Raw genomic sequence first — 56,095 nt, 5'->3', positions numbered from 1 at the left:
CACTCAGTCGAACGAGAACATCATCGTTCCCAAGGGCTCGAAGCTGAAGACGCTCGCGGACCTCAAGGGCAGGAAGATCGCCGTCCCGCAGGGCAGTTCGGCCCACGGCCTGATCCTGAACGCGCTCAAGAGCGTCGGCCTCAGCCCCAAGGACGTGCACCTGGTCTTCCTCGACCCGGCGGCCGGCGCCACCGCGTTCAACACCGGCAAGGTGGACGCCTGGTCGATCTGGAACCCGCAGTCGGCGATCGCGGTCAAGCACGGTGCTCGGATCCTGGCGAAGGGTCTCCCTCCGATCGACCAAACGAGCAGTTACTACGTCGCAAGTGAAAAGTCGCTGAATGACAAGACGAAGCGGGCGGCTCTCACCGATGTCCTGCAGCGTCTGGCCCACGAGTTCGCCTGGGCGATCAAGCACGAGGACAAGTACGCACAGGCCATCTCCAGGGAGGAGGGCATCCCCCTGGACGATGCCAAGGCGTCCCTGAAGGCCTTCGAGACCCGGGTGACCCCGGTGGAGAAGTCGGACATCGCGGCGGAGCAGAAGCTCGCCGACGCCTTCCTGGAGGCGGGCCAGATCACCAAGAAGGTCGATGTCCCGTCGATCACCGACAACCTGCTCCCGGCCGGCTACGACAGCTCGAAGCTGCAGGGCTGAGCAGGCTCGGCACCCTCAGAACTCGGAAAGGAGAGCACGCATGAGCGAGACAGGACGCCGGCTCCACCTCAACGCCTTCCTCATGGAGGCGGGTCACCACGAGGCATCGTGGCGACTGCCCAACAGCAATCCCCGGGCCGACTTCGACCTGCAGCACTGGATCAGGCTGGCCCAGCTGGCCGAGAGCGCCAAGTTCGACTCGCTGTTCCTCGCGGACGGCCCGGCGATCACCGGCACCGGCGAGTTCCGACCACCGGGCCAGCTCGAACCGCTGACGCTACTGACCGCGCTGTCCCAGGCGACCAGCAGGATCGGACTCATCGCGACGGTGTCGTCGACGTACAACGAGCCCTACAACCTTGCGCGTCGGCTCGCGTCGGTCGATCATGTCAGCGGCGGCCGCGCAGGCTGGAACATCGTCACCTCGGCGGGTGCCGACGAAGCGGCCAACTTCGGCCTCGACAACCGCCCCGACCACGCCGAACGCTACGCCCGTGCCGACGAGTTCCTGCACATCGCCAAGGCGCTGTGGGACAGCTGGGAGTCCGAGGCCGTCGTCGCGGACAAAGCCACAGGGCGCTACGCCAACCCCGCGCGGATCCACAAACCGGCCCACCGGGGCAGATACTTCTCGGTGGCCGGCCCGCTCAACGTCGAGCGTCCACCGCAGGGGTACCCGCTGCTCGTCCAAGCCGGCTCCTCCGACGACGGCAAGGACTTCGCGGCACGGCACGCCGAGGCGATCTTCACCGCACACCGGACGTACGAGCGCGCGGCCGACTTCTACGGCGACATCAAGGCGCGGACCAGGGCTGCGGGACGTGACCCGGACGGCGTGATCGTCCTGCCGGGAATCGTCCCGTACATCGGGTCCACCGAGGAGGAGGCCCGCGCGCTGGCGAAGGAGTTCGACGACCTGCGCATTCCGGAGTACGGGCTGCGCCAGCTGGCCGCGGTCTTCGAAACCGAGACTTCGGTGTTCGAACTCGACGCACTCTTGCCGGACTTCATCCTCGCGCGGCCAAAGCTCGAGGGATCACAGAGCCGATCCGACCTGATCATCGAACTCGCCCTGCGCGAGAAGTTGACCGTTCGCCGGCTCATCTCGCGACTCGGAGGCGGTCGCGGCCACTACGAGTTCATCGGTACACCCGAGCAGGTGGCGGACACCATCATCACGTGGTTCGAGGGCGGCGCCGCGGACGGGTTCAACATCATGGCGCCCGCCCTGCCGTCGGGCCTGGAGATTTTCATCGATCAGGTACTGCCGATCCTGCGCGGCAAGGGCCTGTTCCGCGAGGAGTACGAAGGCACGACACTCCGCGAGCACTACGGTCTGCCAGTACCCGCCAACCAGTTCCATCAGACAGAGACACAGGTGCTCGGCGTCTGAGTCGAACGAGGCTCCTCGTACAGGGATTCGGCAAGACCTGCGAGTACGGCTTCACCGCGGTCGCCGGCTTGGAAATCGGAGCTGGTGGGAGATCAACGCGGCACTGGTGAGCGGAGGCGTCGCCCGAGGCGGCGTCGTCGGTGGGGGAGTTCTGGCGCCGGCTCTCCCACTCACCGGCACCGCGAGCGTCGCCCGCCCCTTGTCCTGCTGCTGACGCGACCGGTGTGTTCCTGGTCGGTGCGCAGGCGAGAGTGCGGGGCCCCGACCAACCCGGGGCCACCCCAGAACCCGACTGTAGTGCGGTAGACCTACAACACACGCAGGGCCTGGTCAACGTCACGCTCACGCCTGGCGAGCGCATGCAACACGGCCTGGTCGCCGTGCCGGTCCCGGGCGGCGGCAACGAGCACATCCACCGCGACGGCGAGCGCAGCATCGGGCACTCGGCATGGCGCATCGACACTGAGCGCGAGGTCATCGAGGTGCACCGCCAGCTCGACACAACGGGTCTGAAGGTATCCGTCGAGCAACATCTCCTCTCCCGGCCGGTGGAGGACTGCCACCCGCCGATCGGCCGACTCCATGCCCAGCCGCTGCGACAGTCGCACCCAGGCTGCCCGGGCCTGCTCAGCCACAACAGCGGCGCCCGATGCGGCAGTTTCCTCGCTGCGGGCACGCACCCCGACGTTCAGCGCAGAGTCCGGCAACGACGTATCTGCGAGCCGCGCGTAGTACCGAACCGGTGACACCGGTTCTGCGCCGGATACCTGACCGTCGAGGAACCACTCGACCTGGAGGACGCTACGCGCAAGGTGACCGGCCAGCCCACCCACTGACATCCCGGGGAGCACGGACTCGGTCTCCCAGCGTCGGGCTACCTGCTCTGTGGCCAGCAGGTGCACCGCCTTCTCGGCAGCCTGCAGATATGTCTTCCGGATCTCATCAGTCACTTGAGCATCGTCCCAACCTCATCATCACAGCCGCTGACAGGTCCACGTTATGGACCGGCCCGCCCGCCTCGGCCGCCTGGAGAGCTCGCCCACGTGGAGCGTCTGGTGGCACGGGAGTGGGCGGGCGCAATCGGCTTGCATCGTGGTCCCCCGGGTTCCCCCTCGGTTCCCCCGGGTTCCCCCTCAGTTCCCCCGGGGACCACGTGCCCGTGTCAGGCCGCGGCTTCTTGGTGGGCTTGGTGGGTCCGGGCGGTGGCCAGGTCCGCCGCCCGCCGGACCGAAGCGGCGGAGGCAGCCAGCAGAGGCAGCCGGACGGCCGGACTGGGGATACGGCCCTGGGCGTGCAACACCCCCTTGATCACGGTCGGGTTCGGCTCGGCGAAAAGCGCGGCGGACAGCCGGGCCAGCTCGGCTCCCAGCCTGCGGGCCGGTCCGCCAGCGTCGCGCTGCCACAGCGAGATCAGCTCGGCGAAGTCAGCGGTGCGGACATTGGCCGACGCCAGGATGCCACCGTGGGCGCCCGCAGCGAGCAGCGGCGAGATGACGGCGTCATCGCCGCCGAGCACCGCGAAGCCCGGTGCCGACGAGCCGAGCAGTTCCATCGCGGCTGCGTCGATGGCGCCGGTCGCGTACTTGACCCCCACGACCTCCGGTAGCTGCCCGAGCGCCTTCAGGGTGCTGGTGCTGAGGGGCTGACCGGTGCGGTACGGGATGTCGTAGACGACCAGCGGCAGGCCCCCGTGTTCGGCGAGTGCCGTGAAGTGCGCCAGTGTGCCCGCCTCACCGGGCCGGGTATAGGGCGGCGCGGGAACCAGCGCCGCGGTGACGTCACCGCTCTGAGCGAGCTCCCGCAGTGTCATGATGGCGGCGGCGGTGTCGTTGGTGCCGACGCCGACGATCAGAGGAGCTCCGTGTGCCCGGCAGGCGGCCGAGCAGATGCGGACCACGGCCCGCCTCTCCTCGGTGGTCAGCGTGGCTGCCTCCGCGGTGGTGCCCAGGGCAACGAGTCCGCGAGCGCCGCCGGCCGACAGCGCCTCGTTGGCGAGGCGGGCGAGCGAGTCCGGGGCGAGGTGCAGGTCGTCGGTGAACGGAGTCACCAAGGGGACAAACAGGCCGGTGAGGTTCGCTTCGGGCTTCATGCGCCCAGCCTGACCGACACAAACCCAGTAGATCCAGTTCATGTTTCTTCGCTTATACGTAAGATCAACTTATGCTCGATGTCCGACGTCTCCACCTGCTGCGCGAACTGGACCGACGCGGCACCATCGCGGCCGTGGCCGAGGCGCTGACCTTCACCGCCTCGGCCGTCTCCCAGCAACTGGGCGTGCTCGAGCGCGAGGCCGGCGTGCCCCTGCTGGAACGAAGTGGCAGACGGGTGGTGCTCACACCTGCGGGCCGCACCCTCGTCACCCACGCCGACGCCGTTCTCGAACGCCTCGAACTGGCCGTCTCCGAGCTGGCCGGGGCACGCGAGGGCATCGGCGGGCCGCTGCGGATCGGGACGTTTCCCTCTGGCGGCCCCGCGATCGTGCCCGCCACGCTGGCCGAACTGGCCCTGCGGCACCCCGCGCTGGAACCGATGGTGCAGGAGATCGACTCGGCGCGAGTCTCCGACGGCCTGCGCGCCGGCGAACTCGACGTGGCCCTCGTCCACGACTACGACTTCGTTCCCGCGTCACCGGACACCACGGTCGATCAGGTGCCCCTGTTGGAGGAGCCGATGTACCTGGCCACGGGCGGCGCTCCCGCCACCGGTCCTGCCGCCCGCGGCGACACACTGGCGGAGCTGCTCGGGCCGTGGGCCGCGTCTCCATGGATCACGGCCCGGGACGGTACGACCGGTCACGCGATGGCCGTACGCGCCTGTCAGGCGGCCGGTTTCCAGCCGCGCATCCGCCATCGGGTCAACGACTTCCGTACGGTCCTGGCACTGTCCGCGACCGGGCAAGGAGCCGGATTCGTACCGGAGATGGCCACCGCACACGCCCCCGAAGGCGTGGTCCTGACCCGGCTGCCCCTCTTCCGCCGCTCGAAGGTCGCCTTCCGCGCGGGCGGCGGCACGCACCCGGCGATCGCAGCATTCGTGGCGGCGGCGCGAACAGCGGTGGGCGCGACGGGCGGTGTCTCCTAGGGCGTGTCCGACGGGTCCCGTGACGGGTCTGGTGAGAACGAGGAGGGAATCAGCAGATCAGCCCCTGCGGGGGCTACCCTGCCCGCCAACTCGAATGCACAGCACGACAAGTCCAGCGCTCATGGAACAGGTCCAGTGCTCAGTAACAGGTCCGTGAGCCTGCGGACCGTGACGGGCTCTGCCACTGTTCCTCGCACCTCTGATGAAGGTCGTGGACCGTCGGCAGTCGCCGCCAGCCACAGTGGACAGCGGGCGCCCAGCGAAGATCGCCCGATCTCATACGCTCATAGGTCGTGTTCCTCCACGAGGCGTACGTCTTCCTCGTCCCACTCACGGGTGTCGCGGGGCTGGGTGTAGGGCTCCGCCAGGGGCGGATGCCCGCCGGCAATGGCCCGCTGGCGCATGGTCTCCGCGTCGAACTCCAGACCCAGCAGGATCGCCAGGTTGCTGATCCACAGCCAGACCAGGAAGACGATCGCACCCGCCATGGTGCCGTAGGTCTTGTTGTAGGAGGCGAAGTTTGCGACGTAGAACGCGAACCCGGCAGAGGCGATCGTCCAGACCATCAGGGCGAGGAAGCTGCCCGGAGTGACCCATGTGAAGCTTGCGACCTTGGCGTTCGGACTCGCCCAGTACAGGGTTGCGATCATCACCGTGACCAGCAGGACGAGGACCGGCCACTTGGCGATCGACCACACGGTCAGCGCCGTGTCGCCGATCCCGAGGGCCTGTCCGGCGCGACGGGCCAGGGAGCCGGTGAAGACCACGATCAGTGAGCTGGCCACGGCGAGCACCATCAGCAGCACCGTGACGCCGACACGCACGGGCAGGAGCTTCCATACCGGGCGGCCCTCGGGCATGTCGTAGACGGCATTGGCGGCGCGGATGAAGGCCGCCACATACCCGGACGCCGACCACACCGCCAGCACGATGCCGACCACGGCGATGACCGAGCCGGTTCCGGCGCCGTCCCGCAACTGTTCCACAGCCCGGGTGATGACATCCCGTGCGGACACCGGCGCAAGGTGCTTGAGATTCGCGAGCACTTGGTCCGTGGCAGACCGGCTGGCGATCGCCAGGAGAGAGACCAGCACCAGCAGGGCCGGGAAGATGGACAGAACGCCGTAGTAGGTCAGCGCGGCAGCCCGGTCGGTCAGCTCGTCGTCCTGGAACTCGTGCAATGCACCTCTGAGGGCTGCGACCCACGCCCTCCTCGGCAGCTTCAGGGGGCTGTTCGGCGCCGCTTGCTCGACCTGCGGGCCGGGCCCGACGTCGTCCGGCGCCGGCACGTGTGGTGCAGTGTTCTGGTCATGCCCGTGATGCTCTTTGCGCCCGGGACGATGCAGCTTCGCCATACCAGCCGGGTGCCCGGGGATCCCGAGCTCAAGCCCCGGACGACCGCGTTGTAAGCCCGCCGGCGCCCACTCCGGTGGGTCCAGGGCCGGCCGCTGACCGAGTGACGGGGACCAGCCGGCCCCGGCTCTTCAGCCGACCCGCTCAGCTCGCTGAAAGCCCGGTACCCAGCTGGCGATGGTGACGTCCGCGCCCGGTGCGGCGCACAGGTGTCGGGTGGCCTTGAACTGATACCGCCCTACGCCTTGGTCAATGTCCGGGCTGGGCGAGGTCGGGCGCGGGACTGTCGGTGCGCAGCCAGATGGTGCGGCGGGGGAGGGGGATGTCGATGCCGGCCTCGTCGAGGGCTTCCTTGACCCGGTGGCGCAGTTCGCGGGTGACGGCCCACTGCTGCAGGGGCGCCGTCCTGGCGGCCAGACGCACGACGACTCCGTCGGCGTCCAGGGACTGCACTCCCCACACCGACGGGTCCTCCAACAGCAGATCGGTGAAAGAGGGGTCCTCGCGCAGGGCGCGCCCGGTGTCCTCGAGTACCCGATAGACGGCGTCCAGGTTGGCGTCGTAAGCGACGGCGATGTCCAGCACGGCGCGCGCCCAGTCCTGGCTGTCGTTGCGCACGCGCAGGATCTCGCCGTTACGGATGTGCCACAGACCCCCGTTGAGATCGCGTACGTGTGTCAGGCGCAGGCCGATGTGTTCGACTTCGCCCACGGCCTCGCCGAGATCGACGGAGTCACCGACCCCGTACTGATCCTCGATCATGATGAGCAGACCGGACAGATAGTCGGCCACCAGACTCTGCGCGCCGAAGCCGATGGCCAGGCCGACCACTCCGGCGCTGGCCAGCACAGGGCCCAGCGCGATGCCGACCTGGTCGAGCACCATGGCTACGCCGACCAGGAAGAGCACGATCGTGACGGTGCTGCTCAAGACCGAGCCGATCGTGCGCGCTCGCTGCTCGCGGCGCTGGCGGGTGTGCGATCGGTCCCTGCGCAAGACCGTGGGTCCTCGGCCCGGCCGTCGCACCTGCCCGCTGTCGCTGTCACCGGCCGAGGGTTCCAGGATGTGCCGCACAACGCGGGCGATAGCCCGCTTGGCTACCCAGCGGACCACGGCCAGCACGATGACGATGACGGCGATGCGCAGCGGTATGCCGATGAGTGCTGCCGTGTGGTCGCTGATCCAGCCGGACCAGGGGGCGGACAGCGGTATGTCTGCGGCGAGGTGATGTGGGTTGGGCATAGGAGTTCCGTTCCTCCGTGTATACGGTTCGACGGCCCCGCCTACCCAGTGATGCCGCAAGCATGAACAAGGCGATTCGTCGAGTTGGTGGGCACGTGAGGAACGGGCGAAGGGCGCCCCCGGCACTTGCAGCAGCGGCCTGACACCGATCGACCGACGGGGCGCTGTCCAGCTCTGCGTCGCACGACGCAGACGGGGGTACCGAGCACGCTTGAACTCGACCGGCCTGGATGCGGGAAGGAAGAGCCCGGGCCGCAAACGAGCCATCGCCACCGGCGTCCTCGGCATGCTCATCTCAGGCGAGGGTGGTTGCCGGAGCTGCGCAGGTCGACGACGCCGAAGTCGTGCGCGTCTGCCGGGCGGCGTTCACTGGTCGGGGGAGTGGGCATGCTGGTCGGAAAGGAACCGTTGTTCGGTCGGGCCGGCGACGGGCGGAGGTGCGTCACGCATGATCCGCGCCAGATCACGGCGTATGCGTCGTGCCTCGCCACGTACTTGGGAAGGCACGTCACCCCGTTCGGCGACGAGACGGCTGTAGATCGGGGTCTCTTGGGACACCGGCGGATTCTGCCTTTCTTGGCTGGCCCGGGGGCGCGGAAGGGACCGCTGGCGAGCCGATGGGGCGAGCAATACGCGCGCGGCTTCGGCTTCGAGTGGGCTTTCCTGTGGGTTCACCGCCATGGGGGCGCGCATCGGCACGTCACCTTCACATAAGGATCACGCTCGGCCTGCCACAGGCCCTTGCGGCCTAGAGGTCCCTTTGGACCACTGTCCACTTCGTACAGGCACCAGCTTGACCGACCGCGCTGCTGGTTAGTACGTCGTCGTCGAGGCCGCTGGTCAGCCTTGCCTCCAGCGTGCCTTGCCGACAGTGAGACCTTGATCTGGTGGCCCTGCCCGGGGTTTAACCCTTCGCTCTGCGACACGGGTAGCGTGGGCCGCGCTCTCGTGGCCGGGGCCCATATCCGAAGGTGCAGCCGGTCAGTGCAGCTGCGTCACTGTGGGCACGAGGTCGCCTGTGCGGGCCAGACCGACGGCCCACACCGAAGAACTGCCCGGGATGCTCGAGGCGTCCCGCAACACGATGCCGGGCGCCTGCACGCGCCTCCACCTCCGCGCGGTTCGGTCCCAGCGTAGAACCACAGAGACCGCACCTTTGCCACCGAAGGCCATGAGCCGACCGTCCTTGGTACGGATGACCGTGCGCAGCCGGCCGTCGGGCACGTTCGGAGTGCGAGTGGCCGTCCAGCGCTTGCCGTCCCAGTGGATGGCGAACGGGTGGTCCCCGCCACCGGTGATGCTCCCACCGACGGCCCAGACGTCCTTCGGGTCGAGGGCGGTCACACCGCTCAGCCAGGTTGCGGTGCCGCGCACGGTGGGGGAGTGCACCCGCTTCCAAGAAATACCGTCCCAGTGCAGGGCGAGGGAGGTTTGCGGAGCACTCTCATCGGCGGAGAAGAGCAGCCCCGTGGCCCACACGTCGTTCGTGGACAACGCGGCGATGCTGTTCAGCTCGCCCTTGCCAAGGTCCGGCAGAGTCTGCCGCTGCCATCGGCTGCCGTCCCACACCTGGATCGCGGGCACGCCGTCCTTCACCCCCAGGGGCAGGGCTCGTCCAGCCACATACGCCGTGCCGTCCGACGTCGTGGCCACGGCATCGGGCAATACCCGGCCCACGGGGTCCCGCGCCAGCGGACGTGCCGTCCACGTGGTGCCGTCCCAATGGGCCGTGCTACTGCCTGCCACCCACATGTCGTCGGATGCCCGCACGGCCAGGGCCTGCGGGAAGCTGTTCGCCGGAAGCGTGGACTCCTGTTTCCACGTGGTGCCGTCCCAGCGCAGGGCGAGCGGCTCGATCGCTTTGAGGTCCGTCAGCCGGTAGCCCACGGCCCACGCCTGCCGCTCGCTCAGAGCCTCCACGGCGGTGATGTCGCCCTTGTCGAACGGCACTGCCGATGGTGTCCGCGAGCCTGCCCCAGGCGCCGGTCGAGTCGCGGCGGCAGGCTCTGCCGCGGTGCCGGGAAGGGTGAGCACTGCGGTGGTGACCAGCGACAGACAAGCGGCAAGGCCCGTCAGCCCCGCAGGCCGCCACTTCCTGCGCATCGCGCATGCAGCGCGCGGCGCCGAAGCTGCCATGACGATTCTCCTGCTGTCCTCGGTCATGGTCCCCGCCTAGGCCCTGGTCGTGATGACGAAGTGGAACGTACCGGCGTAGCCGCCTGCCGCCTGTCTTTCCAAAGCGATGGTGCAGGCGCGGTTGAGCAGTCGGTCCCGGGCGTTGAGGACGGCGAAGTCGCGGCCATAGGCCTCGGTGTCGTCGGGGAAGAAGAGCTGTGTGATGAGCACGGGCCCACCGGGCGCCTGCACGCGGGCGTGGATGTGCGGAGCCCGCTGACCCCAGCGGCCCCAGTAGTCGCGCGGGATGATGGTTTCCAGCTCGTATCCACCACGTGCGGTCGTGCGCTGGTGGCCGCGCAGCGTGAACCCGGCGGTGTCGTAGTCGCCGTACTGGTCGCACTGCCAGAACTCGATCTGGCAGCCCGGAATGGGCGTGCAGGCGGTGTCGTACACCACGCCGCTCAGCCTGAGATGGACACCCGTACTGACGGCAGGCGTCACCAGATCGGTGCGCGCCGGCGAGTCCGGCTTGAACAGCGGCCCCTCGATGAGGGCCGGCGTCTCCTCACCCGTACACGACGGGGTCAGAGCCATCGGCGCATTCCCCGCCTTTGCCGGCGCCGGGTGCGGGGTCGTCGGCTGCGCCACCGTGGCGGCTACGCCGGAGGCGGCGAACGCCGCCGTGGTCACGCCGATGGAGCCGACCCGCATGAAAGCCCGGCGCGAACGCGGGCCGCTCTCGGAGTCCTCTGAACCGGCCCCGGGCGTCGGCGGGGCGTCTGCGTCGCTCGCCGGGGGCGACAAGGAGGCGCTGTCCATAGCAGCTGCCTGGACGTGATCCTGGGACATCACAACTCCTCATGGCACGGTGGTCAAGCGCAGAACCGTGCGTTGATCCGTGTGGGTTGGGAGGACGTTTCGATCACCGACCTTCTCGGGCCGTGTCGTGGTCCGCATCGACTGGATGACCGAAGATCTGCGATGCGTTACGAAACTTCGTGCTGTGTCAGACCGCCACCAGCAGTACGCGGTCCGCCAACGGCAGGCGCACGACCGGCCGCCTCCAGGCCCGTTCCCGCCTCGTCACGCATCACCTTCAACAGGCGGTCGAACTGTCGCGTCCTCAGCCCCGCGAATGTCTCCATCCACACCGATGCACCCCTCAACGCCGCACGCATGCGGTGGAAATGGCCTGTTCACAGCCTTGTGCAACACGCCTTAGCTGCCTCTCGCCCTCGTTGAGGTTGCTTGCCTTCTGCGTAGCTCGTGGCCGGTGGACAGGGGCACCGATCCTTCCTAGTGTTCGCTCGAACGAACAGAACTGGAGGGTAACCGTGCATATCGCTGACGCACCGGTTCAGCCTGCGCTCGCACCGCAGTCTCCGGAGTCCTGCGAGCGCGTACAGCGACTGGCAAGGGCCGAGCACACAGTCGACGCGATCGTGGCGTCTAGGCGATCGAGCTCCTGACGAGGGAATTTCTGGATGTCGAACGCACGTCAGGCGCGTGTGCCGGAGGGTCGGTCGACAGCTGGAGTCGCTCCAGGTGCTGGAAGCGGTGAGACATGGAGCCGACAAGACGCCCCCGGTGGCATCGGCATGCGGCACCTCCTCGTGTAATCCCCCTATCTCAAGAGACCTTGATGCTGATGTGCGAAATGTGTGGGAAGACCATCGCTGCCGCAGGACGAGCACGACCTGGCAGACCCGCGAAGTACTGCTCGGGAGCATGCCGTCAGCGGGCCTTTCGTCGCCGCAGCGCTCCACACCAAGAACAGCCTTCACCACGGTCGGCTGCCGCCCGTTTGCAAGCGGCGCATGCGAAGACGTCCGAACTCATCACGGGGGACCGGGAGACGCCCTTGGAGAGGGACCAGGAGGGAGCGGAACCTTCAGGTACCCCACCTGGTGGATGCTCTGCCCCGCCTCGCGGACAGTTACGGTCTTCGCTCGATACCTTCGTCGGTCGTCGGCGCGAGCTGGCCTCGCTCGGCCGCTTGCTGCGTTCCGGTCGCCTGCTGACTGTCCTCGGGCCTGCAGGTGTGGGCAAGACACGGCTGGCCCTTCAGTTCCTGCGACGCCGGGCCGGGGGACGGACGGTGATGATCCGTCAGGTTGAACTCGATGCCTTGCATGACAGTGATCGCCTCGTTCCGCACATGGCGGCAGCCCTGGGCGTGGGTGAGCGCCCCGGCCTGTCCCTATTCGACGCCCTGGCATGCTCTCTCGATGGTCCGCAGACAGTCCTCCTCATGGACAACTGCGAACACATCATCGACGCCTGTGCGGAGTTGGCCGCCACCTTGCTGCACCGCTGCCCTCAGCTCCGCATTCTGGCCACGAGCCGCGAGGCGCTGCGGGTGCCGGGAGAGTCGGTGTTCCGGGTGGGAGGATTGAGTCTGCCTCCCGACAACGTCCCGGCGACATGCACTTCGGTGCTGAGTTCGGAAGCGGTACAGCTGTTCGTGGAACGCGCGCGATTCAGTGCGCCTGGATTCCGGCTCACCTCCGAAACCGCCGAAGCAGTCGCGGAGATCTGTCGACGGCTCGATGGGCTGCCGCTCGCCCTCGAACTGGCCGCTCGTCGCGCCGGGTCTCTGCCCGTCTCGCAGATTGTTGCCGGCCTGGACGATCGGCTGACTCTGCTGAACGACGGCAGCAGGACGGGCCCCTCTCGCCACCGTGGGCTGGGAGCCGCATTCGAATGGAGTTACACCCTGCTCGAACCTGCTGAGCAGGCGGTCTTCCGCCGCCTGTCCGTCTTTGTGGACGACTTCAGCATCGAGGGTGCGCAGGCAGTGTGTGCTGCGGGAGACATCTCTGCCAACGAGGTGTTGCGGCTGTTGTGCGCCCTTGAGGTGAAGTCGCTCCTGGTGCACAGCCGCGAATCGCGAGAAGCCGCACGGTTCCGCCTGCTCAGCCCCCTCAGGGCCTACGGTCTCGAGCTGCTGCGCTCCACAGGCGAATTGGCCGCCACCCGGCAACGGGCCCTGACGTGGCTGGCTGACCTCGTCCGGCCCCTGTCATCCACAGACCCAGGAGACGAGTTGCTTCTCCAGCGGATGGAACAGGAGCAGGAGAACATAGCCGCCGCGGTGAAGTGGACCCGTCATGAGCACAGCGATCGTCACCTTCTGTTCGCCATGGCCCTGACCGGTCTGCGGCACCACCAGGAACAGGTCACGGAGAGCCGCAGGATTCTGGGCAGTGCACTGAACGCTGTCGGAGATTCCGATCTGCTTGGGTGTGCCTTTGCATTGGCGGCCCGCTTGGCATGCATGCAGTCGGATGACGCCGAGGGCCTACGCCTGGCGCAGCAATCAGTCGCCCTTGCCCGTGGTCAAGCCGGCCCTGATCAACCCCGGCGGTCAGTGGACGCGTTGGATGCGCTGGCCGTGGCATTCCTGACGCGGGGCGACTTCACCGGGGCCCAGCGCGTCTACCAAGAGTGCCTGGAGATCGTGGCAGGCAGCGGCCGTCCACTGGTGACGGCGATTTACCGTCATCGACTCGCCTGGGCGTTGTTCCATACCAGTGATCTCGAGGAAGCCCGCGAGCTGATGGAGGAATGCCTGCCGACGCTTCACGCCGAAGCGCCACAGCGGCACCAGTGCGCCGCGCTGCACACCGCCGGCGCAATATATCTGGCCCTTGGCGATGTCGATGCCGCTGACGCCGCGTTCGTCGGCTCTTTGCACAAGGCGCCCCCGCACTCGGTGCACGCCCTGTACCCGGTGGAAGGTCTCGCCATCGTGGCGGCCCAGCGTGGAGAGGCGAAGCGCGCGGTCCGACTGGCGGCATCTGCTGAGGCTCTGCGAGCCCGCACCGGTCTGCCTGCCGAGCCTGAGTGGCAGAGGCAGGTCCGTGAGGCAGTCGCTCGCACCGGGCCGCACGGACGACCGACGACGCAGAGCCCGGTAGCCAGAGAAGACCTCCTGGACGGGGACCGGCTCGTTGCCTACGCGCTGCGGCTTCCTGGTCACAGGCCCGCACGCAGGCATGCGGGCGGAGAACTGCAGCTCTCCGCACGCGAGCACCAGATCGCCTTGCTTGTCGCCGAGGGCCTGTCCAACCGCGAGATCGCCGAGAAGCTGGGGCGGGCCACGGCGACCGTGGCTTCCCACCTCAATAACATCCGGGACAAGCTCGGCCTCCGGTCCCGGACGCAGATTGCGCTGTGGGCCGTCGCTCAGACACCCGACGGCGACAGTGTGCGCACCGGCCCCAGGCAGGATGGCCATGCGTAACGTACAAAAGGACAGCGGTGCAGTCGGCGCCGGCTCAACCAGCTGCGACCAATGCTGCACTTGACGGTGTCAGTCCCATCTCCACAGCCCCGTCTTCGTGAACACGAACTGACGCTGCAGAAGCCTCAGCAGCCGGGATCTCGCGGGGCTCGCCGACGGCGGCCCCGGCCGGAGCGTCCGCACGGTCGACGAATCACCAATAGGCCAGTCGCCGCTGCGAGTTTCGTTACGCGCCCAAATCACCGGTCTTCTGGTCGATGCCACGCCCCTTCGACACCCGCCATGCTCACAGCATGACTGACACCCCCCAGCCCAATCGAGCGGAACCCGCAGCACTGCCTGTCCCGGGCGATGGTCCGCCCGGAACAACGCGCAGATCCGCGATCGCCACCCTGGGTGCCGCGGCCCTCGGAATTGGCGCCTTGGGTCTCACAGCCGCTCAGGCGACTGCGGCCGTCGACCGTGACCCGGCTGCCCGGCCCCTACCCGGGCCGGCTGCGACATGCACCCTCACTCCCGAGCAGACCGAAGGGCCCTACTACCTGGACCTGGAAACGGTCCGCAGGGACATAACCGAACACAAGGCCGGCGTACCGCTCACCCTGCGCATCACGGTGATCGACACAACGACCTGCTCACCGCTGCCCAACACGGCGGTCGACATCTGGCACTGTGACGCTCTCGGGGTCTACTCCGGGTATGTCGCCGGCGGCTCCACACCGGACACCACCTTCCTGCGCGGAGTGCAGCTGACCGACCCCACCGGCGTCGCTCAATTCACCACCATCTACCCCGGCTGGTATGTCGGCCGTGCTCTCCACATCCACGTCAAGACGCACGTGGGAGGAACCGTGTCCAATGGGACGTACCACGGAGGCCACGTGTCCCACACCGGCCAGCTCTACTTCCCCGAAAGCTACAACGGCAGGATCGCCGCCTTGGCGCCCTACCGGAACAACACGGCCGCCCGCACGCTCAACGCCAGGGACGGCATCTACCGCAACGGCGGATCCTCGACCCTGCTCACCATCACGCAGACGGGCAGCGACCTCAGCAAGGGAGTGACCGGCACCGTGGTGCTGGGCATCGATCCCGCCGCCACGCCCTGAAGACACGCAGCCGCGCGGTAGCCGGTCCGCCCCTCGGCCCGGCTACCGCTGATGGGCAGTCGCCCGCACCAGCCAGACATCGGTCCAGGAAACGGCCGCCGCGACCGAGCCTCCCTCCGCACGGTCGAGCTCCGCACCAAGGTCACCCGCGGCGCCGGCAGCCCGACCGCCGCCCTCGCGATGGTGTTCAAACTTCGAGTCCGCCCAGGCCCGTTGGCGCGCGATCACCGGAGCCCACCTCGTCGCGCTTGTCCGAGCAGAAGCCCGCTTCGAACGTGGCCGACTCGTCGAACGTTCTGAAATGATCGCAGCGTGACATCGAACACTGACGGGCCGGCCGTCTCGGCTCCTCGCGAAGTCTGCATACCTGTCCCCGCTGGCGGTCGGCTGTGGGCCGAGCGCAGCGGTCATGGCAGCCCAGTGGTGCTGCTGCACGGCGCTGGCATGGACTCTCGTCTGTGGGACGCCGTTGTTCCCGAGCTGGCTCGTCACCGCGACGTGATCCGCTACGACGCCCGGGGGCTGGGACGCTCCACGCCACCGGGTGAGCCGTTCAGCGACATCGACGATCTGCGTGCCGTTCTTGACCACTTCGGTCTGCGTCAGGCTGCCCTGGTCGGGTTGAGTATGGGTGGGGAGACCTCGCTGGACTTCGCCCTCACCCACCCGGAGCGGGTCACTGCACTGGCCTTGATCGGCGCTTCGGTCAGTGGTCACGTCTGGCCGCGAAGTCCCGAGTTGTCGGCCTACGCCACGGCGCGCCGGGAGCAGGACACGGCAGCCCTGGCAGAGCTGGAACTGTCGATCTGGGCAGCGATGGGCAACACGGCCCCTGGAGGAGAGCTCATCGAGGCGATGGTGATCCAGAACGCCAAGCAGCGCGTTGTGAGCGAACAGCACTCCAGCGCGGGCCCCAATGCCGAAGCGCACCTCGGGGACATCGCCGCACCAGCGCTGGTAGTCCACGGCGACCGCGACCACCCGGAGATCGGTGTGATCGCCGAACGGCTCGTCACCAGCATCCCCGACGCCCGCGGCGAGATGATTTCGAACGCCGACCACTACCTGCCACTCCGCACACCCGAATCCCTCACCAGACTACTGCTGGCACACCTGCCCTGACACACGCTTCGTCAACGGCCGCACCCACAACTATTGACAATCGCTCGCCGAGGGCAGCAGACGCGTCGAAGAGACCGACCTGTACTGCGGAGAGGTCGTTGCCGGATCACGTATCGCGTCCGCCCAACGACGTGAGGCCCGAAGGTCGATGTCCTGGCATGGGCGCGGCAAGCTGGTCGTCTCGCGGCATACGAAATGTTCGCGTCACGGCTACTGCGGGTGCCATTCGAAGAGCAGGATGGTCACGTCGTCCCGCAGTTGGTTGCGCTGGTAATCGAGGATGGCGTGGATGAGCAGCCGCAGCACCTCGGCCGGGCGCTGGCCGGCGGCGTTGGAGCGGATGATGAAGTCGGTGAACCGGTCGAGGCCGAACTCCGCACCGTCCGCGTCGCGAGCCTCCACGACACCGTCGGTGTAGAGCAGGACGCAATCGCCCGGTTCCAGTGTCGTCTCGTGGACCTGCCGGTCTGCCGGGGCGAGTGGGCCGGCCAGGCCGATCGGTGGCTGCGGGGGGCTGTCCAGCACCGCGGGGAGCACCCGCTCGGCACGAATCAGCAGCGGTGGGGGGTGACCGCAATTGACCCAGGTCAGCACCCCGGTCTCGGCATCGAGTCGACACAGCACGCCGGTGCAGAACTGGTCGGGCAGCCACTGGGCGAGCGCCTGGTCGACGGAGCCGACGACGTCGGCCAGGTCGCCACCGCCGCGGCGGGCGTTCCGCGCCGCTGCCATGGCGACCGACGTGGTCAGGCCGGCGGTCAGATCGTGACCCATGGCGTCGAGGATCATGGTGTGCAGCAGGTTCTTGACCACCGCGTGGTCGAAGGCGTCGCCGGCGACGTCGTACGCCGGTTCCATCACCGCGGTCGAGACGCACCTCCTGCTGCCGACGGTGCGGGGTGGCAGGAAGGCCCGCAGCATCTCGGCTGGCAACCCCATGGTCGCCGTGCGGGTACGGGCGGCGAGCCAGTCGCTGTAGGCGCGCTTGGAAGTGATCAGCATGGCGAACAGATGGGCCAGCATCCGGGTGCGCCGCATCCGCGCCCCGTCCAGCGAAGCGGTCCGCACCGCCAGCACGCCCAGTCGCTCCGCACCGTCGACCAGAGGCATCCAGACGATCATGTCGTCGTCGGCCTCGGCGACTCGTGGGGAGACCGTGCGGTAGGCCCAGCCGGCCGACGAGCGGTCCACCGGCAGGGGCTCCAAGGCCTCGTCGAGTGGGATGAGCAGCCGTTGTTGCAGGTCTACGAGGTAGATCAGTGCGGTCTCCAGGCCGAGGGCCGAGGCGCACCGGTTCGCCAGGCCGGGCAGTTCGACTGGCAGAGCCGTCTGCGCCTCGATGATCAGCTCTTCCAGCCGATTCTCGTCGACGGCGGTGTCGGGACCCGAGGACGCGTGCGGTGGGTCCGGCACCGGGATCACCCCTTCCATGCCCAGTCTCACACCGATCCCGTCCTCTCTCACGTTGGGCACGACCGCGGCGAGGCGAGGCCGAGGGCGGCGGCCAGGTCTGTCATCTGAACTCGACCGGGCACACCTCGTGCGCCAGCCTCGTGCAGGTAGCAGGAGGCGTCGCCGTCGCGGTCGAGCTCTATCTGCTTCACCTTGCGTACGGCGGCGCTGACCAGTTGCGCGAGGGTCGTGAAGGGGCCGCTGGGTGCGTCGATGTCCTAGTGAAGCTCGCGCAGGATCGCGGCGAGCTCAGGGCGGTCGACGGCGTCGGCGTTCAGGTCGTCCTCGATGTGCTGGAGGGCGAGGGATGCGATGCCCAGCGAGGCGCGCACCCGGTCCAGGCGGGCGCGGCTCTCCGACGGGCTCGGCCCGTGCGGCGTGGACGTCGGCCAGGTGGGCGATGAAGGCACGCAACTCTGTGATCCGGCCCTCGGTGTCACGGATTCGGTCCGCGAGCAGCGGCAGCATCCGCATCCGGACCGAGGCGCAAGCCCCCTCGTCCCGGATGTCCAGAGGTCACGGATCGTGCTGGAGTGCGCCGACGGGCACTCGATTGCTTCCACTGTGGCGCTGGCCTCCTCCTGTACCGCCGACAACGGGCGTGCACGTACGACGCACGACGCGACGCAGTCGCCGAAGACCGTTGGAGCGCGCACCTACAAGGGCGTCAACTTCGATACAAGCCGCGAGGTGTGGTGGACTGAGTACGTCGGGAGGGAGATCGCGGACATCAGGAAAGAGTTGCACTGCAACTCGGTCCTACTCCTTGGTCACGGGGCCGGTTGACGGAGGCCGCGTCGATCGCGGCCCCGCAGGGCCTGTTCGTGTGGCTCGAGCCGCGGCGGTTCGATCAGGACGCCGAGCAGACGCTCGCCTTCCCCGGCTCGGTGGCCCGGGCCACCGAGCGGCTGCGCGCCCGCCACCCCCACGTGGGCATGGCGGTCGGCACCGAGCTGACCACTTCCATGTCCGGCCTGGTGCCGGGCAAGAACTACACCGAGCGCGGCCAGGCCCTGAGGCGCCCCGAGTCGGCTGGCCAGTAGAAGCGGCTGAACATCTTTCCGAGCCGGGCTCTGAAGACCGTGCGGGCCCCTGTTCAAGGGGCGGGTCACGTACAGCTCCGGGGGGGTGGGAGGAGGTCGACTGGCGCGGCTTCGATGTCATGGGGGCCAATCTGTACCTGACCGCGCGCAACAAGGCCACCTACACCGAGAAGGTGCGCGCCCTGCACCGACACGGCAAGCCCGTCGTCATCATCGAGTTCGGCTGCTGCACCTTCACGGGGGCCAAGGAGCTGGGCGGGATGGGCTTCACAGTGGTGGACTGGGAGCGGGAACCGCCCGTGGTGAAGGACGGCTATGTGCGCAACGAGCGGGAACAAGCCGACGAAATAGACGAGTTGCTGGACCTCTACCTGGCCGAGCAGGTGCACGGCGCGTTCGTCTACAACTTCATCGCCCCGGACTCGCCCTACTCCCCGCAGCTCCGCTACGACCTGGACGTCGCCAGCTTCGCGCGGGCCAAGACCTTCCCCACCGGGACACGAGGCGGCTACGCGGACACCGGGCATTGGGACCCCAAGCAGTGCTTCCACACGGTGGCCCGCCGGTTCCGGTGACACATGCCGATGCCGCTGCCATGCGAAGGGCAGACACCGGATGCTCGCGGGCCGGCCGTACTCGGTCGCGGCCACGCGGGAAAGTGGCCGTACGCCGTGGACGACGGGTGCCGGGCTCGATCCCGAGCCCGGCACGGATGCCGCCAAGGTGAACAACTGCCGCACGAGCTGATTGCACTAGTGCAAAACTTAGTTGTCTCTAGTGCAAAAATCGGATACCTTCCACGTCATGCCTGCTTCGTTTCCCCTGCCCGTCACGCTCACCGGTGGCCACGTACGCCTGGAGCCGTTGGTGATGGACCATCTCGGTGACCTGTTCGCGGCGGGAGGCCGCGACGAGGAGGTGTGGAGGTGGCAGGGTGGGCCGGCCCCACGGACTCAGGAGGAGCTGGGCGACAAGCTCGCCACGGTGCTGGAGGCCGGCGGGCGGGGTGAGTACGTTCCCTTCGCAGTCATCCATCGTGCGAGCGGCCGGGCCGTTGGCTGGACGACGTACATGGACATCGACGTGGCCGACGAACGGCTGGAGATCGGCTGGACCTGGTACGGGCGTGCGCACTGGCGCACTGAGGTCAACACCGAGTCGAAGCTGCTGCTCCTCACCCATGCTTTCGACGACCTCGGCATGGGGCGCGTGCAGTTGAAGACCGATCATCTCAATCACCGCTCGCAGGCGGCCATCGTGCGTCTCGGTGCGCAGCGCGAAGGGGTGCTGCGCCGTCATCGCCGGCGGCCGGACGGTACCTGGCGCGACTCGGTGTACTTCTCGATACTTGCCTCGGAGTGGCCCGCGGCCAAGGAACGCCTGGCTGCCCGCCTGGGGGGACTCGGCCATGACGGATAGCGCCGTGGATGTCGGCACGACGAACCGGGGGAAGCCGGAAGCGGGACCCGCTCCCGACCTCGCCGGCGAGCACGGCATCTCGACCCGGGCGGTCCGCAACTGAGTCGGTTGATCGTCCGTTCGACTTCGTTACGGCGCTTGTAGATCTCCCTGGCGAAGCTCGTGGGCCGACCGCCCTGGCTGCCGCGCCGTTTGCGGTTGGCTCGTTGGTCCTTCGGTTCGGGGATGGTGTGCTTGATCTGGCGTCTACGCAGGTAGCGCCGGTTTCGGCGTGAGCTGTATGCCTTGTCGCCGCCCAGGTGGTCCGGCCGTCTTCGGGGGTGACCGCCCTGTGGACGGGGAACGCGGATGCGTTCGAGGGCCTCGATCATCTGCGGTGCATCGCCCCACTGGCCGGGCGTGGCCAGGAAGGCCATCGGTCGGCATCCACCCTCACCGGCGAGGTGGATCTTGCAGGTCGGACCGCCCCGGGACCGTCCGAGTCCTTCGTCGGGGCGGTGGTGGCGGGGCGACGCCGCCCCGCCTTCCAAGCCCTTGCTTCTCCTATCGACATTCGATAGATTCCCATCGCAATTCGATGGGAGGATGGGTCATGGGGAAGCTGACAGTGCGTGCGCTGCGCGCCGTGCTCGCGGTGGTGCTCGCCGGCACCGTGTTCGTACAGGCAGGGATGGTGTGGGCGTTGGCCACCGACCCGGAGGACGGGTCGCTCCCGCTGACCCCGCTGCGCTTGATCACGATCCTGGGCATGATCTCGGCCCAGGTCGCCCTGGTCTGCGTATGGCGGCTGGTGACGATGGTGCGACGCGGAACCGTGTTCTCCCACGCCGCCTTCCGGTACGTGGACGCCGTGATCGGCGCGATCGTTGCGGCTGCCCTGTTGTGGTTCGCGGTCACGGCCCTGAATGCGCCGGGCCAGCGGGACGACCCGGGCGTCACCGTCATCATGGGCGGGATTGGCCTGGCCATCCTCGGGGTCGCGCTCATCGTGCTCGTGCTGAGGATGCTGCTCGCCCAGGCCGTCGCACGCGACGTCGAAGCGGCGCAGATGCGGGCCGAGTTGGACGAGGTGATCTGATGCCCATCGCCGTCGACATCGACGTGATGCTGGCCAGGCGGAAGATGTCCGTGGGCGAGCTCGCGGACCGCGTAGGGATCACGCCCGCCAACCTGGCGGTACTCAAGAACGGCCGCGCCAAGGCGGTACGCTTCGCGACACTCGCCGCGCTCTGCGAGGTGCTCGCATGCCAGCCGGGCGACCTGCTGCGCTGGGAAGCCGAGGACGCCGCCGGCGGATGACGTGCCCCAGGGCGGGCGTGAAAACGCCTGGCTCCACCGGCCCGTGTCACGGCACGGGGACCGCATGGACATGGATCGCCGATCACCCGCAGCGCCATCTCGACCCCGTTGGGCAGATTCCGATTGACCTGCACCGCACCGTCCCTGCCGACGATCGCGACCTGCGAACGTGTTCCCACCGCAAGCCCCCGTCCTTCCAGCGCAGAAGGACGGGGTTCGTCGTTGGGCTGGCAGCCAGGGCTTCGATATGGTCGCTTGACGTACGCCCGATGATGACGAACCGCCAGTTCGACGGGGTTCCGGGAACGTGACAGGCACAGGCTTCCAAGATCATGGAGTTCTCGCCTGCGACCACCTCTCCGGCCTGGTCCTGGCCCAACTCGACGTAGGCGAGTAGACCAACGAGATCAACGGGATAAGGCGTAGGGAGATCACCGCGGATCGTGCTAGCAACGGTCAGGACAGCGTCAGCCCGGAAATCCGAACGTCACAGGAGCCTGCATGGACCGCCCACTGGCCGCTCTTCTCGACAGCCTCTACCAGGAGGGCCGGGCGCACGACGGGCCGCTGGCCGACCGGTTGCTGCGGTTGCGCAACATGACGCCGGAGGCGGCGGGCCTGATCGCCTTGCTGATCCGGGCCCAGCGCGGGCAGTCCGTGCTGGAGATCGGTACCTCCAACGGCTATTCGGCCATCTGGTTCGCCGACGCCGTGCGGGATACCGGGGGCCGGCTGACCACGGTCGAAACGGACGCGGTCCGGGTCGAGGCAGCCCTGCGCAACCTCGAACGCGCCGGGGTGTCGGAGCACGTGGACGTCGTGCACGACGACGGGGGCAAGCTGCTGGAGCGCACGCCGCATGCGTCGGTCGACCTCGTCGTCCTGGACGCCGAACGAGCCGCGTACGTGGAGTACTGGCCGCAGGTGCGCCGGGTACTGACGCCGCGCGGCATCGTGGCGGTGGACAACGCCGTGAGCCACCGCGAACAGCTCACCGCTTTCCGCACCCTCGTGGCGGAGACCGGTGACTTCGCGGTGGATCTACAGGAAGTGGGCGACGGGGTGCTCACAGCGGTTCGGATGCGCTGAATACTGCTTGTTCGCCCGGCGGGGCACCCGGCTCGGCCCCCTTGGCGGGGCCGGCCGCACCGGGCAGCGGCTCACGTCGAGGGCGCAGGACATGGCAAGCGTGGCCAAGTACCCGGCCGACGCCGACCCACGAGCCGCCGCTGATCAGCATGCTGCGTAGGGGAAACGGAATAGGAACACCCAACGGGATGGACGATGTGAGAGGCGCTCAGGGCTTTCGCGTTCGGTTGATGATGAGCAGGGCGAAGCAGACGACGGAGCAGGCCAGCCCTGCGTACAGCAGTGGCGGGGCCCAGAACCACACCACGTCGGTGCTGTCGCTGGTCCAGTGGCAGGTGATGGACGGAGGGAAGCTGTCCACGTTCACCGATGTCAGGCTGTAGTCCCGGCCGGCATCCCTGTACACGCCGTCGCCTGTCTGGTCCCCGCACACGTCGAGCGGGTTCGTGAAGGCGAGCCCGTAGACGGTTCCGGCCCCGTAGGCGGCGATCGCTGCCGCGCTGCCGATCACAGCCCAGCGGGCCGCCTGCGAGGGCTTCCTCCGGGTCACCCACAACGCGTACGGGATTGCCCCGACGGCGAAGAGGAAGAGCGTGATCGCGGGCGGGCCGAACAACGCGAACAAAGACACCATGTGCCCTGACGTTACTTCGAGCGGAGGAACGTTGCTGGTTGGCCCCTTACTCAGCCCGCAGGAAAGGTTCCGTGGAGGCGTGCTCTACAAGGTTGTCGTCGAGCCAGGAGCGTCCGCCGGAGCCCGTCCAGGCGAAGGCCGCTTCCGTGTACGGCAGTTACCGGACCGAGTGATCAAGTTCGACGCACCATTCGACGCCGGACGCCGGACGCCGGACGCCGGACGCCGGACGCCGGACGCCGGACGGCAAAGATCAAGTCAGGGCATGGCCAGCTCGGCCCAGATCGTCTTCCCGGACGAGGTGTACCGCGTGCCCCAGCGCTGGGACACCTGGGCGACGAGGAACAGGCCGCGGCCTCCCTCATCGTCCCGGCGCGCTCGCCGCAGATGGGGTGCAGTGTGGGCGTTGTCGGAGACCTCGCACAGCAGGAAGCGATCCCTGATCAGCCGCAGCATGACCGGCCCGGTGGCGTACCGGATGCCGTTGGTGACCAGCTCGCTCACCACGAGTGCGGCGGTGAACGACAGTTCGGACAGACCCCAGTTCGCCAATTGGCGCTCAGTGAGCGTGCGGGCGTGAGCCACCGTGGCCGGGTCGGGTGGCAGCTCCAGGTCCGTCACATCGTCGGCGTCGAGACGCCGGGTGCGTACGAGCAGCAGTGTGGCATCGTCCGCCTGTGGTCCGGGTGGCAAGGCCGACAGGGCCCGGTCGCACAGCTCCTCCACGGGGCATCGTTGCCAGCTGAGGACCTGGGCCAGGCGGTCGATTCCGCTGTCGATGTCCGTGCGTCGGTCCTCCACGACGCCGTCGGTGAAGAACGCCACCACGCTGCCGCTGGGCAGGTTCAGATCAACGTTTTCGTAGGGGAGGCCACCCAGCCCCAGGGGCGGCCCCGGCGCCAGCGCGGACAACGCCACCGAGCCGCTCGCATCGGCCACGATCGGCGGGGGATGGCCCGCGCTCGCCCAGACGCACCGGCCGCTGACCGGGTCGTAGATTGCGTAGAGGCAGGTCACCCCGAGCGCCTCGTCGCTCAGCCCGTCATCCGACTGGGATTCCGAGTCCTGCGCGACCAAGTCGTCCAGCCGGGTGAGCAGCTCGGCCGGATCGAGGTCCAGCAAGGCCAGAGTCCGTACGGTGGCGCGCAACCTGCCCATGTGCGCAGCCGCGTGGACGCCGTGGCCCACCACGTCGCCGACGGTCAGGCCGACTCTGGCACCGGAAAGCGGGATCACGTCGAACCAGTCGCCACCCACGCCCACGCGGCTGTCGGCCGGCAGGTAGCGGTATGCCAGGTCGACCGCGCTCTGCTCGGGCAACTGCTGTGGCAGCAGGCTTCGCTGCAGTACCAGCGCTGCCGCGTGCTGGCTGGTGTATTGGCGGGCGTTGTCGATGCCGACAGCGGCTCGCTCGGCCAGTTCCACGGCGAGTGTCTGCTCCTCGGGGCCGAAGGGGTCGGGGTTGCTGCGGCGCCGGAAGGTGGCGAGCCCCAGGACTGCATCGCGGGTCAGCAGCGGGACGAAGAGACAGTGGTGCGAGGGGGCTGATCTCGCCTCGCCCGGTGCCTCGGGCGGGGAGTCGTCGACGACGGGGCGGCTGGTGGCCAGGCTCAGAGCCTGCGGTGACGATGGTGCGTAGGAGACGGGACTGGTCCGGAACTCTTCCGGCGTCCGGCCGTGCATGCGGAGCAGGCTGTGCCCCGGTGCCGAGCCGGTCGGCGGCTGTCGCCCCTCGATGACCGCCGGCGGCAGGTCGACCAGGACCTCGTCGGCCAGCTGTGGTACTGCCACGTCGGCGAGCTCCGCGGCCGTGCGACGCACGTCCAGCGAGGCACCGATGCGCTTTCCCGCCCGCACCAGCAGCGACAGGCGTTCCTGGGCGCGGTACTGGTCGGTGATGTCCAGGGACTCCTCGAACAGCCCCAGCGGTTCGCCCCGGGCGTCCAGCAACCGGTGGTACGAGCAGGACCAGACGTGCTCGCGCACCGGGTCGGCGGGGGCGCGTCCGCGATAGTGCATGCCGATGATCGGTTCCCCCGTTGCGAACACGTGCTCCATGACCTGGTCTTCGTCCGGGGGGTGGTGGCGGGAGATGAACTCGCCTTCGGGGAAGAGAGCCGAGGCCGGTTGGCCGATGTACTGGGCGATCCCGGCGAGCTCGAGTTCGGTGGAGACGTTCCCCCAGAAGACGCGCATGTCGGCGTCGAAGATCGTCAGGCCGACGGGAGACTCGGTCGCCAGTCCCTGGAGCATCGCGAGCTGTGCCTCCCAGCTGCGGAGCGCTTGCAGGTCGGCTGCGAGCACGATGGTCGCAGCGTGGCCCCGGTGCTCGAGTGGGTTGAACGCGACGGCTGCGCGCAGGGTACGTCCGTCCCGGCAGCAGAGGTCCAGGACGGCACTGCGGGGCTTGGGCGCCTTGCAGAGGGCGGACAGCCGCTGTCCGGGGGTCGCTGCCAGCAGCCGGGCGGCCGGCAGGCCGAGGACATCTTCGGGTGAATGTCCGAGGAGTCGCTGGGCCGAGGTTCCCCACCCGGAAATGCGGCCTTCGGCGTCCAGTACCGCGGCGGCGGCTTTGGTGAGGTCCAAGGGGCTGTGGAAGTCGACGTTGGCCGCATTCGGAAAACGATCCATGGCACCGCGTCCCTTCGTGCTCCCTAGCATCCCGTGCCGCACGACGGACGACAACCGCACGCGCGCGACCGCCACCTGCTTGCACAGCGCGACCGTCGATGGTCCGCCGGGCGTGACCCACCACCGGGTCGAGGACCGGGCCACGAGGTGTGCGCTGCCTGGGTCTGGGATGACCATGGGTGAAGGCAGAACGCCCGCCGGTACGAGCCGAGGCGCCGAGCGGGAAGGAAAATGAGGCATGGGCACGAGGGATCCCTCCCAAGCAGGCGTTGGCCGGCCGGCGGCGGGATTTGCTGCGCCGCCCAGTGGCCTGCTCGATCTGCTGAGCGTTGCCGCCGTGGTGCTGAACGCGGAGGGCCGCGTGGTCTTCTGGAGTCCCCATGCCGAGGAACTGTTCGGCTACACCTCGGAAGAGGCGCTGGGCGAGTACGCGGCGCAGCTCACGGTCGACGAGGAGCACCAGGACGAGGTGATCAGGCTGTTTGCCCAGGTCATGGAGTCCGGCATCGACTGGGCAGGGGCCTTCCCGATTCGGCGCAAGGACGGCAGTACGCGCCTGGTGGAGTTCCGCAACATGCGGCTGCTGGACGACCTGGGGGACACCTACGCCCTGGGCCTGGTCGCGGACCAGGCAACCGTGGAACGGGTCGAGCGAGATGCCGCCCTGGCCATGCGTCTGGTGTCCCAGTCCCCGGTCGGGCTGGCGATTCTGGGCCCCGACCTGCGGTACCTGGCCGTGAATCCGGCTCTGGAACGCATCACCGGTCAGTCCGCCGCCGAGCGTCTGGGCCGGTCGGCCGGCGAGGTCCTGACTTTCCTGGACACGGACCCCGAGGCACGTCTGCGCCGTGTCCTGGAGACGGGCGAGTCGGTTGTGGACCGGGACATCGTCTGTCGTCCTCCTGGCGACCCGGACCACGAGCATGCCTGGTCCGTGTCGTACTACCGGCTGGAGGACTCAGGTGGGCGGGTGCTGGGCCTGGCCTACTCCGTCATCGATGTCACCGAACGTCATCAAGCTGCTACGGAAGCTGCACGGGCCCGGCAACGGCTGGTCCTGATCGCCGAGGCCTCCGCCCGCGTGGGGACCACCCTCGATCTGGAGACGACGGCGCGTGAGCTCGCCGATCTCGTCGTCCCGGTCCTGGCCGATGCGGCGGCCGTGGTCCTGCTCGACGGCGCCTTGCACGGCCGGACCGTGCCGGACACGGACCCTGTCCCGTTCCGCGCCCTTGCCGTCCGCGCGGCGCCCCCCACGGAGGCGGTCTCCGCGGCCGATCCCGCGGGACTCGCCGACTACGACGACCGCCTGATCTCCGAGTGCGTGCGTACCTGCCGGCCAGTCCTCGTGCCCCGCACGGCCCGCCGTGATCCGGCGAGCATCGCCCCCCATGCCGAGCCAGCCTCCCTCCTCGCGCAGGCCGGCGTGCACTCCTACCTGGCCGTACCGCTGGTGGCCCGGGGTGAAGTCCTCGGCGCCCTCGAACTCAGGCGCACCCGGAACCCCGCGCCCTTCGACGACGACGACGCGTTCCTGGCCTCCGAACTGGCTGCCCGAGCTGCGGTCTCCATGGACAACGCCCGCGGATACCAGGCGCAGCGCCATGCGGCTCTCACCCTCCAGCGCAGCCTGCTTCCCGAGCCGCCGTCGGACCTGCCGGGTCTGAAGGTGGCCTGCCGCTACCAGCCTGCCGGCGCCACGAGCGAGATCGGCGGCGACTGGTTCGACGCCATACCTCTCCGGGGGGACAAGACCGCGTTGGTCGTCGGGGACGTCATGGGCAGCGGCATCAATGCGGCCGCCACCATGGGGCAACTCCGCGCCGCCGCCCGCGCCTTCGCCGAACTCGACCTTGCCCCCGCCGAGGCATTGCGTCACCTCGATCACCTGACCGAGGGCACCGAGCAGGCCATCACCACCTGCATCTACTGCGTGTACGACCCTCACCAGGGCCAGTGCCGGATCTGTCTTGCCGGCCACCTACCGCCGGCCCTGATGCGTTCTGGCCGTGCAGCGCAACTGCTCGAGCTGCCCACCGGAGCACCGCTGGGTGTCGGCGGTGTCCCCTTCGAGGCCGCCACCATCTCCTTCAGCCCCGGCGACGAGCTGGTCCTCTACACCGATGGCCTGGTCGAAACCCGAAACGAACCCATCGACGCCCGCCTGAACACCCTCCTCGACGCCCTCACCACGACACGTGGCCAGGATCCGGAACAGACCTGCGACCGCATCCTGGACATTCTGCGGCCGCCCGGCGGCGAGGACGACGTCGCTCTGCTCATCGCCCGGGCCCAGCAGGCCTGAGCAATCCGGGGGAGGGGCAAGCCCCCGCGGCTCACCGACTGGATCGAGCGCGGCCGTCGTCGGGATGCGGCGGGTCCTGTTGCCCCGCCCCGCGCCGGAGGTTTCAGCTGGTCCTCGCACCTGAGGATGGCGCTCAGGCTGCTTTGGCTGGTGGACTTCGGGATCGCCGCGCGGTCGAGGGCTCCCGCCTCACGGTGACCGGGACCGCCGTGGGCACCTCGGGTTGCCTGGAGCCTGAGCAGGCTGACTCGAGCCGTCGTAGTCGGGGGCCAGGCGCTGGTGGCGTATATGGTGCCCGTCCGGCAGAGCGTGTCGCCGTGTAAATCTGCAGGCCCAGCAGCATCAGGTACGCAAGCGTGATCGGCCGGCCGATGCCGGGAGACCGTCCACGGGCAAGCACGTGAACGGCTACCGAGCCACGTTCCGACGGGACATGTGGTGCGCCGACCTCGCTCCAACCCTACTGAGGCGTGCCGAGAGACAGGGTGACGCGCACGACAGTGTGACGCGATACCCGAGTCCCAGGTGAAGGCACCTGCTCGCACACTCGGCCCGCCGGTGTGGCGGGCTGGGGGCACACCCGGTGCCGCACACGCTGTATGCGTACCCCCGCTGCCTGAGCATTCGATCGGGCTTCGGCCATCGTCGTGCCGATCAGCGAGGGCGCCGAGACTGAAGTCCGGGCCGTAGCCTGCCACCCACTGATTGTGTAGGTGGCCAGGCCGGTCGTCAGCAGTGCCGCGGTTGCCTGCAGGGCCCAGCGGATTCGGCGTCGGCGCACGGGGCGCGTCTTGCGCGAGCCTGCAGACGGCAACTGCCGCGTGTGGACCCTTGGCGGCGGATCCGGCAGCGGCGAGACGGCCGCTGTGGGACGGCCCGCGAGTATCTCCCTGATGGCGCCGTGCATCTCTTCGGCTGTCTGGTATCGGTCCGCGACGTCCTTGGCAAGGGCGCGGAGCACCACGGCGTCGTAGACGGCGGGGAGCCCGGGAGCGTGGGCGGACGGAGGGACCGGCGAATCCGAGACATGCTTCATGGCCACGGCCAGTGGTGCGTCGCCGGTGAACGGGGGGCGGCCGGTGAGCAGCTCGTACAGGAGGCAGCCGGTCGAGTACAGGTCAGTGCGGCAGTCCACCTGCTCGCCCCGAGCCTGTTCCGGTGAGAGGTACTCGGCTGTCCCCAGAACCATCGATGTTCGGGTGAGGGCCGTATCCGCCATGGACCGGGCGATGCCGAAGTCCATCACCTTCACCGTGCCCTCGTGAGAGAGCATGGCGTTTGCCGGTTTGACGTCCCGGTGGACGATGTGATGGTGGTGAGCATGCTCGAGCGCCTCCAGGACGCCGGCGGTGAGTTCCAGGGCGTGCTCCGGGCTGGTGATCATCTTGTCGCGCACCAGCTGGAGCAGTGTGATGCCTTCGACGTACTCCATCACGAGGTAGGGGACAGGTGCACCGTCCGTCATGTCCTCGCCCGCGTCGTAGACGGCGACAACGGACGGATGGCCAAGCAGAGCGGCCGAGACGGCTTCACGGCGGAAGCGTGCCCACTGTTCGGCATCGGCCGCCAGTTCCGGACGGAGCATCTTCACCGCGACCGAGCGAAACAGCAGCAGATCGTACGCCAGCCATACCTCGGCCATCCCTCCTTGGCCCAACACCTGCTCCAAACGGTAGCGCCCGCCCAGACAACGTGTGCGATCCACCGGTGTGCCCCCCTTGCTGCCAGTTCTTACCGGGGCACGGTAGGGGCGGAACTTGTGGGATCTCTGTGATCCCACCGAACCCTGATCGCAGGTCAGATGCTGGCCCGGCGCACACACCGCTATCGCTGCCTCCAAGCACGAAGCGAGCCGGGGGCTGGAGGTCGACTGGTCCAGCGGTTCACGCAGCGGCACGCTGGTGATCAACGACGGTGGCCGGCCGTTCCGCACGAGTGGCAACAACGGCCGGCCCGCCAAGTATCCCCTGGGCGGTTCGGGTTGGGTCAAGGAAGGCCCGACCCAGTGACTCCGTCCGGTCAGCAGGCGATCGTGACCCACTTGTGCACGGGGTAGGTGCGGGGGGAGGTGTCCCTGACGCTCGACAGGATGTCGAGTTCGGCGCCGGTGGGCGGGGCGATCAGCCGGAACGTCACCCAGGCATCACCGGTGGAGTCGGCGGTGCCGGACGCTCCCGAGGTATAGCCCTTCTGGCCGGGGATCCAGTAGTCGGCCCAGACCGGCTGCCCTGCGAAGTGGGGCGCGGAGAAGGAGTCGTGCGAGAGGTGCACGGTCATGTCCTCCGCGCGGACCCAGACCGGCCGTCCGCCGATGCGGAGATTGATGGTGGTGCACTGCTGGAAGACAGTGGTGTAGGCGTTGTCGTTCCACCATTCTCTGTCGACCCCGCTCGTGTTGTCCCGCGTGCAGTGGAGCAGGGTGCGCGTCAGCGTGTTGCCGTAGTAGGTGCCGTCGGTCCAGACGACCTCGTAGCTGATGCTCAGCGTCGAGTCCGCGGGCGGGGAGTCCACCGTGTAGTTGAAGGTGACGTTTCCCTTGACCGGGTCGAATTGGCCGAAGAGGGTGCCGTATTTGCTGGTGCCGGGGATGGTGTAGACAGCAGTAATCTTGGAGTCGGCGGGGTCGTGACCTACGGCTTCCAGGTTCAGGGTGAGCCGGTCCACGGGTACGGCGATGGTCCTCGTACCGCTCCCGATGGTGTCTGTGCCGCAGTGCTGGTCCACGTAGGCCGCGACCGGCCCGTCCAGGCCGGCGAAGGCGGGTGACGCTCCGGCGGCGGTCAGGCCGATGAGTACGGCCAGACTCGCGATCAGTGCTCTCCAGGCTCTCCAGGTCATCGCGGATGCTCCCCCAGGTGGTCGGTGCCGACGGTGCTCTCCACTTGCGGCGGCGGAGACGCCGGCACGGCGCACCCGGTTCCGGCTCAGTTCCAGTGGAAGGACCAAGTGCGCGCGTCGGCAACGCGCGCCGTCCTGGACCGCATCCGTCACACCGCGTACGGCCGGAGGGCATCCGCGGACGCGTCCGGACCACCTGGGCGACGACTAGGACCTGTCCGGCCGATCATGTGACTGCTCCGTGCCTGGGTCGTTGTTGTGGGCATGGGGCGGGGTGATCTGACGGATGCGGAGTGGGAACGGCTGCGGCCGTTCCTTCCGGTCAGCAATGGACGTTGTGGCCGGTGGCGGGATCACCGGCAGGTGATCGACGGGATTTTGCACCGGGTGCGGACCCGGGGTGCAGTGGCGGGATCTGCCTGAGCGGTTCGGGCCGTGGAAGACCGTCTATGAGCGCCACCGGCTGTGGTCGGCCGACGGCACGTGGGAGCGTCTGCTGCAGTAGGTCCAGGCCGCTGCCGATGCTGTCGGCGAGATCGACTGGGACATCTCGGTGGACTCCACCATCGTGCGGGCTCATCAGCACGCGGCGGGTTCCCGCGCTGAACCGCCACCGGCGCCCGCGTCAAAGGGGGCCGAAGCGGCAGAACATCAGGGCGAAACGCCCTGGCAGAGCCTGCTCGCCCGTTTGGTGGAGGTGGTGCAGGAGATGAGGGCCTGGGCCGCTCGCGCGGGGGGTTCACCAGCAAGCTCCACCTGAGCTCCGATGGCCGCTGCCGTCCGCTGTCCCTCGTCGTGACCGGAGGACAGCGTTCGGACTGCACCCAGTTCCAGGCGGTGCTGGCGAAGGTCCGCGTCCCGAGAGCCGGCCGGGGGCGGCCCCGCACGAAACCCGACAGCGTCGCCGCCGACAAGGCCTACAGCAACGGTCCGTGTCGCGAGTACCTGCGGCGCCGGGGCATCCGTCACACGATCCCGGAGAAGACCGACAGCCAGGCCGTCCGCCTGCGCAAAGGCTCACGCGGCGGGTGACCGCCCGGCTTTGACGCGGAGCGGTACAAGAAACGCAACACCGTCGAACGGGCAATCAATAGGTTGAAGCAGGCCCGGGCCGTGGCCACTCGCTATGACAAGCGCGGCTACGTCTTCCTCGGCACCGCAACGACCGCGGCACTGGTCACCTGGCTCCGCACGTGATCGGCCGGACAGGTCCTAGTGCCCTGACCGTGAGGGTTCGCCGGGTTGGCGATTGGAGCGGTTGGATAGACAGTGACTCCTGTCCGACCGCTGGGGGCGTGGTGGCTGAGCCTGTGCGGGTGCGCAGACCGACCGACCAGGAGGGGCAAAAGCTGCAGCAGATCGTGAGCCGGGGAAGTACAAGCTCGGTGCGCTATCGGCGGGCGATGATGCCGCTCGCGTCTGCCGGCGGGAACCGGGTCCCGGTGATCGCTCAGCTGGTCCAGGCCGACGAGGACACGGTGCAGGATGTGATCCACCGGTTCAACGAGATCGGCCTGGCCTGCCTGGACCCTCGATGGGCGGGAGGCCGTCCCCGCCTGCTCACACCTGACGACGAGGACTTCGTTATCCAGACGGCCACCACCCGCCCCACCAAGCTCGGCCAGCCCTTCACCCGCTGGTCGATCCGCAAACTCGCCTCCTACCTGCGGCGCGTGCACGGACGCGTCATCCGCATCGGCCGGGAAGCCTTACGGTGCCTGCTCCGGCGCCGTGGCATCTCCTTCCAGCGCACCAAGACATGGAAGGAGTCTCCCGACCCCGAGCGCGACGCCAAGCTCGACCGCATCGAGCACGTCTTGGAGCACTTACCGGACCGGGTCTTCGCCTTCGACGACTTCGGGCCCCTGGGGATCCGGCCAACCGCAGGCTCCTGCTGGGCGAAGCAGGGCCAGCCCGGCCGCCTGCCGGCGACCTACCGCCGCACCCACGGCGTCACCTACTTCCACGGGTGCTACTCCATCGGCGACGACCGGTTGTGGGGTGTCAACCGCCGCCGCAAAGGCACCGCCAACACGCTGGCCGCGCTGAAGTCGATCCGTGCCGCTCGGCCCGACGGCGCTCCGATCTACATCATCCTGGACAACCTCTCCGCCCACACCGGCGAGGACATCCGCCACTGGGCGAAGAAGAACAAGGTCGAGCTGTGCTTCACCCCGACCTTTGCGTCCTGGGCCAACCCGATCGAGGCGCACTTCGGCCCGCTGCGGCAGTTCACCCTCGCGAATTCGAACCACCGCAGCCATCCCGCGCAGACCCGGGCCCTGCACCGCTACCTGCGCTGGCGCAACGCCAACGCCCGTCACCCCGATGTGCTCGCCGCCCAGCGCAGGGAACGCGCCCGCATCCGCAGCCTGAGCGCGTGGGGAATCCCGCCGTGCCCGGATGTGGAGATCAGACAGCGGCCAGGCTCTTCGCCATGACCCGCTCCCTGCCCACGCCATCGGGCAGAAGATCGCCGGGCTCACCTGTGTCCGTGAAACCGTGCCGCTCATAGAGCGCGGTCGCCTTGCGGTTGTCCGGCATGACGGACAACCGCATCGTCGTGGCACCGCGCTCCGCCGCCCACCGCTCGATCGCCTGGATCAGGTGGTCACCCACGCCCTTGCCCCGAGCCGCGGGGTTGACCCACATCGAGATCAACTCCGCGTTCCCTGCTCCCTCGCCCGGCACTCCGCTGGCCATGCCTACCGGGAGGTCGTCGAGGAGTGCGACGAGGTCGTGCGCGCCAGGAATCGACAGACGGGCGCGCCAGCGTTCCTCTCGGTCGCCGGAGCCCTGCCACTGGGCCAGTGTCGATCCGAACGCGTAGGGCGCCTCAGCAAGCGCGGCCAGTCGCAACTCCCGCCACAGGGGCCAGTCGTCTGATTTCAAGGTGCGTAGTTCAAGCATGATCCAGACCCTGCCCGCGCGCCGGGGTGGTCAGCAAGTTGATTACAGCGATGCAAACGAGGTCGTTCCGCCTTGCGACCAGCCAAAACCGGGGAGCAGCGGTCACTCGCGCACCCGCAGACCACGAGACCTCGGTGAACCTATCCGGTCACGGCACTAGGACTTGTCCGGGCGATCATGTGACTACGCCTTGCCCGGATCATTGATGTGAGCAAGGGGATAGGGCCCGTTGCGCGGCCACGAACCCACGCCCGCCATCCATGGCAGCTGCACCAGGCACAGGCCGGTTGGGTGGCCAACCATGAAAGCTCCTCCTCAGCCCTGCACCCAGGCTTCTTCCTCCGCGCGTGCCGTGTCGTAGGCCCGGCGGGCAGTGGTGACCTGGGGCAGGTGGGCATCGGACCAGCCGGCGATGGCGTCGAAGACGGGGATGAGGGTGCGGCCCAGCTCACTGATGGCGTACTCGACCCTCGGCGGGATCTCGGCATGGTAGGTGCGGGTGATCAAACCGTCCCGTTCCAGCTGGCGCAGGCGCTGGGTGAGCACTTTCGGCGTGATCGTGGGCAGGAGCCGCTGCAGTTCGTTGAAGCGCGAGCGTCCGTGGTGTTCGAGGGCCCACAGGATCGGGGTGGTCCAGCGGCTGAACACCAGCTCCACCACCGGGTTGATCGGGCACACCTGCTGCACTGGCTCGGTCACGGCACCTTTCCTTCCGCCTCTCGCCCGCACTCCCCGTACTCAGCGCCAGGGCACTTTCCTAGAGGAAACCACTATCCCGAGGATACTAGCTTGGTGGTGTCAGCGAGCGAGCCGACAGCCAGCCGGACCGCTCGGCGATCAGTCGGCTACCCGTCGTACCGACGGGCCGTCCGCGCCACCGAAAGAGGCACCACCATGACGTTCCCTGCGCTGCCCGAGCGTGCGGGTGACCGACCCGAGACCGGTCCCGAGGTCCCGCACCTGCAGCTCACCCAGCCCAGCCCACCGCAGATCAAGGAGGCACTGCGGCAGTGGATGGCCACCGCGCTCCCCGGCACCGTCTCGGGCCGCAGCGAGATCTCCGTCCCCAGCACCTGGGCGGTGTTCCTCAGCGATGTCGCCCCTGCCCGCGGTGCCCGGCTGTTCCTGCCGCGCGGGAACGCGGAGTTCGTGCACCTGCACGCCGACGGCAGCCTGCACCTGGCCCTGGACCCGTCTGACCACGCCGCGTTCCTGGCCTCCGGATGGGGCGAGAAGCACCCGCTCTACGACCGCGGCGCCAATGTCGTCATGTTCTACGCCCCGCGCGACGAGGCCGAACTGGAGGTGGCCAAGAAGGCCATCGCCGCTTCCTACCGGTACGCCACCGGCCACGCACCGACCGCCGGGCCCGCAGCGGCCTGACCGCTCTCCCCACGCCGCGCCGGGACGTCGGCACAGGTGACCGGCACGGCCGGCGTACCCCTGCCGAGGGCTACATCGAAGCAGCCGCCAGGCCCCTGTGCGGCATCGACGCAGTCACGTCACTCACACCACACCAGCCTGCGGCTTTGCCCTGCCCATTTCCCGTTCTCCACACCGACCAGCAAGGGCTCCTCCATGTCCTACCTGCTCCACATCGACTCTTCCTCGCTCGGCGCCGATTCGGTGTCGTCCCAGGTCGCCCGCTCCTTCCGGGACACCTGGGATGCGCCGGTCGTTCACCGGGACCTGGCCGCCTCGCCCGTACCCCATCTGGGCGCGGCGGGCATAGCGGCCTGGGGCACCGACCCCGCCCGGCACACTCCGGAACAAGCCGCGGCCGCCGCTGTCCAGGATGAACTCATCGAGGAGTTCCTCGGCGCGAGTGCCTACCTGTTCACCGTGCCGATGTACAACCTCACGATGCCTTCGGTGTTCAAGGCATGGCTTGACCAGGTCATCGTCAAGGACCGCACCTTCGGCCTCCCCGACGGTCCCGCGGCGTCCGGCCGTCCGGCCCTGGTGGTCTCGGCACGCGGCGGCGGTTACGGCCCCGGCACCCCCAACCACGGCAAGGACTTCGTCGTGCCCGCGCTGGAGACGATCCTGCACGACATGCTCGGCCTTGAAGTCACCTCGCTCACGCCCGAGTTGACCATGGCGCCCGTCGTCCCGGCGCTGACCCACCTGATCCCGCTCCACGAGGCGTCCCTGGCCGACGCGCACCAGCAGGCCCGCCGACAGGCCGGGAAGTTCCGCGGTCAGATCGCCGCCTGACCCGTTCCGGGACCCATCACCACGCTCGCCGCCCACACCACTCACCGAGGAGAAACCCCATGCCCAAGATCACCACTGGAAGGGTCCTGCTGACCCTCACCTCACTGGTCACCATGACCGGTGCCTACATCGCGGACTGGAACAAGACCCACATCTACAACCCCAACTGGCCGCCGCACGCCAAGTTCCACAACGCCCAGACCATGAGCATGGGCGCCGCACTCGGTCTGATCGGGTTGTACCTGCTGTGGGTGCACCGAGGTGCCTGGACGCGCTCCCTGGTCCAGGTCATCGTTGTCGCCGAGTCGCTGTACTGGATTACTCAGCTGTCGGCGATCTTCTACCCCGGAACTGCCCTCGTTGACGGCGATTGGGTTCCGCCCATCCAGCCGGTCCTCGCCACAACCATGCTGGCCCTCAACGCACTCGCGTACTTCCTCGAGCGCCGACGTCTGGAGCACCGGATCGCCTAGGACTTGTCCGGGTGGTCATGTCTGAAGCCAGATCACCCGGGCTGCAGCGGTGGCGGTGCCGAGGTAGACATAGCCGCGCTTGTCATAACGGGTCGCCACGGCCAGGGACTGCTTCAGCCTGTTGACCGCCCGCTCAACGGTGTTGCGTTTCCTGTACCGCTCCTCGTCGAAGCCAGGCGGCCGTCCACCGCGCGAACCCTTGCGCAGGCGGGCCGCCTGGCTGTCGGACTTCTCAGGGATGGTGTGTCGGATACCCCGGCGCCGCAGGTAGGTGCGGCATGGCCCGTTGCTGTACGCCTTGTCCGCGGTCAGACTGTCGGGCTTCGTGCGGGGCCTGCCCGGCCCGATGCGTGGGACGCAGATCCTCTCCAGCACCGCCGTGAAGTGGGTGCAGTCCGCCCGTTGTCCGCCGGTTACGAGCAGGGACAGCGGGCGGCAGCGGCCGTCGGCGGTCAGGTGGAGCTTGCTGGTGAGCCCGCCACGCGAGCGACCCAGGCCTCACTCCCTGCGCCACCTCCGCCAAACGGGCGAGCAGGCTCTGCCTCCGCGTCTCGCCCTGATGTTCCCTTCCGCCTGCCCCCTTGAAGCAAATACCGAGGGCCGGCTGGCCGGTGAGCCGAACATCGGGCACACCAAAGAGGTCTTCGCCGTCCGCGTGATCGAACTGGAGGTCCGCCCCGTCGTCATCAGCGCGGGCCGTGACCGGGTGGCACGGGTGTGGGAGCTCACCGGCGTCTGAGGACTGTCCGGCGCCGGCGAACGTGGGCGCCGGTTGGGGCAGCGGACCCATCGGTCACGGCCTGGTGCTCTGGCTCTGATGAGGCTCTCTGAAAATGGCTCTGGTCGCTCTATCGTCAATGATCTCGTAGAGGCCGCGGGGTGCTGATATCGACGGGCGTGGCCACACACCGTCACATGTGCTCGTCCGCGGAGGCGGTGATGACGGGCTCTGGGCCTGTGGGCAGGAGTTCAACCACAAGGGCCACAGCCTCTTCGGCGGTCTCGACTTCGCCGATCACGGAGAAAGGACTGCGCCGGCGAACCTTGAACCGTCCGTTGTCCAGGGGCTCGATCGATCCGGCCTGCACAGTCCAGGGGTAGCTGGTGGAACTGCTGAAGAGCAGGGCGAAGTGGCTGGTGAACGGATAGCGCCGTCGGAGTCGTGGTTGAGCGGCAGCAGCCTCCAGCAACGGAACGATGCCCGGATAAGGTCGCCCGGGCGAGCGGATCTGGTGCACTGCATGCTTCCACTGCCAGCTGAGTCGCAAGGACTGCCAATGGGCCTCGACAACATCAGCTGGCCCGCGACTGCGTGCTGCAGCTATGTCTGGCAGAACTGGCCTTGGAGGCAGGGGCAACTGTTGATCGCAGGTCTCGTCATTCGCGTCCACTGTCATAGTGTCGCGGCCGTTGCCCGAAACCGGTGCTCTGATAACGAAGATCACGGCCGGGTGAGAATGCGTATCTCGACGTCGTCGCGCGCTCGCGAGGGCAGATCTGCCGGTAGCCGATGCTGTGGATGTGCGCCCGCCATTCGCCCGGGGTGAGGCCTGCGCCGGCACGTTCGCATGCTCGGGCTGCTGCCTGATCCATGGAAATGTGGAACGTCTGGAGAAGTACGTTCGCGCCTGCCGCGTACAGGGTTGTGTTGTCAGGGCTGAAGGTCAGGGCGAGGACACCTGTGCCCGCGGTGGGAAGGGCGGAGCCGAGGGGAGTGCTGGAGTTCACGTCCCACAGCCGCAGTGTGCCGTCCATGCCTCCTGCGGCCAGTGTGCGCCCGTCCGGCGTGAATGCCAGGGCTGACACGCGTCTGGACTGTCCATCGTGGATCTTGGGTGGAGGAAGGACACCCAGGGGCTGGCGGGCATTGCCGTCCCAGATGGTTACCCCGCCGGACTCGTCTCCTGCAGCCAGGTACTTGCCGTCCGGACTGTACGCCAGCGCGGTCGTATAACCCGAGGTGAATGAGCGGCGTGCGATCCGGCCCGTCTGCAGGTCCAGAAACTGTCCGTGGTTGGTGGCGAGGGTGCGGCCGCCGGGTTTCACCACGAGGTGTTCGCCGCCGATGCCGTGGATTTCTCGGGTCATGGCGTCGCTGCGCACATTCCAGTATTCGATGTCTTCGTCCTCCGGCGCCCGTGAGGTCAGTAGAGATGTCCCATCCGGGGAGAAGGTGATGCCATTGACTGAGTTTGCAGGTGCACCCGGGATTTTTGGGTCGGTCCGTGTGACGGTCAGCGAACCGGTCGTGCGGCGGGTCGGAACGTCCCACAGGAACAGCTTCTCCGGTGGCACGGAAGACGATGGATTGCTGACACCGTAGGCAAGGATGCGTCCGTCGTGGCGGAAAGCCATGTGCACCGGGCAGGGGACAGGGGTCTTCGGCCCCGGCGGACAGTTGGCAGGCGGTGGGTCGGTCAGGTGCCGACCGCCGCGGATGCCGCGCAGCTGGATGCGAGCCTGGCCGGTGCGGGGGTCCTGGCGGGCGAAGGCGAGTGTGCTCGCATCGGGGCTGAAGGAAGCCGCCACGGCGGGTCTGCTCTGCCAGGGGGAGTTCACGGCTGCGTCCAGGGAAAGGGAGCGCACCACGGTCTGGGACCGGCCCGCGAAGTAGCGGATCCGCTGTTGCTCCATGTCCAGCCTGAGTTCGCCGACCACCTCGTCGGAGATTGCATAGCGCAGGATGGGTGCCGCGGGAGCGGCGGTTCGCCACAGCAGGATCTCGTCGGCGTCGCTTGCCGCCATGAACGCGCCATCCCTGCTGAATGCCAGGTCTCTCAGCCCTCCATGCCTGATCGCGGGCAGTTCCCGGCCGGAGGCGATCTGCCAGGTGCGGGTTCCTGCGGGGCCGCGTCGGACCAGGCGCCGGCTGTCGGGAGTGAACTGGAAGTCTTCTTCCAAGCAGTTGCGCGCCGTGGTCACCGGTGCCCAAGGGGTGGGCAATTGCCGTCGCCGGCTGATGTCCCAGAGCTGCAGTCGGGCGCCGGGCAGGCACAGTGCCATCAGGCTGTCATCCGCGCTCACCTGGACGTCGGGCAGCGGGTAGCCTTTCATCGCCCGTTGCCGGTTAACCCGTTGCATGACCCAGTCCGCGATGTTGTACAGAGTGCCGGGACCGACTTCGGGCAGGCGGTCGTCCATGCGGCGCTCCAGCAGGACCCGCCGGGTCTTCATGTCCCGGAGCTGGACGGTAGCCTGCGGTCCTGCGGTCCGGTACAGAACTAGCGTGCGACCACTGGGACTGATCTCCGCTCCGTCGTCGGCCGGCGTGCGCCCCCCTTCCACACGGCCCGCCGGTACATCCCACATCCGCACTTCACCGTCGCCCCGCACGAGGGTGAGTTCCCGGGCGTCGGGGGTGATGACTCCTGCCTGCGCAAGGTTGGGGCCCAGCCCTGGGTACGAAGCGGTCCTGCGATGGGTACGTACGTCCCAGGTCGTCACCTGCTTGGCGCCGACACTGATGAAGGTACGTCCGTCCGAACTGAGATATCGCGCCGTGGCCGAATCGGTGTCCGGATCGGTGAAGGAGTCCTGCTCCTTCTGCACTGCAGCGCTCAGCAGCGCGGAGCGGGTCTCGGGGAGGTCGGCCAGTTTCCACGAGGCAACGCTCAGCCGCATGGCCGTTGCGGGATCTTCCGCGCGAAGGCTCTCCGCCAGTGCAGCCACGCGACGGGCCTCGGTACGCAGCCGTTCCTGCTTCTCCGACTCGCTCTGCCGCCATGCGATCGTCCCGGCGACCAGGGCGAGCATCACCACGGCGGACAGGCCCGCCATCAGTCGGCGCAGGCGACGCGTGGTGCGTGCGGCGGTGTGTTGCTCCCGCTGCCGTTCGGTGAGGCTGGTGGTGAGGAAGGCGCTCTCCAGTCCGGTGAGGTCGGCGGAGTGCTCGGGGCCGAAGTGTTCCTCGGCCGCGTTGAGGCGGCTGCCCCGGTACAGAGCGCCTGGGTCGCGGTCGAGTTCTTCCCAGGCGCGGGACGCGTCGGTCAGTTCGCGGTGTGCGCGCAGGCGTTCGCGGTCTTGGTCGATCCAGTTCCGTAGGCGGGGCCAGGCGGTGATGAGGGCTTCGTGGGCGAGGTCGACCGTGTTGTCGTCGAGGGTGAGTAGCCGTGCACGAGTGAGGGCTTCCAGGACCTGGGCGGTCTCCTGCCCTCCGACGTCCTGCAGTTCGGCATGCTCGGTGGGTCTTCGGGTGTCGGGGGTGCCGTCGCCGGGAGTGACCAGGCGCAGCAGGAGACGTCGTGCAGTCGCCGCCTGGTTGTCGCTGAATCGGCTGTAGACGTCTTCGGCGGTCTTGGCGATGGCGCCTGCGAGACCACCGGTTGCGTCGTAGCCGGCTGTGGTGAGCGTTTTGCCGCGGCGGCGGCGCCAGGTCTCCAGCAGCACGTGCGACAGCAGCGGCAGCCCGCCCGGTGCGTCGGCGGCTTCCTCGACGAGGCGGGCGGTGAGGGCTCGTTCCACGGTGAGGCCGGCCGCGTTGGCCGGTTTGACGATGGCCTCGCGCAGTTCGGCCGGGGTCATGGGACCGGCCAGCAGGTTCGCATCACGCAGGGCGTCGGCCAGGTCGCGGTGTTCGGCACAGTGGCCGTAGAAGTCCGCTCGTACGGCGATGAGAACCCGTAATCGGTGCTGGGGCTGACGGGCGGCCAGCAGCAGGCCGATGAAGCGGGCGCGTTCCGCGGGGTCCTGGCAGAGAGTGAAGATCTCCTCGAACTGGTCGACGACCACAAACGTGTCCGCGCCGGGTCCGGCGTCGCTGGGCGTGAGGAGGGGGGCGTGGGTGCGGGCCGGCCACTCACCGGGGGTCAGGATGCGGATCGCGGCCGGGCGCAGCCCAGCGCCCTGGGTGCGCTGGAGGGCCGGGATCAGCCCGGCGCGCAGCAGGGAGGACTTGCCGCTGCCGGAAGGGCCGAACACGGCCGTGAAGCGTCGTTGGCGCAGGAGGTCAAGAAGGTCGCTAGTGAGCCGGTCGCGTCCGAAGAAGAGGCTGTTGTCCCCGGTCTCGAACCGCGCCAACCCCTTGTACGGCGGCTCCGCGATCTCCCCGTCATCCTCAGGGCCCGAGGCGGCAACCTCCTCAACGGCCTCCTTCCACCGGGCCTCCCACTCCGACGGGTCGCCCCCACACGCTGCCGCGTAGGCCAACACCACCGGCAGCGTCGGCAAGTGCTCACCGCCGGCTGCCTGGGACAGCGTCGTGATCGAGTAACCGGCCCGCTGCGCCAGCGCCCGGTAGGTGATCCCGCCCGCTTCGGTACGCAGCTTGCGCAGCTCGAAGGCGAACCGTTGCACCGGACCGGACTCCGGATCCACCGGCACCTCACGACGCCCCGCCATGCTCCCGCCCCCTGTAGGCCGCCCCCGCACCAGGCCAGCGGTCACGCTAGGCATCGCCACCACTCCCGGAAAGCTCGCGTTCGGCCATTGTTTGGCCGTCGGAACAGCCCTGCCGAACAATGCGCCGACCGCTGAACTCGACATTGCGAGCCCCAGCCGTCCGGGCGACGAACCGCCGGACGGTCGTGGGGTTCGGGTTCCGGGGGAGTGCCGGATCGGGTCGGCGTGCAGCGATGTTGGCCGATGCCGATCAGCAGCACATACCCCGTCAATCAGGACGACCCCTGCTGGGAGAGAAGAAGGAGTCAGAGATGACCAAGGTCGTGCAGGCGATTGCCGATCGCCTGATGGAGCGGGTGGTACCCGGAGCGACAGCTCACGCGGTGTCGTGCCGGCAGGTTGGCTCGCAGTGCGTCCCGGGCAGCTGCGCGAACAAGCCCAACTACACCCACTACCGGATGGCCTGCACCGACGGCAGCTGGTACTGGGCGTACGGCCACTGCGGCTGCTGACACCGGTCGCCCATCAAGTCTTCGGCCTCCGCCGGAGCAGTAGGGGCGTCGGTGGCCTCCCAGGTCAAGGGGCCACCGGCGTCCCTGAACCTCTTACTTCTATCGGCACGACGGGAGGGAGTCCCTCGACATGGAGCTGGCTGCAATGTCCTGCCGGATCCTGCTCGTGGTCGTCTTCACGGTCGCGGTGGTGAGCAAGATCGGCAGTGCGCAGTCCTTCGCGGCGTTCGTGCGCTCCGTCGAGCAGTTCGCCGTGCTGCCCCCGCGCAGGGGACGCGCCGCGGCCCGCCTGGTGACCGGGGCCGAGGCGGCGGCAGTCGTCCTGCTGTTGCTGCCGGGGCCGGCCGCGATCGCGGGCTTCGCGCTGGCCGGTTGCTTGCTCGCGGCGTTCACCCTCGCGATCGGGGCGTCGCTCCATCGCGGTGTGCGGGTGCCGTGCCGCTGTTTCGGGGCGTCCACGAGCAGCACGGGTCCCGTCCACCTCGTTCGCAACGGCTTCCTGATCGCCGTGGCGGTGACCGGTGCCGTCGGGACGTTCCATGGCCTGCCAGGAGCACCGGGCGCCCTCGCGACGGGCGTTGGCATCGGCCTCGTCCTGGGCGTCCTGGTGACCGTCCTCGAGGACGTCTCCGAGGCGCTGCGCGACTCCATCCCGGTTGCCGTACGGAAAGGGCAGAAGTGATCATGCCGTATCTCATCGCGGCCGTCGTGCTTGTCGGCGCGCTGTGCCTGCTCGACCTCCTCATGACCGTGGGGCTGATCAGAAGACTGCGCGCGCAGCAGGCCCCGCACATGTCCGCGGACAGGTTCGCCGATGAGGGGATGCTTCCCCCCGGCGGGATCGTCGGGGCGTTCGAGACCCGGACCGTCGACGGCCGCCCCCTGCGCAGCCGCGATCTCGGCACCGGGACCGTCGTGGTGTTCCTGTCTCCCGGTTGTCCTCCGTGCCACGCGCAGCTGCCGCAGGTGGTGGCCGCGCTGGGGGCGGTTCCTGAGAACGGGGCCGTTGCCGTCGTCGCGGGCGGGATGGACGGGGATGCGGAGACCGAGCAGATGTTCAAGGAGCTGGGGCCGGTCGCCAGGGTCGTACACGAACCCGGCACGGGTCCCGTGACCGAAGCGTTCGCGGCCCGCGCCTTCCCCGTCATGTGCCGGGTGCGCGCCGTCGGTGACGAACTCGTGGTGGAGGCGGTGGGCGAACACGTCCTGCCGACACCCGACCCCGCGGCCCGATGAGGACGGCAGAGGCATCGTCGCCGGGGCTGCGGCGGCTGGCCCGCGTCTTCCGTGCGGCGACCGGGCTTGCCTGCAGGGCAGCGCCCTGGCATCTCGTGGCGCTTACGCTCCTCACCGCCCTCGGCGCGGTCCTGCCCATCGCGTCCGCATGGACGGTACGGGCGGTACTGGACCGGCTGGCCGCCGGCAGCGGGCTCCACACGCTCCTCGTGCCGACCGGACTGCTCGCCGCGGCGGGAATCGCAGCCGCGGCGGTGTCGCACATCCTCCAGTACGCCCAGGCTCAGACGCAGCGCGCGGCCGGACTGCGCGCCCAGGACTCCCTCTACCGGTCCGTGGACTCCCTGACCGGCCTGAGCAGATTCGAGGACCCGCGATTCCTGGATCGGCTGCGACTGGCCCAGCAGGCCGGGGGCCTCATGCCGACCCAAGCGGTCAACAACGCGCTCGGGGTCCTGCGCGCGACGCTCACCATCGGCGGATTCCTCGGATCGCTGGTCGTGCTGAGCCCGCTGCTGGCAACCGCCGTGATTCTTTCCGGTGTGCCGGTACTCCTCGGTGAACTGATGATGAGCCGTCGTCGCGCGGCGATGTTGTGGGACATCGGTCCCGCCGAACGCCGGGAGCTGTTCTACCTCCAACTGCTGACCAGCACGCAGGCCGCGAAGGAGATACGACTGCTGGGCATCGGCGGCTTCCTGCGCGGGCGGATGCTCGCCGAACGCCGTAAGGCCAACGCGGCCAGGCAGGCGGTGGACCGTCAGGAACTGATGATCCAGTTCGGTCTCGGGGTGCTCGCGGCCGTGGTTGCCGGCCTCGGCCTCTTGTGGGCGGTCCGCGCCGCGGAGCAGGGCCGCATCAGCATCGGCGGCGTCTCACTGCTGGTGGCCGCGCTGCCCGCCGTGCAGACGGCACTCGCCGGACTGGCCAACGAGATCGCCGGCGGCCACCAGGCACTCCTGCTCTTCGACCACTACGTCGCGATCAGGGACGCGAAGGACGACTTGCCGGTCACCACCCGCCCCCGGCCGGTGCCCCCTCTCCGCAAGGGCATCGAACTGCGTGACGTCTGGTTCCGCTACAGCCCGGAACACCCCTGGGTACTACGCGGGGTGAACCTCAGGATTCCTGCGGGCAGCTCCGTCGGGCTGGTGGGGCTCAACGGAGCGGGAAAGACGACGCTGGTCAAGCTCCTGTGCCGGCTCTACGACCCCGACCGCGGCCAGATCCTGTGGGACGGGACCGACCTGCGGGCGTTCCACCCCGCCGAGATGCGCGGGCACATCGGGGCCACCTTCCAGGACTACATGGAGTACGACCTCACCGCGGGCGAGAACATCGGGCTCGGCGACCTCGACCAGCTGACGCAGCAGGACAACATCGAACGCGCCGCGCGCCTGTCCGGGATGCACGACTCCATAGCCGGCCTGCCCGACGGCTACCGCACCATGCTGAGCCGGACCTTCTTCTCCGAGGAAGACAAGGACGACCCGGGCACCGGCACCGTCCTGTCCGGCGGGCAGTGGCAGCGCCTCGCCCTGGCCCGGTCGTTCCTCCGGGACCACGCCGACCTCCTGATCCTCGACGAGCCCAGCTCCGGGCTCGACGCCGAGGCCGAGCACGAGATCCATCTGCGTCTGCGCGACCACCGTGCAGGCCGCACCAGTCTGCTGATCTCGCACCGGCTCGGCGCGCTCCGTGACGCCGACCTGCTGGTGGTGCTCGAGAACGGCCGGATCGTCGAACAGGGCACTCACGATCAGCTCACCCGGGCCGGCGGGGCCTACGCCCGGCTGTTCGCGATGCAGGCCAACGGCTACCGGACCGGAGTCCCGGTCACCGTCGTCGACACCTGAGGAGGTGCACTCATGCGCCCATCCGGCCGATGGCTGTTTCCGTTCGCCCTCGCAGTGGGGACGCCCCTGGTGGGCGTACTGCTGGCACGGCGCTCCTTCGCGGTGATCACCATCGCCGGTGCCAGCATGGAACCGGCCTATCGAAGCGGCGACCGGGTGCTGGTCCGGCGGCTCAGCCGCGGTGGGGGCACCGGCATCGAGCGGGGCGGCGTCGTCGTCGCGACGTGGCGACCGCCCTCCGGTGCCCCGCAGGGAGAGCTTGCGGTGACGAGCGCCGGGCCTCATCGGTCGGCCGGCGAGCCGACAGGTGCCCGAAGCTGGATGATCAAGCGCGTCGTGGCAGGCCCCGGCGACCCGGTTCCCAGGGGTCTGGGGCCCGCCCTCATCGCTGAGGCCGGTAAGCCCGTACCGCGGGACCGGTTCGTGGTCCTCGGCGACAACGCCGCTCACAGCCACGACTCCCGCCACACCGGCTACGTCGAACGGGGTGACATCCTCGGAGTGGTGATCCGCAGGCTCGAACGCCGCCGGTGAGGTACATGGGGAGCCACCGTGCTGGAAAGGGTGCCGGGCGAAGTGCGTCTCCCGCTGAGGCACGCATCCAGTAACGATGAGCTCGCCGAGCGCCTTGGCTACCTACGCAAGGCCGGCGCCTTTGCCGAGACGGAGGGAGCGTTGGCCGCACCTTCGGCGGCGTGTGGCCAACTCCCCTTGTACCCAAGTGAATCAAACCGGCCCTTCTTGTCGATCAGCGTGCGCTTGCCTTCGGGCAGCACTGCTTCGTTCGCGGTGTTCCACCCCACACCGAGCCCTTGCGCGACCCGGGCCACGGTCAGGTGCTGCACGACGATGCCTTCCAGCGCCCATCGCAGCCCGCGCCGCGAGCATCGCGCGTGGCTCGGCCGCCCGCTGGTGTCCTGGCGCCACGCATGTCCGCAACCGGTGCAGCGGTAACGACGGATCGCGACCAGGTCATGAGCCTTTCTCATCCTCAGTGCGAAGGTTCGAGAGGGAGGACGGCCTTGACCAGGGCGCTGACGAGGTCGTGCTGATTTCGGGCTCAACTAGGAAGGGAACTGTCCTAATTGATCCCTAGTGTCGTCACATCACGAAGAACCGCAGGAGGGGACAACACCGATGAGTCAGACTGCACCCGAGGGCTACACCAGCGTTGCACCGTGGGTCGTCACCGACGACACCGGCGCACTGCTCGACTTCATCACCGTCGCGTTCGACGGCGAAGAGATCGCACGGGTGCCGGTCGAGGACGGCACCATCGGCCACGGCGAGATCCGAGTCGGCGACACGGTGGTGCTGGCCTTCGACCGACGGTCCGACTGGCCGGTGATGCCTTCGCTGTTGCGGGTCTATGTCACGGACGCGGACGCCGCAATGGCCGCTGCTGTTGCGCACGGGGCACAGGTGATCACCGAGGCTGCCGACAGTGCGTGGGGGGATCGCGGCGGCAGGGTGCGGGACCCGTTCGGCAACATTTGGTGGGTGATGAGCAGGGTCGAAGACATCGCACCGGACCTTGCCTGGCAGCGAATGTCCGAGCCGAAGTATGCCGAGGCGATGCGCACGGCCCAGGAGACTCTGGACGCCGCGCTCAGCGGCCGAAAGACAGGGGTGGCCAGCGCCCCGCAGCGCCCAACCCACTGAGAGCAACTTCCGACCTGACTGCGGACGGCGGGAGTTGAGGGCCGACAGCCGTGCGTAGACACAACGAAGCTCCTGGTGGGCGCTTCCTCAACCAAGATCACCCGTGCCGCCAGGAGCTTCGCGTGCTTGCCTATCCATCATCGATGGATCTGCCCACCCGCACCCGGGGTACCTGACCGGTCAACTCATCTCCCGGCGGCCGGAGATCGGTACACGCTGGAACACGCCAGGCGTTCCTTGCGCTGGCTCACCTGCGGTGCGGCGATACCTACGCACAGCTCGCGGCTGGATTCGGCATCGGGACCGCGAACACCCACCGCTACATTCGTGAGGCCGTCGATGTGCTGGCCGCCCTCGCGCGGCCTTGACCGAGGCCATGAAGGCGGCCTCGGCGAAGGCATTTGTAATCCTGGACGGCACCGTGCTGCCGATCGACCGGATCGCCGCCGACACTCCGTACTACTCCGGGAAACACAAGCGGCATGGAATGAACGTGCAGGTTCTCGCCGAACCCCTCGGACGTCTGATCCGGGCGTCTGCCGGGCTGCCCGGCTCGACCCACGATCTGACCGCCGCCCGCAACCACGGGATCACCGACGCCTTGCCGCCGTGGGACTGAAATGCTGGGCAGACAAGGCGTACCAAGGCGCCGACCGGCCCGTCCGAATCCGTTCCGGAGCCGCCGCCTCAAAACATGGAAGCGACGCCACAACACCACCCATGCCAAGATCCGCTGCCTCGGCGAGCGCGCCATTGCCCCCTCAAGAGCTGGAGCCTGCTGCGCAAAATCCGGTGCAGCACCAACCGGATCACCAACATCGTGAAGGCTGCCCTCGTCCTCCACCACACCTCGACGTGAGGTTGGAAAAGGCTCAATGGCAAGCCTGTCGTCTCTGCGTCGACGCATCGGCGATGCATTCGCCGAGCAGAAGTGCAGCGACCGCCTCCGGGGCTTCATGCATTGCGTCGTGGCCGGTTGGGAGGTCGTGGACCTGCCACCCGGGATCGGCTTGGAGTCGGGTGCGGAGTTCAGCGAACGGCGTCCGGTCTTCCCATCCCGAGCAGTAGATGAACTCCCGACGGGGGACCTGGGCGAGCGTGCCTGCGAGCCGGATCGTTTGCACGAACGAGGCGAGGGGATGGGGACGGCGGCGGGGATCGCCGCCGTCCGGTGGTCGGACGGCGTAGCCGGTGGCCGCAGCGCCGGCAGCGAACACTTCCCGGTAACGCTCGGTCGTTGACGACCAGCACGACTCGCCATCGCGCGGTACGTAGGCGTCGAGATGCACCAGTCGTGAGATCCGGCCGCCAGCGCGATCGGCGGCGGCGGCGATCACCATCCCGCCATAGCTGTGGCCGACCAGCGTGGCGCTGGTGATGTGGGCGCGATCCAGAAGCCGCAATACGTCGTCCGCGTGCGTGTCGAGGTTGGCGGTCGTGACCGTCATGTTGTCGTCGTCCGGCCGCAGACCGGTCAGGGTCAGGGCGTGAACGGCATGACCGGCACGCTCCAGCAGCGGAACCACCGCCTCAAACGACCAGGAGCCGTGCCAACCGCCGGGCACGAGGACGAACGTCGCCATGCGTTTCTCCTTCTCCCTCAAGCGCGGCATCGAGGCACGCTGCCTCGATGACATGTGGTTCCGTCGGGCGCTCTGCGCGACTGAAGACCACTCCGCATGGAGGCAGTGTCACCCAGATCAAGGTGTGGCTTGCTACCGATAGGATGCCAACTGATGCCTGTTCGCCGCCAACCTTGCCTGATCGCCGGTGTGACGTCCCATGTGTGGCCGTCTGGCGGGCGCCACCTCTGGCCGTCCGGCGAAACCAGCGCAGTGCAGTCGCACGCACGGGGACACCTGGTATACGCAGCCAGCGGAGTCTTGACAGTTCACACCGAGCGCGGCACGTCGATCGTTCCTGCCAACCGGGTCGCCTGGACCCCCGCCGAGTTCACGCACCATCACCGCGCCCACGGCGACACCGATATGCGGATCGTCTTTCTCGCGCCATCCCTCACCCGGCTCCTACCAGACCATCCCGCCGTGTTCCTTGCCTCCGACCTCGCGCGCGAGGTCCTGCTCGCACTGACCGGCCCCCGCAACTACGACGCCGCCGCTCCTGACTACAGCCGCTCCGCGCGCTCTCGCCTTCTTCGAGTCCTCGTCGATGAACTCCACGAAGCACACGAACAGCCACTGCACCTGCCGGAGCCGCGGGACGACCGACTGCAAGCCATTGCCCGCATGCTGTACGAGAAGCCGGCAGACAACGCCACGCTCGCCGAATTGGGGAAGAGGATCGGAGCCAGCACCCGCACCCTCAGCCGACTGCTCCGCAACGAACTCGGCATGACCTTCTACGAGTGGCGCACGCAGCTCCGCATCTACCACGCGCTCGTCCTCCTCGCCGACGGCCACGACACCATCCAAACGGCCTACGCCTGCGGATGGGCCAGCCCCAGCAGCTTCATCGCAGCATTCACCAACATCATCGGAACGACCCCGGGCCGCTACCGAACCAGTCGCCAGACCACCGCCCGCACATCTCAACTCCCGACGGTGGTCAAGTCCTCGGACTGATTCGTAGTCGTACCCCGGGCCGATGTGGTCCGCGATCGGACAGGGGACGACCCCTGTGTGCCTCGCGATTCCCGCACAACTACAGCGCCGGCACCAACCATCGGCTCGACCACGCGACGAGCCGGGACCGCACGATCAGGCTCGACTGGGATCAGCCCCTAAACTCATGGGATGAACAACTACACGTGCACCCACTGCGGCTCCGTCGGTCTGGTGGAGGGTTTCATCGAGGACGCCGGCGAGCACTCGCGCGGATACGCGCGCTGGATCGAGGGCGCGTTGGAGCGGGGGCTTTTCGGGGGTGCCAAGCGGATGGGCCGGCCCCGGCGGCAGATAGAGGCGTTCCGCTGCCCCAAGTGCGGGCACCTCGAGCTGTTCGCCACTGGCGAGGTGTAGTTGCCCCAGGTTGTCCCGGACGCTCGCAACGGGCGGTCGCGCGTCGCGTCGCGTGCCGGGTCCTCCGAGACATGGCGTTATAGAGGGTGAGGTCGGGGAGGGCGCGGGCGATGAGCGCAAGGGCTGCAGCCAGGCGGTCGGTGAAGCAGGAACCCGTAGGCCGGGCAACCGGCCGAACTCCCTCATAGGGGAATCCCCCTTCAGGAGCGGGAGGACGTCAACGCCCCGACAAGGACGACGAGTGCGGTGAGGACGGCCGCGAGAGCCATCGTCATCCCAGCCGGGACCCGGAGGATTCGCCGATCTCCCCGCTGCTGCTGATGGGCGAGCCTGAGCGCCACCCACGCCGCCTGCGCGAGTACGCCGCCAACGAAGGCGAGCAGCAGCGGCATGACGGCGTCCGGAATGGGCAAAGCGCTCGTCACGAAGGCTCCCGCAGCTGGGCTCAAGCAGGCCAGCCCGATCCATGGAGCCACTCGCCTCTTCGGTTGGACCCCCAGCAGAGCAGCGAGCGCCAGGCCCTCGCTGGCCGCGTGAACGAGGAGCGCTGCCACCACAGCGACCGAGGCGGTGAGTGCCAAGGTCGCCCCCTCCAGGAAGCGGTGCAGCGCGAGCCCTGATGCCGCGCCGATGCCGCCCGCACGACCCGGCTCGCACGGGCAGCCGATACGGACCACGGCACCCATCACCCCGTACGAGGCGAGCGTGGTGACCGGCACCGCCCACAGCGGCAGGCCGGCCTCCTGGGCCTCGTCCCACGCGTCGGGCAGAAGATCGAGGAGCGCAATGATCAGCAAAATCCCTGACGCGGCAGCCAGCAGAAGCGCAGACCGGTTGGTTCCGCGCCGCGCGAGCCAGGCGCCCACCACCGTGGCCACAGCGACCAGGATCACGCCCACCATCGTTTCGGCGTCGGGCCACTGCCACCCGGTCCCGTGGTCAGTGTGCGCGCCTGCTGCGCAGAGCACGGAGTGCATGTCCCCTCCCTCCAAAGGGGCGGGCGTACGTGTGCAGTGCCCGGGCGAACCGGCTTCGATGGTCTTGCTGGGCGAGCAGTAGGCCATGCACATGGCGTCGGCGGGGGGCCGGGACCTGGGCTGAGCCGACGTCGTAGGCGTGACGCGCCACCTGCTGACGCGGGACAGCGGGCCTGGCAACAGCCTGATCAGCGCCCAGTTCGAAGTCTGCCTGCGGCCCCGAGCCGAGTCGGAACAACACGACCTTCAGCAGGTTCACGGGGGAGCACAGGCGGTCAGCGACGGTAGCAGTACGAATCCGAGGACGCGTCGCCGCCTTGCAGGCGCGTCTGGTGCACGCGCAAACCCAGGAAGTCCGGGCTGTGCGGGAAGAAACGGCTGTCGACGGAGAGCCCGCCGTGCGAGGTGTCGGCGTCGAGTTTGACCATCCACGGGTCGATGCCCGCGGGATAGAACTGCGCGTCCCAGGCGCTGTACAAGGAGTTCGTCAGGTACACGCGCCGCCCGTCGCGGCTGAGCTCGACCATCTGCGCTCCGCCGGTCAGCGGAGTATCCGGCTCGGCGGGATGCGGCTGTTGGCTGACGATGCCGCCAAGACGCACGGACGCGGTCTGCCTCGGATGGAACGGGTCGCTGACGGCGTACTGGTGCAGATCGCCGGTTCCCCAGGCAGATACGTACAGCCACTGGTCGTCCACCGACAGGTCGATGTCGGTGATCAACGGGGGCACGGCGCCGAACGGCTGCAGCGCCGGGGGCAGGTCCTGCGTTTGCGCGGGCTCGGCAGGGATGGTGATCACCTTGTGGACCACGAAGTCCTCGCCCTCCCGGTTCCACAGCCACACCGACGCCGACAGGTCCTCCACGTTGACCACGGAGTGCGCGAACCCCCACGTTGCCTCGGGGTCGTGCGCGGGACGCAGCTCCAGCACCATCTGGTTCTCATCCCCCAGATCGATGCGCTGCAGGTGTCGGCCGGAGTCCAGCTCCCAGAAGTGCAGCGAGTGACCGTACTGGCGTCCCAGCAGCATCTCGGGGACGAGGCCGTCCTCGAACATCGAGGGGGTGCCCCACTCACTGGTCACGGCGATGTTCTGGCGCAGATGCCACCAGAGGTCGTAGGCGAACCGCTGCGGTCCGCGGTCGCTCTCCCAGGCACGCAGCACTTCGAAGCTTTCATGGTCCAGCAGCGCGACCCCGCCAGGTCCGTCCGCACCGTCCGCGCCGCCCAGGCAGGACAGGAACACTCCGTCGGGACCGCAGTGGAGCGTGTGCGGACGCGAATATCCGGCCTTGGCGGCCAGCTCCTCGGCCTCGACCACCTTGACCAGGCGCGGGTGGCCGGGATCGGGGCCGGTGTCGAAGACGTGCAGCCGGGAGGAGCGCAGTCCCGGAATGATGAGGTAGCGCCGCGCAGCGTGATGATGACCGGCATGCGCCAGCGCGCTCGAGCAGGCGTTCCAACCGAAGTGGTGCAGTTCGTTGGCCAGGCCAGGCAGCTCGGCATGGGAGATCACACGGCCGTATCCGGGGGAGTCGGGGTCGGTGTCGACGGTGAACAACGCGTCCGCGCGCTGTGCGGTGGGGTCGAAACCGACGACATAGGCGAGCTTCTCCGGGGGCGCGGCGACGGCATCCGCCGGAGTGCGGTACAGGGTGGGGTCACTGTGCTCGTCGCCGTCGTGAGCGTGCTCAGTCGTCCTCATGGCTGTTCCTAACTCCCGAACGGGAGCCTGGATCCCGGGGACTCCCGACAGGCAGCGGGCTCACCCGTTCGAGATCGATGTGCAAACGCCGGACAGATATGCCACAAAACGAGCGTTTCATAGCCCCGGAGCCCTGCCAAACCGGCAGCGCGGGGGCGCGGACCGGTCCCGCGTGCAGCTCGTCTCGTCTCCGGCACGCCCGAGAGCGGCGGCGCCGCGGTTGCTACACGTGATCGCCGATACCGTCCCTGCCCAACTCGGTGCGGACCACGGCCGGCGCGATCGTCGCTGCCCGCCTCCGAGTCGCCCAGGCCTACTCCCGCCCGCCGTGGTGGCCAGCCACCACGACACGCCCGCGTGCGACGATCCACCGCTACGGTCGACCAGCTCTGCCGTCGGCGCAGGGGTGAGCGAGGCCCTTACCCACCGAGCCCTCATCGAGTGCGCCGGCTGCGGCGTACCCGGAACCGCTCCTGCGAGGACCTCTGCCCGGCCTGCCTCGGCCGGCCGCTGTGCAGCACCTGCCCCCGGGCCCAACCCTCCGGCGCGCTCCGCCGAGACGGCGACGGGCGCTGCACGACATGCGCCTCCGCCTGAGCGGTTCGACAGTGTCCGACAGTACGTAGCCGTTGACCTGTCGCAGTGAAGGTTAAGCGTTTCTCACCGAAGGTTGAGCGGATGCCTTGCGCGGCAGCGCCTCAGGCCGTTGTCAGTGCTTGCAGGCAGGATCACGGGCATGACGCCGTTGCTCCTTTCCGACATCGAACGAGCCGTTCGCAGCAGCTGGAGTGCCGAGACATGCACGCCTGAGTTCCGATCGCGCTGGACCGAGGACAATCCGGCTCGGGACCAGTGCGGGGTGACCGCCATGGTGCTCAATGACCTGCTGGGAGGCGAGCTGATCCGCGGGGAGGTCCACGTCAACGGAGAGCGTGTGGACTACCACTGGTGGAACCGCCTGAGTATGGGCATTGAGGATCTCACCCGCGAGCAGTTCGGGCCGGAGGAGACTGTCATTGGCGGCGTTGTCATCCCCCTTCCGCCCGTGAACGAGTGGCGCAGGCTCCGTGAGGAGTATGAGCTTCTCCGCGACCGGGTCTTGGAGAAGCTCAATCGGCAGCAGGCATCCGCCTCTGTGGCCGTGCCTCGGCAGCCATGTGTGGAGCTCGTGGATGAGATGGTCGAGCGTGTGGACGAGCAAGACCAGGTCTTGGCCGTGGTCGGCCGGGGCGAGGCCGTTCGCCGTGGCTGGTTGCATCGGATTGCAGTGACGGTATGCCGGGATCGGGAAGGCCGGATCCTCGTGCACCGTCGTTCCGAGCACGTCGATCGGTTCCCGGGACACTACGAGGTGGGATTGGGCGGTGCCGTTGCCCCGAGCGAGTCCTATGAGGAAGCCGCATCGCGCGAACTGGCCGAGGAGCTGGGTGTTCGAGCGCCGGTCCGCTTCATCGCGAAGTTCCTGAACCGTAGCGGGCTCAGCCCCCATTGGCTTGCGGTGCACGAGGCTGTCCTGTCCGACAACCTGTGTCCTGACCCGGGCGAAGTGATGTGGCACGGCTGGCTGTCGGAGTCCGAGCTCCTCAGGTCGATGCAGGAGAACCTGTTCACTCCGGATACCCGTGATGTTTTGAGTCTCTACTTCTCCGCCGTGGAGCGGAGAATCGTCTGATCGCCTTGGTCCTCCTTTCTTTGCCACCACAGACCTTTGATGGGTGACCGTTCGCGGCGATTCTCAGTGAAGGTTGAGTGAGCGGTCCTGGATGATCTGGCCCTTCTTGCGCCTGTAGGACCGCTTGGCTCTGCAGCCAAAACGGCTGGGAGGCGATCCCTACCACGTTCGGGTCGAAGTCCAGCAGGATCAGCCGGTCTCGCTCCAGCCTCGACTCGTAGCCCACGTGATCGCCGGTGGTCACCGCGTAGTACCAGCCGGGGAAGCTGCGGTCGCCTTTGTTCCAGCGGAACCCGCGTACCGGCGGCACGTCCTCGAAGCGGAGGTTCCATCCGGCGCCCAAAGCGGTGCGGCAGCGCCGTCCGCCGTCGAAGAAGTCCAGGTCGAAGGCGCTGAGCGCTAGATCGCCGTACGCGTGTAACGGCTCCCCCAACGTCTCCCCGGACACCCCGGCCTCAGCGGCCACTCAACCTTCGCTGAGAAAACCTCTCGGTCACCAGACTTCGCTGACAATGCTCAACCTTCGCTGCGAGAGGTCAGCCGTTACCGGCCAGGCCTAGGAACGGCGAGTCCTCCACGTGGGAGAACCGACGGAATTCGCTGAACTGCGTAGACGCCGACCACATCGTGCGGGGCAGGCGGCTTGATGCTTTGCGTCCCGGAGCGGCGGCATGGGCCAGCGCCGATTACCGATGAGGTCGTTGCCTTCGGCAGGATGAGGGCCATGACCGAGATCCATACACCCCGTCTCCTCCTCCGTCGCTGGCATGACGACGACCTCGCGCCTATGGCGGACATCAACTCGGACCCGCGGGTCATGCGCTGGATCGACGACGGCTCGGTGCGCGACCTGGACCACACGGTAGAGGCCATCGAGCGGTGGGAGGAGGAGTGGGACGAGGAAGGCTTCGGACTCTTTGCCGTCGAGCTACTGGCTTCGGGAGAGCTGGCCGGCTTCACGGGTCTGTCCGTGCCCGAGTTCCTGCCGGAGGTACTGCCCGCCGTGGCGATCAGCTGGCGGCTCGGCTCACAGTTCTGGGGTCAGGGCTACGCATCCGAAGCCGCCCATGCCACGCTGGAGTTTGCTCTCCAGGACCGCGGACTCGACCGCGTCATCAGCATTAACCGGGTCGGTGACAACGCTTCTGAGAACGTCATCCGCAAGCTCGGCATGGTGCCGGAGCGAGAGACGGTGCACCCGGTGTACGGCTATCCGCTGCGCGTTCACGCCATCGATCTCACCGAGTTCCAGGCGTGAACCGGCCGAGCCGTAGATCACCACAGGGCAGATGATCAACCCTTCGACCCGCGTTCCGAGGCTGGTCGGCTCCGTCACCGGTCCCGTGATGCTGCTCAAGGTCGCCGTGGACCTCTCGATGCCCTGGTACACGTCTGGTCCCTGGCCCTGACGCTCGCCATTCTGCCGATTGGCCGCATCGTCTTCGGCAACCGCCACGACAGGGAGCGGCAGCACCAGGTCGCCAAGCATGAACGTGGAGCGGCGCCGGACTTGTGAGGACTCGAGGC

General features: G+C 68.3%; 48 protein-coding genes and 7 pseudogenes (1 of these 55 cut by a window edge). 32 read left to right on the top strand and 23 right to left on the bottom strand.

The window, feature by feature from the left end; all coding sequences use genetic code 11:
• A protein-coding gene (locus ACWCP6_RS19750) for an aliphatic sulfonate ABC transporter substrate-binding protein (protein ID WP_450933746.1) crosses the window boundary here: on the top strand, window positions 1-658 show its 3' portion. It extends 392 nt beyond the left edge of the window; only the last 658 of its 1,050 coding nucleotides appear in the window; its start codon lies beyond the left edge, outside the window; the stop codon is at window positions 656-658.
• Between the two features lie 40 nt (window positions 659-698).
• Window positions 699-2,051, top strand: a complete 1,353-nt coding sequence (locus ACWCP6_RS19745) for an LLM class flavin-dependent oxidoreductase (RefSeq protein WP_450933745.1) — start codon at window positions 699-701, stop codon at window positions 2,049-2,051.
• 308 nt (window positions 2,052-2,359) lie between these two features.
• On the opposite strand, the gene ACWCP6_RS19740 is transcribed toward ACWCP6_RS19745, so the two are convergent.
• Together ACWCP6_RS19740 and ACWCP6_RS19735 are read right to left on the bottom strand one after the other, a co-directional pair.
• Window positions 2,360-3,001: a maleylpyruvate isomerase N-terminal domain-containing protein gene (locus tag ACWCP6_RS19740; protein ID WP_450933744.1), complete on the bottom strand. Its 642-nt coding sequence runs from the start codon at window positions 2,999-3,001 to the stop codon at window positions 2,360-2,362.
• A 212-nt stretch (window positions 3,002-3,213) separates the two neighbouring features.
• Entirely contained in the window at window positions 3,214-4,140 is a 927-nt protein-coding gene (locus tag ACWCP6_RS19735) for a dihydrodipicolinate synthase family protein (protein ID WP_450933743.1), read from the bottom strand.
• A gap of 71 nt (window positions 4,141-4,211) precedes the next feature.
• Between ACWCP6_RS19735 and ACWCP6_RS19730 the strand changes: the two genes are divergently transcribed.
• A complete protein-coding gene (locus ACWCP6_RS19730) occupies window positions 4,212-5,132 on the top strand; it encodes a LysR family transcriptional regulator (RefSeq protein ID WP_450933742.1) in 921 nt (306 codons plus the stop codon).
• 284 nt (window positions 5,133-5,416) lie between these two features.
• Here the strand turns inward: ACWCP6_RS19730 and ACWCP6_RS19725 are convergent, their stop codons facing one another.
• The 5 genes from ACWCP6_RS19725 to ACWCP6_RS19705 form a co-directional block, all read right to left on the bottom strand.
• The gene (locus ACWCP6_RS19725; RefSeq protein ID WP_450933741.1) at window positions 5,417-6,487 is read right to left on the bottom strand and encodes a YihY/virulence factor BrkB family protein; all 1,071 of its coding nucleotides are present in this window, start codon (window positions 6,485-6,487) and stop codon (window positions 5,417-5,419) included.
• A 247-nt stretch (window positions 6,488-6,734) separates the two neighbouring features.
• Entirely contained in the window at window positions 6,735-7,727 is a 993-nt protein-coding gene (locus ACWCP6_RS19720) for a mechanosensitive ion channel family protein (RefSeq protein WP_450933740.1), read from the bottom strand.
• A 366-nt stretch (window positions 7,728-8,093) separates the two neighbouring features.
• Window positions 8,094-8,285, bottom strand: a complete 192-nt coding sequence (locus ACWCP6_RS19715) for a hypothetical protein (protein WP_450933739.1) — start codon at window positions 8,283-8,285, stop codon at window positions 8,094-8,096.
• 423 nt (window positions 8,286-8,708) lie between these two features.
• Window positions 8,709-9,677: a hypothetical protein gene (locus ACWCP6_RS19710; protein ID WP_450933738.1), complete on the bottom strand. Its 969-nt coding sequence runs from the start codon at window positions 9,675-9,677 to the stop codon at window positions 8,709-8,711.
• Window positions 9,678-9,899: 222 nt separating this feature from the next.
• The gene (locus ACWCP6_RS19705) at window positions 9,900-10,694 is read right to left on the bottom strand and encodes a dioxygenase family protein (protein WP_450933737.1); all 795 of its coding nucleotides are present in this window, start codon (window positions 10,692-10,694) and stop codon (window positions 9,900-9,902) included.
• Window positions 10,695-11,946: 1,252 nt separating this feature from the next.
• On the opposite strand from ACWCP6_RS19705, the gene ACWCP6_RS19700 reads away from it, so the two are divergent.
• The 4 genes and pseudogenes from ACWCP6_RS19700 to ACWCP6_RS19685 all read left to right on the top strand — a co-directional run bounded on the left by ACWCP6_RS19700 (window position 11,947) and on the right by ACWCP6_RS19685 (window position 16,322).
• A complete protein-coding gene (locus ACWCP6_RS19700) occupies window positions 11,947-14,091 on the top strand; it encodes an ATP-binding protein (protein ID WP_450933736.1) in 2,145 nt (714 codons plus the stop codon).
• Window positions 14,092-14,513: 422 nt separating this feature from the next.
• Entirely contained in the window at window positions 14,514-15,200 is a 687-nt protein-coding gene (locus ACWCP6_RS19695) for an intradiol ring-cleavage dioxygenase (RefSeq protein ID WP_450933735.1), read from the top strand.
• A gap of 120 nt (window positions 15,201-15,320) precedes the next feature.
• Window positions 15,321-15,516: pseudogene (locus ACWCP6_RS19690) on the top strand (IS256 family transposase); the annotation flags it as partial.
• Window positions 15,513-16,322: an alpha/beta fold hydrolase gene (locus ACWCP6_RS19685; protein WP_450933734.1), complete on the top strand. Its 810-nt coding sequence runs from the start codon at window positions 15,513-15,515 to the stop codon at window positions 16,320-16,322. The pseudogene ACWCP6_RS19690 and the gene ACWCP6_RS19685, both read left to right, overlap by 4 nt.
• A gap of 210 nt (window positions 16,323-16,532) precedes the next feature.
• Here ACWCP6_RS19685 and ACWCP6_RS19680 read toward each other — a convergent pair whose 3' ends face one another.
• Entirely contained in the window at window positions 16,533-17,753 is a 1,221-nt protein-coding gene (locus tag ACWCP6_RS19680) for a PP2C family protein-serine/threonine phosphatase (RefSeq protein WP_450933883.1), read from the bottom strand.
• A gap of 239 nt (window positions 17,754-17,992) precedes the next feature.
• A complete protein-coding gene (locus ACWCP6_RS19675) occupies window positions 17,993-18,184 on the bottom strand; it encodes a hypothetical protein (RefSeq protein ID WP_450933733.1) in 192 nt (63 codons plus the stop codon).
• A gap of 372 nt (window positions 18,185-18,556) precedes the next feature.
• Between ACWCP6_RS19675 and ACWCP6_RS19670 the strand changes: the two genes are divergently transcribed.
• The 3 genes from ACWCP6_RS19670 (at window position 18,557) to ACWCP6_RS19660 (ending at window position 20,236) form a co-directional block, all read left to right on the top strand.
• Complete coding sequence (locus ACWCP6_RS19670) at window positions 18,557-18,817, top strand: hypothetical protein (protein WP_450933732.1); 261 nt, start codon at window positions 18,557-18,559, stop codon at window positions 18,815-18,817.
• A 119-nt stretch (window positions 18,818-18,936) separates the two neighbouring features.
• Complete coding sequence (locus ACWCP6_RS19665; RefSeq protein WP_450933731.1) at window positions 18,937-19,392, top strand: hypothetical protein; 456 nt, start codon at window positions 18,937-18,939, stop codon at window positions 19,390-19,392.
• A 229-nt stretch (window positions 19,393-19,621) separates the two neighbouring features.
• Window positions 19,622-20,236 (top strand): GNAT family N-acetyltransferase, encoded by a 615-nt coding sequence (locus ACWCP6_RS19660; RefSeq protein WP_450933730.1) that lies wholly within the window; start codon window positions 19,622-19,624, stop codon window positions 20,234-20,236.
• A 161-nt stretch (window positions 20,237-20,397) separates the two neighbouring features.
• Here ACWCP6_RS19660 and ACWCP6_RS19655 read toward each other — a convergent pair.
• Window positions 20,398-20,652 (bottom strand): annotated as a pseudogene (locus ACWCP6_RS19655) (transposase); the annotation flags it as partial.
• Between the two features lie 176 nt (window positions 20,653-20,828).
• Here ACWCP6_RS19655 and ACWCP6_RS19650 point away from each other — a divergent pair.
• From ACWCP6_RS19650 to ACWCP6_RS19640, 3 genes are all read left to right on the top strand, one after another.
• Complete coding sequence (locus ACWCP6_RS19650) at window positions 20,829-21,314, top strand: DUF2975 domain-containing protein (RefSeq protein WP_450933729.1); 486 nt, start codon at window positions 20,829-20,831, stop codon at window positions 21,312-21,314.
• Entirely contained in the window at window positions 21,314-21,535 is a 222-nt protein-coding gene (locus ACWCP6_RS19645) for a helix-turn-helix domain-containing protein (protein WP_450933728.1), read from the top strand. The genes ACWCP6_RS19650 and ACWCP6_RS19645 overlap by 1 nt, the downstream gene beginning before the upstream one ends.
• 501 nt (window positions 21,536-22,036) lie before the next feature.
• Entirely contained in the window at window positions 22,037-22,624 is a 588-nt protein-coding gene (locus ACWCP6_RS19640) for an O-methyltransferase (protein ID WP_450933727.1), read from the top strand.
• A 208-nt stretch (window positions 22,625-22,832) separates the two neighbouring features.
• Here ACWCP6_RS19640 and ACWCP6_RS19635 read toward each other — a convergent pair whose 3' ends face one another.
• Both ACWCP6_RS19635 and ACWCP6_RS19630 read right to left on the bottom strand, forming a co-directional pair.
• Window positions 22,833-23,258: a hypothetical protein gene (locus ACWCP6_RS19635; RefSeq protein ID WP_450933726.1), complete on the bottom strand. Its 426-nt coding sequence runs from the start codon at window positions 23,256-23,258 to the stop codon at window positions 22,833-22,835.
• Between the two features lie 258 nt (window positions 23,259-23,516).
• Window positions 23,517-25,889 (bottom strand): SpoIIE family protein phosphatase, encoded by a 2,373-nt coding sequence (locus tag ACWCP6_RS19630; RefSeq protein WP_450933725.1) that lies wholly within the window; start codon window positions 25,887-25,889, stop codon window positions 23,517-23,519.
• Between the two features lie 238 nt (window positions 25,890-26,127).
• Between ACWCP6_RS19630 and ACWCP6_RS19625 the strand changes: the two genes are divergently transcribed.
• Complete coding sequence (locus tag ACWCP6_RS19625) at window positions 26,128-28,194, top strand: SpoIIE family protein phosphatase (protein WP_450933724.1); 2,067 nt, start codon at window positions 26,128-26,130, stop codon at window positions 28,192-28,194.
• A 460-nt stretch (window positions 28,195-28,654) separates the two neighbouring features.
• Here the strand turns inward: ACWCP6_RS19625 and ACWCP6_RS19620 are convergent, their stop codons facing one another.
• Together ACWCP6_RS19620 and ACWCP6_RS19615 are read right to left on the bottom strand one after the other, a co-directional pair.
• Entirely contained in the window at window positions 28,655-29,899 is a 1,245-nt protein-coding gene (locus ACWCP6_RS19620; RefSeq protein WP_450933723.1) for a protein kinase domain-containing protein, read from the bottom strand.
• Between the two features lie 314 nt (window positions 29,900-30,213).
• On the bottom strand, window positions 30,214-31,032 hold the full coding sequence (locus ACWCP6_RS19615; protein WP_450933722.1) for a hypothetical protein: 819 nt from the start codon (window positions 31,030-31,032) through the stop codon (window positions 30,214-30,216).
• Between the two features lie 264 nt (window positions 31,033-31,296).
• On the opposite strand from ACWCP6_RS19615, the pseudogene ACWCP6_RS19610 reads away from it, so the two are divergent.
• Window positions 31,297-32,229 (top strand): annotated as a pseudogene (locus ACWCP6_RS19610) (IS5 family transposase).
• A 101-nt stretch (window positions 32,230-32,330) separates the two neighbouring features.
• Window positions 32,331-33,473, top strand: coding sequence for an IS630 family transposase (locus ACWCP6_RS19605; protein WP_450933721.1), 1,143 nt, complete (start codon window positions 32,331-32,333; stop codon window positions 33,471-33,473).
• Here ACWCP6_RS19605 and ACWCP6_RS19600 read toward each other — a convergent pair.
• Window positions 33,445-33,942 (bottom strand): N-acetyltransferase family protein, encoded by a 498-nt coding sequence (locus tag ACWCP6_RS19600; protein WP_450933720.1) that lies wholly within the window; start codon window positions 33,940-33,942, stop codon window positions 33,445-33,447. The two genes, ACWCP6_RS19605 and ACWCP6_RS19600, sit on opposite strands and share 29 nt — an antisense overlap.
• Before the next feature lie 315 nt (window positions 33,943-34,257).
• A complete protein-coding gene (locus ACWCP6_RS19595) occupies window positions 34,258-34,641 on the bottom strand; it encodes a winged helix-turn-helix transcriptional regulator (RefSeq protein ID WP_450933719.1) in 384 nt (127 codons plus the stop codon).
• A gap of 195 nt (window positions 34,642-34,836) precedes the next feature.
• Between ACWCP6_RS19595 and ACWCP6_RS19590 the strand changes: the two genes are divergently transcribed.
• The 3 genes from ACWCP6_RS19590 (at window position 34,837) to ACWCP6_RS19580 (ending at window position 36,632) form a co-directional block, all read left to right on the top strand.
• Window positions 34,837-35,325 carry a luciferase domain-containing protein gene (locus ACWCP6_RS19590; RefSeq protein WP_450933718.1) on the top strand — a complete coding sequence of 163 codons (489 nt, stop codon included), beginning with the start codon at window positions 34,837-34,839 and terminating at the stop codon, window positions 35,323-35,325.
• A gap of 195 nt (window positions 35,326-35,520) precedes the next feature.
• Window positions 35,521-36,159: an FMN-dependent NADH-azoreductase gene (locus tag ACWCP6_RS19585; RefSeq protein WP_450933717.1), complete on the top strand. Its 639-nt coding sequence runs from the start codon at window positions 35,521-35,523 to the stop codon at window positions 36,157-36,159.
• A gap of 59 nt (window positions 36,160-36,218) precedes the next feature.
• A complete protein-coding gene (locus tag ACWCP6_RS19580; protein WP_450933716.1) occupies window positions 36,219-36,632 on the top strand; it encodes a DUF6640 family protein in 414 nt (137 codons plus the stop codon).
• Between the two features lie 15 nt (window positions 36,633-36,647).
• Here the strand turns inward: ACWCP6_RS19580 and ACWCP6_RS19575 are convergent.
• Window positions 36,648-37,130 (bottom strand): annotated as a pseudogene (locus ACWCP6_RS19575) (IS5 family transposase); the annotation flags it as partial.
• Window positions 37,131-37,191: 61 nt separating this feature from the next.
• Here ACWCP6_RS19575 and ACWCP6_RS19570 point away from each other — a divergent pair.
• Window positions 37,192-37,371, top strand: coding sequence for a hypothetical protein (locus ACWCP6_RS19570; protein WP_450933715.1), 180 nt, complete (start codon window positions 37,192-37,194; stop codon window positions 37,369-37,371).
• A 172-nt stretch (window positions 37,372-37,543) separates the two neighbouring features.
• Here ACWCP6_RS19570 and ACWCP6_RS19565 read toward each other — a convergent pair whose 3' ends face one another.
• Together ACWCP6_RS19565 and ACWCP6_RS19560 are read right to left on the bottom strand one after the other, a co-directional pair.
• On the bottom strand, window positions 37,544-38,029 hold the full coding sequence (locus ACWCP6_RS19565; RefSeq protein WP_450933714.1) for a DUF6193 family natural product biosynthesis protein: 486 nt from the start codon (window positions 38,027-38,029) through the stop codon (window positions 37,544-37,546).
• A complete protein-coding gene (locus tag ACWCP6_RS19560) occupies window positions 38,010-41,969 on the bottom strand; it encodes an nSTAND1 domain-containing NTPase (protein ID WP_450933713.1) in 3,960 nt (1,319 codons plus the stop codon). Before ACWCP6_RS19560 ends, ACWCP6_RS19565 begins: the two co-directional genes overlap by 20 nt.
• A gap of 311 nt (window positions 41,970-42,280) precedes the next feature.
• On the opposite strand from ACWCP6_RS19560, the gene ACWCP6_RS19555 reads away from it, so the two are divergent.
• The 5 genes from ACWCP6_RS19555 to ACWCP6_RS19535 all read left to right on the top strand — a co-directional run bounded on the left by ACWCP6_RS19555 (window position 42,281) and on the right by ACWCP6_RS19535 (window position 46,107).
• Window positions 42,281-42,481: a hypothetical protein gene (locus ACWCP6_RS19555; protein ID WP_450933712.1), complete on the top strand. Its 201-nt coding sequence runs from the start codon at window positions 42,281-42,283 to the stop codon at window positions 42,479-42,481.
• Window positions 42,482-42,611: 130 nt separating this feature from the next.
• The gene (locus ACWCP6_RS19550; RefSeq protein ID WP_450933711.1) at window positions 42,612-43,163 is read left to right on the top strand and encodes a MauE/DoxX family redox-associated membrane protein; all 552 of its coding nucleotides are present in this window, start codon (window positions 42,612-42,614) and stop codon (window positions 43,161-43,163) included.
• A 2-nt stretch (window positions 43,164-43,165) separates the two neighbouring features.
• Window positions 43,166-43,717, top strand: coding sequence for a TlpA family protein disulfide reductase (locus ACWCP6_RS19545; protein ID WP_450933710.1), 552 nt, complete (start codon window positions 43,166-43,168; stop codon window positions 43,715-43,717).
• 95 nt (window positions 43,718-43,812) lie between these two features.
• Window positions 43,813-45,573, top strand: coding sequence for an ABC transporter ATP-binding protein (locus ACWCP6_RS19540; RefSeq protein ID WP_450933709.1), 1,761 nt, complete (start codon window positions 43,813-43,815; stop codon window positions 45,571-45,573).
• A 12-nt stretch (window positions 45,574-45,585) separates the two neighbouring features.
• The gene (locus ACWCP6_RS19535) at window positions 45,586-46,107 is read left to right on the top strand and encodes a S26 family signal peptidase (RefSeq protein ID WP_450933708.1); all 522 of its coding nucleotides are present in this window, start codon (window positions 45,586-45,588) and stop codon (window positions 46,105-46,107) included.
• 149 nt (window positions 46,108-46,256) lie between these two features.
• On the opposite strand, the pseudogene ACWCP6_RS19530 reads toward ACWCP6_RS19535, so the two are convergent.
• Window positions 46,257-46,541, bottom strand: a pseudogene (locus ACWCP6_RS19530) (ISL3 family transposase); the annotation flags it as partial.
• 169 nt (window positions 46,542-46,710) lie between these two features.
• On the opposite strand from ACWCP6_RS19530, the gene ACWCP6_RS19525 reads away from it, so the two are divergent.
• Both ACWCP6_RS19525 and ACWCP6_RS19520 read left to right on the top strand, forming a co-directional pair.
• Window positions 46,711-47,235, top strand: coding sequence for a VOC family protein (locus tag ACWCP6_RS19525; protein ID WP_450933707.1), 525 nt, complete (start codon window positions 46,711-46,713; stop codon window positions 47,233-47,235).
• A 122-nt stretch (window positions 47,236-47,357) separates the two neighbouring features.
• A pseudogene (locus tag ACWCP6_RS19520) lies at window positions 47,358-48,094 on the top strand (transposase family protein).
• A 13-nt stretch (window positions 48,095-48,107) separates the two neighbouring features.
• On the opposite strand, the gene ACWCP6_RS19515 reads toward ACWCP6_RS19520, so the two are convergent.
• Entirely contained in the window at window positions 48,108-48,818 is a 711-nt protein-coding gene (locus ACWCP6_RS19515) for an alpha/beta fold hydrolase (protein WP_450933706.1), read from the bottom strand.
• 252 nt (window positions 48,819-49,070) lie between these two features.
• Between ACWCP6_RS19515 and ACWCP6_RS19510 the strand changes: the two genes are divergently transcribed.
• Window positions 49,071-49,817: an AraC family transcriptional regulator gene (locus ACWCP6_RS19510; protein WP_450933882.1), complete on the top strand. Its 747-nt coding sequence runs from the start codon at window positions 49,071-49,073 to the stop codon at window positions 49,815-49,817.
• Window positions 49,818-49,988: 171 nt separating this feature from the next.
• Window positions 49,989-50,213 carry a hypothetical protein gene (locus ACWCP6_RS19505; RefSeq protein WP_450933705.1) on the top strand — a complete coding sequence of 75 codons (225 nt, stop codon included), beginning with the start codon at window positions 49,989-49,991 and terminating at the stop codon, window positions 50,211-50,213.
• A gap of 200 nt (window positions 50,214-50,413) precedes the next feature.
• On the opposite strand, the gene ACWCP6_RS19500 is transcribed toward ACWCP6_RS19505, so the two are convergent.
• Both ACWCP6_RS19500 and ACWCP6_RS19495 read right to left on the bottom strand, forming a co-directional pair.
• Entirely contained in the window at window positions 50,414-51,190 is a 777-nt protein-coding gene (locus tag ACWCP6_RS19500) for a hypothetical protein (protein ID WP_450933704.1), read from the bottom strand.
• A gap of 275 nt (window positions 51,191-51,465) precedes the next feature.
• Window positions 51,466-52,896 carry a selenium-binding protein SBP56-related protein gene (locus ACWCP6_RS19495; RefSeq protein ID WP_450933703.1) on the bottom strand — a complete coding sequence of 477 codons (1,431 nt, stop codon included), beginning with the start codon at window positions 52,894-52,896 and terminating at the stop codon, window positions 51,466-51,468.
• A 736-nt stretch (window positions 52,897-53,632) separates the two neighbouring features.
• Between ACWCP6_RS19495 and ACWCP6_RS19490 the strand changes: the two are divergent.
• The 3 genes and pseudogenes from ACWCP6_RS19490 to ACWCP6_RS19480 form a co-directional block, all read left to right on the top strand.
• Window positions 53,633-54,016 (top strand): annotated as a pseudogene (locus tag ACWCP6_RS19490) (YunG family protein); the annotation flags it as partial.
• 57 nt (window positions 54,017-54,073) lie between these two features.
• Entirely contained in the window at window positions 54,074-54,568 is a 495-nt protein-coding gene (locus ACWCP6_RS19485) for an NUDIX hydrolase (protein WP_450933881.1), read from the top strand.
• 724 nt (window positions 54,569-55,292) lie between these two features.
• Entirely contained in the window at window positions 55,293-55,826 is a 534-nt protein-coding gene (locus ACWCP6_RS19480; RefSeq protein WP_450933702.1) for a GNAT family N-acetyltransferase, read from the top strand.
• Window positions 55,827-56,095: the final 269 nt, after the last annotated feature.

Source organism: Streptomyces sp. NPDC002004 (assembly GCF_053593975.1).
This window is presented reverse-complemented; position numbering and strand designations above follow the sequence as displayed.

Bases quoted from the DNA above. Each gene is read 5' to 3' on its own strand.
- ACWCP6_RS19730 (WP_450933742.1), top strand. From the start codon at position 4,212: ATGCTCGATGTCCGACGTCTCCACCTGCTGCGCGAACTGGACCGACGC.
- ACWCP6_RS19505 (WP_450933705.1), top strand. From the start codon at position 49,989: ATGAACAACTACACGTGCACCCACTGCGGCTCCGTCGGTCTGGTGGAG.
- ACWCP6_RS19585 (WP_450933717.1), top strand. From the start codon at position 35,521: ATGTCCTACCTGCTCCACATCGACTCTTCCTCGCTCGGCGCCGATTCG.
- ACWCP6_RS19650 (WP_450933729.1), top strand. From the start codon at position 20,829: ATGGGGAAGCTGACAGTGCGTGCGCTGCGCGCCGTGCTCGCGGTGGTG.
- ACWCP6_RS19725 (WP_450933741.1), bottom strand. From the start codon at position 6,487: ATGGCGAAGCTGCATCGTCCCGGGCGCAAAGAGCATCACGGGCATGAC.
- ACWCP6_RS19560 (WP_450933713.1), bottom strand. From the start codon at position 41,969: ATGGCGGGGCGTCGTGAGGTGCCGGTGGATCCGGAGTCCGGTCCGGTG.
- ACWCP6_RS19570 (WP_450933715.1), top strand. From the start codon at position 37,192: ATGTTCCCTTCCGCCTGCCCCCTTGAAGCAAATACCGAGGGCCGGCTG.
- ACWCP6_RS19550 (WP_450933711.1), top strand. From the start codon at position 42,612: ATGGAGCTGGCTGCAATGTCCTGCCGGATCCTGCTCGTGGTCGTCTTC.
- ACWCP6_RS19495 (WP_450933703.1), bottom strand. From the start codon at position 52,896: ATGAGGACGACTGAGCACGCTCACGACGGCGACGAGCACAGTGACCCC.
- ACWCP6_RS19720 (WP_450933740.1), bottom strand. From the start codon at position 7,727: ATGCCCAACCCACATCACCTCGCCGCAGACATACCGCTGTCCGCCCCC.
- ACWCP6_RS19705 (WP_450933737.1), bottom strand. From the start codon at position 10,694: ATGTCCCAGGATCACGTCCAGGCAGCTGCTATGGACAGCGCCTCCTTG.
- ACWCP6_RS19700 (WP_450933736.1), top strand. From the start codon at position 11,947: ATGATCCGTCAGGTTGAACTCGATGCCTTGCATGACAGTGATCGCCTC.
- ACWCP6_RS19665 (WP_450933731.1), top strand. From the start codon at position 18,937: ATGGGGGCCAATCTGTACCTGACCGCGCGCAACAAGGCCACCTACACC.
- ACWCP6_RS19480 (WP_450933702.1), top strand. From the start codon at position 55,293: ATGACCGAGATCCATACACCCCGTCTCCTCCTCCGTCGCTGGCATGAC.
- ACWCP6_RS19515 (WP_450933706.1), bottom strand. From the start codon at position 48,818: ATGGCGACGTTCGTCCTCGTGCCCGGCGGTTGGCACGGCTCCTGGTCG.
- ACWCP6_RS19735 (WP_450933743.1), bottom strand. From the start codon at position 4,140: ATGAAGCCCGAAGCGAACCTCACCGGCCTGTTTGTCCCCTTGGTGACT.
- ACWCP6_RS19525 (WP_450933707.1), top strand. From the start codon at position 46,711: ATGAGTCAGACTGCACCCGAGGGCTACACCAGCGTTGCACCGTGGGTC.
- ACWCP6_RS19535 (WP_450933708.1), top strand. From the start codon at position 45,586: ATGCGCCCATCCGGCCGATGGCTGTTTCCGTTCGCCCTCGCAGTGGGG.
- ACWCP6_RS19615 (WP_450933722.1), bottom strand. From the start codon at position 31,032: ATGACCTGGAGAGCCTGGAGAGCACTGATCGCGAGTCTGGCCGTACTC.
- ACWCP6_RS19500 (WP_450933704.1), bottom strand. From the start codon at position 51,190: ATGCACTCCGTGCTCTGCGCAGCAGGCGCGCACACTGACCACGGGACC.
- ACWCP6_RS19565 (WP_450933714.1), bottom strand. From the start codon at position 38,029: ATGACAGTGGACGCGAATGACGAGACCTGCGATCAACAGTTGCCCCTG.
- ACWCP6_RS19545 (WP_450933710.1), top strand. From the start codon at position 43,166: ATGCCGTATCTCATCGCGGCCGTCGTGCTTGTCGGCGCGCTGTGCCTG.
- ACWCP6_RS19600 (WP_450933720.1), bottom strand. From the start codon at position 33,942: ATGCTTGAACTACGCACCTTGAAATCAGACGACTGGCCCCTGTGGCGG.
- ACWCP6_RS19580 (WP_450933716.1), top strand. From the start codon at position 36,219: ATGCCCAAGATCACCACTGGAAGGGTCCTGCTGACCCTCACCTCACTG.
- ACWCP6_RS19645 (WP_450933728.1), top strand. From the start codon at position 21,314: ATGCCCATCGCCGTCGACATCGACGTGATGCTGGCCAGGCGGAAGATG.
- ACWCP6_RS19745 (WP_450933745.1), top strand. From the start codon at position 699: ATGAGCGAGACAGGACGCCGGCTCCACCTCAACGCCTTCCTCATGGAG.
- ACWCP6_RS19635 (WP_450933726.1), bottom strand. From the start codon at position 23,258: ATGGTGTCTTTGTTCGCGTTGTTCGGCCCGCCCGCGATCACGCTCTTC.
- ACWCP6_RS19630 (WP_450933725.1), bottom strand. From the start codon at position 25,889: ATGGATCGTTTTCCGAATGCGGCCAACGTCGACTTCCACAGCCCCTTG.
- ACWCP6_RS19485 (WP_450933881.1), top strand. From the start codon at position 54,074: ATGGTCGAGCGTGTGGACGAGCAAGACCAGGTCTTGGCCGTGGTCGGC.
- ACWCP6_RS19640 (WP_450933727.1), top strand. From the start codon at position 22,037: ATGGACCGCCCACTGGCCGCTCTTCTCGACAGCCTCTACCAGGAGGGC.
- ACWCP6_RS19680 (WP_450933883.1), bottom strand. From the start codon at position 17,753: ATGGAAGGGGTGATCCCGGTGCCGGACCCACCGCACGCGTCCTCGGGT.
- ACWCP6_RS19660 (WP_450933730.1), top strand. From the start codon at position 19,622: ATGCCTGCTTCGTTTCCCCTGCCCGTCACGCTCACCGGTGGCCACGTA.
- ACWCP6_RS19625 (WP_450933724.1), top strand. From the start codon at position 26,128: ATGGGCACGAGGGATCCCTCCCAAGCAGGCGTTGGCCGGCCGGCGGCG.
- ACWCP6_RS19590 (WP_450933718.1), top strand. From the start codon at position 34,837: ATGACGTTCCCTGCGCTGCCCGAGCGTGCGGGTGACCGACCCGAGACC.
- ACWCP6_RS19555 (WP_450933712.1), top strand. From the start codon at position 42,281: ATGACCAAGGTCGTGCAGGCGATTGCCGATCGCCTGATGGAGCGGGTG.